This is a genomic window from Pseudarthrobacter equi (assembly GCF_900105535.1).
GTDB classification, from domain to species: Bacteria; Actinomycetota; Actinomycetes; order Actinomycetales; family Micrococcaceae; genus Arthrobacter; species Arthrobacter equi.
On record NZ_LT629779.1, the window covers coordinates 229,215 to 283,808 of the forward strand.

The window sequence follows — 54,594 nt, forward strand, 5'->3', positions numbered from 1 at the left end:
ACGGCCGGATCGGCATCGAACACCTGCACAGGACCCGGCCCGAACTGGCCGAGGAGATCTCCGTAAAGGAGACCCTGGCCATGGCCGAGTACACGGGGGCGCCGGTGTACTTTGTCCACCAGTCCACGCCGGGGGCCGTAGACCTCGTGTCGCAGGCACGCGAACGCGGGCTGGAGGCCTACTCGGAGACGTGCCCGCACTACGTCACCCTCGATGACTCCGTGTACGCCTCCACCTTTCCGGAGTGGTTCGCCTGCTGCCCGCCCATGCGCAGCGCGGAAACCGTGGCAGCCCTCAAGGAGCGGCTGGTCTCCGGCGCCATACACACCATGGCCTCGGACCATTCCTGCTACGACCTGTCCCAAAAGCGCGAGCGCACCGATGACGTGCGCGCCATGCCGCACGGACTGCCGGGAGTGGAAACGCGGATGCCTGTCACGTTCACGGCGATGACGTCCGCCGGCGCCACGGTGGAACAGTTCGTCAGCGCCTTCTCATCGGAACCCGCCCGGATCAACGCCGTTCCCGGCAAGGGCCGCATTGCCGAGGGGTTCGACGCCGACCTGGTGGTGTTCGACCCCGCCGAGGAACGCGCGGTCAACGGCACCGCCTTGCATATGGGAACGGACTTCTCGCCCTTTGAGGGGCGGGCACTCACGGGCTGGCCCGCCGTCGTGGTTTCCAACGGCCGGGTGGTCCTGGACGCGGACGGCTTCCACGATCCGGGCGCCGCGGGCCGCTTCATCAACCGCAACGGCTTCCGGCAGCATCAGTCCGCCGTCACGGAATCCGCCGCCCCACTCCCCGCCGCTGCCCTCTAGGAGTTTCCATGCCCGCAACCATCCGCCCCCGCAGGATCGGCATGATCGTGCCGTCTTCCAACACCTGCCTGGAGCCGCAGACCTACCGGATCCTGGGCGCCCGCACCGACGTCACCGTGCACTTCACCCGGATCCCGGTCACCCGCATCGCACTGGACGATTCCTCCAACAGGCAGTTCGACCCCGCAGTCATGCAGGGCGCAGCACAGCTGCTGGCGACGGCGGACGTGGACGTGATTGCCTGGAACGGCACCTCCGGTTCCTGGCTGGGTTCGGCGCACGACCAGGAACTGGCCGACGGGATCACCGGCGCCACCGGCATACCCGCCACCACGTCAACACTTGCCTACTTCGAGGCCTTCCGGACGTTCGGGACGGAACGGATCGGCCTCTTCACGCCGTACACGGAGGACGTGAACCACCAGGTCATCGCGTCCTATGAACGGGAAGGCATCAAGACCATGGACCACAGGGCGCTGGGCCTGAGCGACAACGAGTCCTTTGCCCGGGTCACCGACGACGAGATGCGCCCGGGGTCCCGGGAGCTCGCAGCCGTGGCCCCCGACGCGCTGGTGTACCTGTGCACCAACCTGTACGGGGCCAATATCACCGCGGAAATCGAGGAGACCACCGGGGTGCCGGTGCTGGACTCCGTGGCGGTGACGCTCTGGCACGCCCTGAAACTCGCGGGCGCGCCGCTGCTGGAACCGCGCTGGGGCCGGCTGCTGGCGTAGGCGGTGACGGCTACATCCGGAGGGTGAGGGCGCCCGGCTCCATGGTCATCAGGACATGCTTGCCCTCGCCCTCGTGGTCGCCGTCCAGCTGGTAGTTGTCCGCGTGTTCGAGGGTGATTTCCACGGCCTTGCCCTGAAAGTATTCGACGGCCGTGTCCCGGTTCCGGCCCTTGCCGAGGATACCTGCCAGCACGGACAGCCAGCCCAGCTTGCCGTGGTGCGGGGCAAGCACGGCAATGTCCAGCAGCCCGTCGTCCACCTTGGCATCGGGGAAGATTTCCAGGCCGCCCTGGACCTTGCCGCAGTTGCCCACCATCACGCTGCGGACGCCGCGGTGCACCACCGTCTCGCCATCGATCACCACGGTGGCCTTCACCGGCTTGCCGGGCAGGTTGCGGATTCCGGCGTCCACATACGCCAGCCAGCCCACTTTGTCCTTCAGGTCCTCGTTGGTGTCCGCCATGATGGTGGCGTCATAGCCCACGCCGGCCATCACCAGGAAGAGCTGTTCCTTATCCGGATCGTTGCGCTTGGCACGGACCACGTCGATCTTGCGTTCGGTGCCGCTGAGGGCCCCGGCCATGGCGCCGTCGTAATCCGTGACGTCCATGCCCAGGTTGCGGGCCAGCAGGTTTCCCGTGCCCAAAGGAAGGAGGCCCATGGGGACGTCCCCGCCCGCCAGGACCTCGGCCACGCACCTGACGGTGCCGTCTCCCCCGGCGGCGATGACGATGTCCGCGCCCTGCTCCAGGGCTTCCTTCGCCTGGCCCACACCCGGGTCCTCCTTGGTGGTTTCCAGCCAGATGGCTTCACCCCAGCCGTTTTCCACGCAGTGCTTGGCCACCAGGCCGCGCACATCGAACTCCACCGGCTTGGCCGGATTGACGATGATGGCGGCGCGCTTGGGGGAAGTGGAGCTGTTGGCAGTCATGGCGTCCTTCAGTGGCGGAATGGAAAGCAAGCTTCTGAGAGAAGAGTAACCTGCCCGCCGCAGCCTTCCGGCCAAGCCCGGCTAGAGGGCCTTGACCGCCCCCAGCACCTGGGCGAGCGATTCCTTGGCGTCCCCGAAAAGCAGGGAGGTCTGCGGCTCGTACAGCAGTTCGTTTTCGATCCCGGCGAAGCCGGGGCGCATGGAGCGCTTGAGGAACACCACCTGGCGCGCGGCGGAGACCTCCAGGATGGGCATGCCGTAAATCGGTGAGCCGGAGGAGGTCTTGGCCGCGGGGTTCACCACGTCGTTGGCGCCCACCACCAGGGCCACATCCGCGGTCTTGAACTCGGGGTTGATCTCCACCATTTCCTTGAGCGACTCGTAAGGCACGTTGGCTTCGGCCAGGAGCACGTTCATGTGCCCGGGCATGCGGCCCGCCACAGGATGGATGGCAAAGTCCACCTCGATTCCACGGGCCTCCAGCGCCTGGGCCAGTTCCGCCGCCGTGTGCTGCCCCTGCGCCACCGCCAGCCCGTAGCCGGGGACGATGATCACCCGCTGCGCGTACCGCAGGAGCACCGCCACGTCCTCAGGCGTGGACGAGCGTACCGGGCGGTCGCTCACGGCGGTGGATCCCGCCGTCGAGCCTCCCCGGAATGCCCCGAACAGGATGCCCGCCACTCTGCGGCCCATCGCCGCCGCCATGGCGCGGGTCAGGATGGTGCCGGACGCCCCCACCAGGGTGCCGGCCACCACCAGCAGCACGTTGCCCAGCACCAGGCCGGACGCCGCGACGGCCAGGCCGGTGAAGGCGTTCAGCAGCGAAATCACAATGGGCACGTCCGCGCCGCCCACCGGCAGCACCAGCAGGGCACCGGCCGCGAGGCCCAGGACCAGCAGCACCACCGCGAACGCCGTGGATCCGGTGATCACGACGGCGATGGCGGCCGCCACGGATGCCAGCAGTACCGCAGCCATCACCACGGGCAGGCCGGGAAACAGCACCGGCCGCGTGGTCATCAGTTCCTGCAGCTTGGCGAACGTGACCCCGGATCCGGCGAAGGAGACCGCACCAACGAGGAGGGTGAACACTATGGCCAGCCGTACCCAGGGACCGTCAGCGTGGGGCAGTTCCAGGAGTGCCACCAGCGCCGCAGCACCGCCGCCCACACCGTTGAACAGCGCCACCAGCTGGGGCATCTGCGTCATCTTCACGCGCCGTGCCACCGGCGCTGCCACCGCTGATCCCACGGCGATGGCGCCCAGGATCCAGGGGATATTCTCGAGCCGGGCGGAGAGGAACACGGTGACGACGGCGATCAGGGCACCGAACGCGCCGATCAGGTTGCCGCGGCGGGCGGTCCGGGGGGAGCTGAGTCCGCGCAGGGCGAGGATGAAGAAGACCGCGGCGGCCAGGTAGAGCAGAGCGGTCCAGGCGGGGTCGAGGATGCTCATTTGCCGTCCGCCTTTGGCGCGGGGCCGGACTGCGCGGCACCCGACTGCGCGGGCCTGCTGCGCGGAATTTCCTTCTTCGCGTGGAACATGTGCAGCATCCGGTCCGTCACCACGAAGCCGCCCACCAGGTTGGCCGTGGCCAGGACGACGGCGAGCAGGGCCACCGCGAGCACCCACGGGTCCGTGGCCTGGCCGGCAACGATGATGGCACCCACCAGGATGATGCCGTGGATGGCGTTGGCGCCGGACATCAGCGGGGTGTGCAGGGTGCTGGAGACCTTGGATACCACCTCGAATCCCACGAAGACGGCCAGGACCGTGATGGTCAGCAGGCTCATGCCGTCCATCAGAGCACCCCTTCCTGCCGGGCCCGGGCTGTTTCACCGAGCAGCTCTGCGGTTGGCCGGTGCCGCACTTCGCCGGCGTGGGTAAAGCAGGCCCCGGCCACCACCTCGTCATCGAAGTCCAGGACGAGTTCCCCGTTCCGGACCATCAGCGCCAGGAGGTTGGCCACGTTCTTGGCATAGAGGCGGGAGGCGTCGGACGCCATGGCGGAGGCCGGGTCCTTCAGTCCCACCAGGGTCACGTGGCCGGCACCGTCGGCGGTGGGGACGGCGATGTCCTCGCCGGGAACCGCTCCCTCGACGTTCCCGCCGGACTCCGCGGCGAGGTCGACGACGACCGATCCGGGCCGCATGCCCTGCACCATGTCCAGGGTCACCAGGAGCGGTGCGCGCCTGCCCGGCACGGCCGCCGTCGTGATCAAAACATCCGTTTGCGCGACGTGCGGCGCGAGCAGCTGCCGCTGCCGGGTGCCGGCGTCGGAACTGAGCTGCCGGGCGTAGCCGCCGGCGGCCTCAGCGGTTTCCAGGTCCAGGCGGATGAAGGTGCCACCCATGGACGCGACCTCGTCCGCCGAGGCGGGCCGGATGTCATTGGCGGACACCCGGGCGCCGAGCCGTTTGGCCGTGCCGATCGCCTGCAGCCCGGCCACGCCGGCGCCGAGGACCAGGACCCGGGCCGGCGGGACCGTACCGGCGGCGGTCATGTAGAGGGGGAAGAACCTGGGCAGCCGGATGGCCGCCTCCAGCACGCAGCGGTACCCGGCCACCAGGGCCTGGGAGCTGAGCGCGTCCATGGACTGGGCGCGGGAGATGCGCGGCACCAGTTCCAGGGCGAAGGACGTGGCGCCCGCCTCCGCGAGCGCCTGCACTGTGGGCAGTTCGGACGACGGCGACGCGAGCCCCACGGTGACCGCTCCCCTTTTCAGACCGGAGGCCGTGCGCGGGTCCAGGGGGCGGACATGCGCCAGGATATCCACTGCACCGGTATCCAGTTCAGGAACGACGGCGGCACCGGCCTCCGTGTATTCGCGGTCCGGGTGCCCTGCGGCGTCGCCCGCGCCCGCCTCGATCAGGACGTCCAGGCCCATGCCGGCCAACTGCTTCACCGTGTCCGGGGTGGCGGCCACGCGCCGTTCGCCGTCCCGGCGCTCCCGCGGAATGCCCAGTTTCACCCGCACGCTCCCTTCCTGCCGCGTCCGGCAGTCTTGCGGCAGCCGCTCTGCTGCGCACAGTTGGGTTGAGTCTAGAGCGCGGGCTGCTGCGGCGGGAGTAGTGTGGCGGGGGCATTCCGGCAAACCGTTGTAAATGGTTTGCGAATCGGAGGAACTGGCGCCCGCAGGCGGACTTTCCTGACGTGGCGCCGCGCATCTGTCTTCCCGTGTGAGAATAAGCGCAACTCGCACATCACACATATTGGGGGCATCTTGTCAGAGCGCGCAGATTTTGAGGCAACACCGGCCGGGGACGCCACGGGCCACGGGCCTGGGGCGCCGCAGTACGGCCAGCGGTCGTCCGAGCCGTGGACTCCGCCTGAAAGCGCTTACGAGTTTGCCCTGCCGGCCCCTGCGCCGAGGGAAGATGTGGTGCGCGGAACGGTTTACGCCCTGGCCGCCGCTCCGGTGGGCATCATCGCGTGGATGGTGCTGTGGAACATGGGATGGATGGCTTCCATTGTCGCCTTCGTCGCTGCCGCACTGGCCGCCCGGCTTTACGTGCTTGGGACGGGCGGCCCCATCAGCCGCCGGGGCGCCTGGGTGGTCGCCGCCATCACGCTCGGAACGGTCCTGCTGTCCTTCTGGGGCGGCATGCTCCTGGACGCCGCCAAGTACCTTGGCGGCGGTTCACCGTTGGCGATGCTCGTGGACCCCGGGACCTGGGACTTCCTGATGTTTAACGTCACCACCAACCGCGAACTGATTGACGCCTACGTTGGCGACTTCCTGCTTGCCTTACTGTTCAGCGCCTTGGGCTGCTTCTTCACGCTGCGCAAGCTGTTCGCCCAGACCAAGGGCAGCTGACCTCCCGGGAACGGGTCAGCCGCGGGCCGTGAGGTCAGCGGAGATGAGCTTGGCGGTGGCCGTGATCTCCTGCGCCACCGAGGCCAGGTACGCCTCCGGGTCCTCCCGGGCTGCAACCGACTGGGCCTGCAGCGACACGTTGACCGCCGCCACCACTTTGGCTCCGTCAAACACCGGTGCCGCCACGGACATCAGGCCCGGTTCCAGTTCCTGGTCCAGCAGGCACCAGCCCTGCGCCCCGACGGTCTCCAGCACCGCCAGCAGCTCCGGGACCGTCCCCAGGGCCCGGGGCGTGAGCGGCCTGATGTCCGCTGCGGCCAGGTATTCCTCGAGGGCCGGGGCCGGCAGGTTGGCCAGGAGCACCCGTCCCATGGAGGTGGCGTAGGCAGGGAAGCGGGTACCCACGGTGATGCCGACGGTCATGATCCGGCGCGTGGTCACCCGGGCGATGTAGGCGATGTCCACGCCGTCCAGGACAGCGGCCGACGTCGACTCCCCCAGTTTCAGGGACAGCTCTTCCAGGTGCGGCTGGGCCAGCTGCGGCAGGGACAGCCCGGACAGGTAGGCGTAGCCGAGCTGGAGGACCTTGGCCGTGAGGGCAAACGTCTTCCCGTCCGTCCGGACGTATCCCAGCTCCACCAGGGTGTGCAGGAACCGCCGCGCCGTGGCCCGGGTCAGGCCGGTTTGGCCCGCCACTTCGCTGAGGGTCATGACGGGCCGGTCGGCGTCGAAGGCCCTGATCACGGCCAGCCCGCGGGCCAGCGACTGGACGTACTGGTCGCTTGCCTGCGGTGGCTGGGTGTCCGTGCGGACGGCGTCGGTCATGGTTACCAATCCTAGGGTGCGCCCGGGTCCCGGCGTCCGGCGGCGGGCGCGGCTTTGAGGGGGATGGGGAGCAGTTCCTGGAGTTCTTCGAGGGTGGTGCCGAAGGTTTCGCGGACGGTGACGCCGTCGGGGCCGGTGAGGAAGACGGCTTTGTCGGTGTAGACGCGGGTGACGCAGCCGACGCCGGTGAGCGGGTAGGTGCAGGACTCCACGATCTTCGACGCGCCTTCGCGGGTCAGGAGGGTCATCATCACGAAGACGTCCTTGGCGCCGGTGGCGAGGTCCATGGCACCGCCGACGGCGGGAATCGCCCCGGGTGCCCCGGTGTGCCAGTTCGCGAGGTCACCGGTGGCGGAGACCTGGAACGCGCCCAGGACACAGATGTCCAGGTGCCCGCCGCGCATGATCGCGAACGAGTCGGCGTGGTGGAAGTACGAGGCGCCGGGGAGTTCGGTGACGGGGATCTTGCCGGCGTTGATCAGGTCGCCGTCGATCTCGTCCCCAACGGCTGCGGGGCCCATGCCGAGCATCCCGTTCTCGGTATGCAGGGTGATGTTCTGTTCCTCGGTGAGGTAGTTCGACACCAGGGTGGGCTGGCCGATGCCGAGGTTCACGAAGGATCCCGGGGCGATGTCCTTGGCCACCAGCCGGGCGAGGTCGTCCCGGCCCAGCGGGGTCTCGGAGGTCTGGAGGGACGTTTCGTTGGACTGCACGCTCATGTCAGGCCACCTTTTCTGCTGTGCTTGCTGCCACGCGGACAACGCTGTTGACGTAAATCCCGGGAGTGACGATGTTTTCCGGGTCCAGCCCGCCGGTTGGCACGATCTCGGAGACCTGGACGATGGTGTGCTTCGCGGCGGCGGCCATGATGGGGCCGAAGTTCCGGGCGGTCTTGCGGTACACCAGGTTGCCCTTCCCGTCCGCCTTCAACGCCTTGATCAGGGCGACGTCGGCGTGGATGGGTGTTTCGAAGACCTGCCCGCGGCCGTCGATGATCCGGGTTTCCTTGCCCTCAGCCAGCATGGTGCCATAGCCCGTGGGCGTAAAGAACCCGCCGATCCCGGCCCCCGCGGCCCGGATCCGTTCGGCCAGGTTGCCCTGCGGCACCAGCTCGAGTTCGATCTCCCCGGCCTTGTACTTGGCGTCGAAGTGCCAGGAATCGGACTGCCTTGGGAAGGAGCAGATCATCTTCCGCACCCGGCCTTCCTTGATCAGCAGGGCCAGGCCCTGGTCGCCCTGCCCGGCGTTGTTGTTCACCACCGTCAGGCCCGTCGCGCCGCATTCGAGGAGCGCGTCGATCAGTTCGAACGGCTGCCCGGCATTCCCGAACCCGCCGATCATCACGGTGGAGCCGTCCTGGATCCCGGCCACGGCCTCCCGGACCGAATCAACAAAATTCAGCATGTGCCTAAGCCTTTCCAGCGGTGACGTTTTCGAGGACGACGGCGAGGCCCTGGCCCACGCCGATGCAGATCGCGGCAACACCCCAGCGCTCCCCGGAGGCCTGCAGGGACCGGGCCAGGGTGCCCAGGATCCGGGTGCCGGAGGCGCCGAGCGGGTGGCCCATCGCGATCGCCCCGCCGTGCCGGTTCACAATCGACGGGTCGATGCCCCAGGCATTGATGCAGGCCAGGGACTGCGCGGCGAACGCTTCGTTAAGTTCGACGGCGCCCACCTGGTCCCAGCCGATCCCCGCCTTTGCGAGGGCCTTGTTCGCTGCCTCCACGGGTGCGTACCCGAAGAACTGCGGATCATTGCCGTGCGCACCGCGCCCGGCGATCCTCGCCAGCGGGTCCAGGCCCAGCAGCCCCACGGCAGCTTCACTGCCCACCCAGGCCGCGGAGGCGCCGTCGGACAACGGCGACGCGTTCCCCGCCGTCACCGTGCCGCCCTCGGCACGGAACACCGTCTTCAGGCCGGCGAGCTTCTCGGCGGACGAACCGGCACGGATGCCCTCGTCCCGCACCAGGTCCGTGCCGGGCACCGGGGCGACGAGGTTGTCGTAAAACCCCTCATCCCACGCCGCGGCGGACAGATTGTGGGAGGCGGCGGCGAACTCGTCCTGCGCCTCCCGTGTCACGCCATACTTTTCGCGGAGCCGCTCGGTGGCCTCGCCGAGGGAAATGGTCCACTCCTTCGGCATGGCCTTGTTCACCAGCCGCCAGCCCAGCGTTGTAGACGCCAGGGTCATGTCCCCGGCCGGGTACGGCTTCTCCGTCTTCGGCAGCACCCACGGCGCGCGGGACATCGACTCCGCCCCACCCACCAGGACCAGGTCGGCGTCGCCGGCGTTGACCTGCCGGGACGCGATGATCGCAGCGTCCAGCGACGACCCGCACAACCGGTTCACCGTGGTCCCCGGAATCGAGACCGGCAAGCCCGCCAACAGCGTGCCCATCCGGGCAATGTTGCGGTTCTCCTCGCCGGCACCGTTCGCGTTGCCGAACACCACCTCATCAATCCGCTCCGGATCAAGGCCCGGCGCCCGTTTCACGGATTCGCTGATCACATGCGCAGCCAAATCATCCGGACGGACCCCGGCAAGGCCGGAGCCGAACTTACCGAACGGAGTGCGCACCGCATCGTACACAAAAGCCTGGTTCATGGTTCCTCTGATTCTCTGGGACCCAACTGACTGGCAGTTGTTGTCGTTTTGGGGGCTCAAAACGACAACAACTGCGACCTAGTTGGGAGGGGTGGGGTTGGCGCCGGTGCCCGCGGGGTCTTCGTGGATGGAGTCGAGGTCGCGGAACACCTGCTGGGCGGTTTTGAAGGCCGTGTTGGCGGACGGAACTCCGCAGTAGATGGCGGTCTGCAGCAGGATTTCCTTGATTTCGTCCCGGCTGAGGCCGTTCCGGAGGGCCGCCCGGATGTGCATCGCCAGTTCCTCCCAGTGGCCGTGGGCCACCATGGCGGTGATGGTGACGGCGGAGCGCATCTGCCGGGTCAGGCCGGGCCGCGTCCAGATGCCACCCCAGGCGATGCGGGTGATCATGTCCTGGAAGTCCTCGGTGAATCCGTCCTTGGCGGCGTTGGCCCGGTCCACGTGCTCGTCACTGAGGACTTCCCGCCGGACGGCCATGCCGCCGTCGTAAATGTCCTGGCTGGTAGCGCCGGGCTGGACCACGCCGTTGCGCGCCGGATCCGGCTGTCCGGGGCCGCTCACTTGGCTGCCACCTGTGATTCGGCCCAGCTGATCAGCCCGCGCATCAGCTCGGCCACGTGGGCCGGGGCTTCGGCAGGTGCCAGGTGGGCGACGCCTTCGAGGGTCACGGCCGTGGCGGTGCCGCCGCCGTCCATGATTCCCGTGGCGACTTCATCGGCCATCGCCGGCGTGGCGACGCCGTCCAGCGCACCGGCGATCACCTGGGTGGGAACGCGGATGCTGCCGAGTTCTGCCCGGACATCAAACGCTGCCAGCGCTTCGCAGCAGAACGCGTAGCTGAAGCGGTCAGCGTCACGCAGGGCGTGCAGGAGCCGGCTGCTCAGTTCCGGCTGGCTGTCCATGAATCCGGGGGCAAACCAGCGCTCAGCGGAGCCCTGGATCATCACCGGGGTGCCCTGGGTCCGGACGGTTTCGGCGCGTTCCAGCCAGCCTTCGGGCGTCCCGATCTTGGCCCCGCTGTTCTGCACGGACAGGCTTTTCAGCCGTGCCCCGTGCTTGATGCCCAGCTGCAGGCCCACCGCGCCGCCCAGGGAGACGCCGGCGTAGTGGAAATTTTCACCGGGGGCGATGGAGTCGGCCAGGTCCACCACGGCGTCCGCGAGGGCTGCGACGTCGAACGTTTCGGTGGCTGCGGGTGAGACGCCGTGGCCGGGCAGGTCCCAGGCCACTACGTCGTAGTCAGTGCCGAGCAGGGATGCGGCCCTGTTCCAGAGGATGGAGGAGGTGCCCAGGGACGGGCCCACCAGCAGGAGGGGGTGCTCGCCCAGGGGTCGTTGGGGGGACAACAGCGCTGCCTTCAGTGCCGGCTTAGCCACGGGAAGCTCCATTCGCGTCGGGAGGGGTAACAAATTCGGGAAAAGATGCCAGGATGCGGCCGGAGATTTCCGCGGCCTGGCCCAGATAGTTGGCGGGGTCCAGGAGTTCATCCAGCCGGGCATCGGGAACGACGGCGGCGGGGACGGCCTCACGGAACAGCTTGCGGTAGGTGCTGGCCTGCTCGGCGGGCGGCGCCTGGAGGGTCCGGTCCACCACGTCCTGCAGCTGCTGCTTGCCGCTGCGGCCGTCCTTGTCTCCCAGCAGGGGTGCCACCGCGGCGGCGACGCCCTCGGCCAGCAGCAGCGGGCCGGAGAGGTCGAGGTTGCGGCGCATGGCGTCGGGGAATACCTGCAGCCCTTCGGCGAGTTCGCGGAGGTGGCCGGCGGCGCCGAGGGCCAGGGCCAGCAGCTGGCGCAGGGCCGGCCACTCGGTGTGCCAGGCGCCGTCGGGGCGTTCGTCGTTGAAGTTGGCGGCGGCCACGTGCAGCTGGGCGGCCAGCTGGGGTGCCTGGAGTGCGGCGCTGCGGACCAGGACGGACAGCACGGGGTTCTGCTTCTGCGGCATGGCGGAGGACACTCCCCGGCCGGCGGCACGCGGCTCGGCGAGCTCAGCCACCTCGGGCCGGCTCAGGAACAGGACGTCGGCGGCGATCTTGCCGAAGGCGTCCAGCACGGAGGCCAGCGCGTGGCCCAGGGAGGTGATGGCCAGGCGGTTGGTGTGCCACGGAGCCGGGGCCGGAGCCAGGCCCAGTTGGGCAGCCAGGGCATCGGCAAGGGTGAACGGCGTGGCGGAGCTGCTTTCCGTCAGCACGGTTCCGGCAGCGAGCGTTCCCGCCGCACCACCGAACTGGACAGGGAACTTCAGGCCCTCCAGCTGCCGGCCTGCGGCGGCCACGCCCTGGAACCACTGGGCCGCTCGCAGCCCGAAGGTGAAGGGAAGCGAATGCTGCGTCAGGCTCCGGCCCACGCACAGCGTGTCCGCATGCTGCCCCGCAAGGTGCGCGAGCGCCGTCGTCGTCCCTTTCAGGTCCGCCAGCACCGCGTGGACGGTGTTGCGGGCCAGCAGCATCAAGGCCGTGTCCAGCACGTCCTGGCTGGTCAGCGAGCTGTGCACGGCTTTCCCGGCCCCAACCCCGGCGGTGTCCAGCGCCGCGACGTTTTTCCGGAGGTCCGCCAGCAGCGGGATCACGGGGTTGCCGCCGCCTTGGGCCCGGAGGGCAATGTCCGCCACGTCGTAGCGCCCTGCCTCGGCCGCGGAGGCAACGACGGCGGCGGACCCGGCAGGTGCCAGGCCGGCGTGTTCCAGCACGGCGGCCCAGCCCGATTCGACGGCGAGGATTGCCGCCAGCACGGCACGGTCGCCGGTGAGCGCCGCCACGAGGGGCGACGCCGAGACGGGACTGAGCAGGCCGGCGTCGCCTCCGTCCGCGAAGGGGTGCAGTTCTCCGGGGGCGGGGTGCGTCACTGGAAGTCCAGGAAAACCGTCTCGCCCTCGCCCTGGAGGCGGATGTCCCAGGTGAGGCCGCCATCAGGGTCGCGGCGGGCGATCAGCGTGCTGCGGCGCTCCGGATCCAGCGAGCTCAGCAGGGGGTCGTTGGCCAGGGCCTCAGTGTCCTCCGGCAGGTAGATGCGGGTGAAGAGCCGGTTGGTGAGGCCGCGGGCGAAGATGGCCACGGAAATAAACGGGGCCGAACCGGGCTTGGTGGGGCCGGGGTTCACGGTGGTGAAGGTGTAGACGCCGGAGTTGCCCACGGCGCCGCGGCCCCAGCCGGTAAACGTGTAGCCGTCCCGGACCAGCGAACCGGTGCGCTGGACCACGTTGCCTTCGGAGTCAGGCTGCCAGATTTCCAGGATGGCGTCCGGGATGGTCTGGCCGGCGCCGTCGTACACGGTGCCCTGCAGGCGGATGGATCCGGGCGAACCGGGGGCCAGCAGCTCGTTGTCCTTCTCGTACGGGAGCGCGTAGCCGTAGAACGGGCCCACCGTCTGGCCTGGGGTGGGAACGAGTTTGGTGGAGTTGCTCATGTGCGTGGTCCTCTGCCTATTCGTTGTCGTCGTCGCCGGCGGCACCCAGTGCCTCGTTTTCGGTCCAGGTCCGCTTGGCCCCGGTCAGGACGATGTCCCAGTTGTAGCCCAGGGCCCACTCGGGTTCAGTGAGGCTGTGGTCGTAGCTGGCCACCAGCCGGTCGCGGGCGCCCTGGTCCACGATGGTCTGGTAGATGGGGTCCAGCGGGAAGAGCTGGTCGCCGGGGAAGTACATCTGGGTGATGATGCGCTGCGTGAACTCGGTGCCGAACAGCGAGAAGTGGATGTGTGCCGGGCGCCAGGCGTTCAGGTGGTTCTTCCACGGGTAGGCGCCGGGCTTGATGGTGGTGAAGCGGTAGGAGCCGTCCGGGCCGGTGATGCAGCGGCCGATTCCCGTGAAGTTGGGGTCGATGGGCGCCGGGTGCTGGTCCCGCTTGTGGATGTAGCGGCCGGAGGCGTTCGCCTGCCAGATTTCCACGAGCTGCCCGGCCACCGGACGGCCGTCACCGTCCAGGACGCGGCCAGCCACGATGATCCGCTCACCCTGGGGCTCGCCGTTGTGCTGGATGGTCAGGTCCGATTCCAGTGCGTGCACGTCCTGGTGCCCGAACGCCGGTGAGTACAGCTCGATGGTTTCCGGGTCTGTGTGGTGCAGGCTCTTGGTGGGGTGGCGCAGGATGCTGCTCCGGTACGGCGGGTAGTCCAAACGGGGCTGGACCTCCGGCTGCGCGTCGTCCTTGAGCGCGCGCCGGTAGGCCTCGCCGATGGAGCTGATCTCGGCACTGAGGTCGGCCTGGGTTTCGATGGCCTTGTCCAGCGGCAGGTGGGCCGCCTTCGGCTCGGCGGGCGGTACGGACTCATCCGTTTCAGGCTGGGCGTGTGTCTCTTCCGGCACGTCCGGCTCCTTTCTGGGGGTGTTCTCTGGTGCGTTGTGTGGTCAGCGGTGCAGTGAGTCGTATTGGACGGCGTGGCGGACGGGCGCATTCGGGGCGCCGTAGCCGCTGTAGCCTCCGCGGCGTTCCACCATTTCGAAGAACACGCTGCCCACGGTGGCTGTGTAGAAGTGCAGGAACTCGCCGTCCGCGTCCCGGTCGTACAGGAGGTTGAGCTCCCGGAGCGTGGCCAGGAAGCCGGGGGCGAGGTCGAACCGGGCGTCCAGGTCCTCGTAGTAGTTGGCGGGGATCTCAAGGAAGTCCAGGCCGCGGGACCGGGCGGCCCGTGCCGCCGCCACGAGGTCGTCCACCGCGAAGGCGATGTGCTCCTGGTAGGTCTTCGGGGCGTGGCCCTGCTGCACGGGGGCGAGATTCAGCACCAGCCGGACGGCGCCGTCGGCCGTTTCCATGACCTGGGAGCGGACCAGGCCGCTGGGGCTGGGGACCTCCGCGAACGGCTGCGGTTCCAGGGCGAGAGCGCTGGTGTAGAAAAGCACGGCTTCGTCGAAGTGCTGCCACGGCTGGGCCAGGTTCACGTGGTCGATCACCGCATTCAGCGCGGACCGTGCGTGTTCGAGCCCTTCGCCGAATTCGTGGGTCCACGCGGCGGTGCCGTCCGGGCTGCCCTGGCAGAGGAAGATCTCGGTGGAATCCGGGGCGGAGATTCCTTGGAAGACTTCCTCGTCGGCCTGGACCTTGCGGGCCACCACCGGTGCCTTGAGCTGCTGGGCCCGGGCTGAGGCAATCACGGGGGAATCGACGTCGAACCCCAGGGCCGCGATGGACGGCTCGGCGTGCGAGGCAGCCTGCTCGTTGATGATGACCCGAGCCTGCCCCATGGTCCACAGCTGGACATCTTTGGTGCGGTGCCGGCCTTCGAATCCGAAGCCAAGCTGGCCCAGGAGCCTCTCCAGCTGGGCGGTATCGTCCGCCTTCACCTCGGCGAAGTTGAAGCCGGCGGGTTCGTTCACCTTGGGGAGCGTGGCCAGTTCCATGGGATAACGACGCCGGTGGGCGGCGCCGCCTGCCGCCGCACCGTCCGTGCCGGTCCCGGCGTTGTCCCCGAGCCACTTGGCGCTCTGTTCCTCCAGCCAGATGAGCGAGCGCATGGCATCGACGGCCGTCCGCTCCACATCGGACTGCCGGAAAACGTCATTGAAGACCTCCAGCGACACCGGGCCGGTGTAGCCGGCGCGGACCACGTGGCCCATGAACTTGGCGAGCTCGAACTGCCCTTCGCCCGGAAAGACACGGTAGTGGCGGCTCCAGGACAGGACGTCCATGGACAGTTTGGGGGCGTCAGCCACCTGGACGAAGAAGATCTTCTCCGGGTTGATCTGTTCGATCGGTGCGGTGTCCCAGTCACGGGACAGGATGTGGAAGGAGTCCAGGCAGGTGCCCAGGTTGGGGTGGTCCACCATCTCCACCAGGCGGTAGGCGTGTTCGTAGTCGTTGACGTACTTGCCCCAGGCCAGCGCCTCGTAGGCCACCTTGACGCCGTGGTCCCCGGCCAGGCCGGCCAGCTGCGCCAGCTGTTCTGCCCGGACGCCGTCGTCATCGATCGTTGCGGTGGCAACGTTGGAGCACACCAGGATGGTGTCCATGCCCAGGCGGGACATCAGCTTGAACTTGGCCTCGGCGCGGCGGAGGTTGGCCTTGAGCAGGTCCGGGGTGACGCCGTCGAAATCCCGGAACGGCTGGTAAAGGTCCAGGCCCAGCCCCAGGTCAGCGGCCATTTTCCGCACGTCTTCGGGGCTCAGCGGTGAGGTGACCAGGTCCTGTTCGAAGATTTCGATGCCGTCGAAGCCCGCAATGGCGCAGGCCTGCATCTTTTCCTTCAAGGTGCCGGAAAGGCAGACGGTGGCGATACCAGTACGCATCAGGCAGCCACCTCCTCGGCGGCCACAAGCTCAAGGAAGTGGCTGCGCATCCGCTCCGGGTCGGCGTCGAGGCCGGTGAAGATCCGGAAGGCGTCGGCAGCCTGGCCCACGGCCATACGGCCGCCGTCCAGGACCTCGCAGCCCTTGGCGCGGGCGCCGCGGACCAGCTCGGTCTCGATGGGCCGGTAGACAATGTCAGCCACCCAGTGCCTGGGCTCGAGCAGCTGCAGGTCCAGCGGAACGCCGGGGTGCGCGGCCATGCCCACCGGGGTGCAGTGCACCAGGCCGTCGGCCAGGGGCATGAGCTGCGGCAGCTCCGCCGTGGTGCGTGCCGTGACGGTGCTGTCAGGGAAAAAGCCGGACAATTCCGCTGCGCGTGCGGCCGCCCGTTCGGGATCCATGTCCACCAGGTCCAGCACAGTCACGCCCGCGCTGAGCAGGGCGTACGCGACGGCGGACCCGGCACCTCCCGCGCCGAGCTGCACCACACGGTCCAACCGGGCGCCGGGGAGACCCGAGGCGAGGGCTGCGGCGAAGCCGGAGAAGTCGGTGTTGTGGCCGATGAAGCGGCCGTCCCGGATGACCACGGTGTTGACGGCACCGAGCCGGCGGGCATCAGGGCTCACCTCATCCAGGTGCTGCAGGACCAGCTGCTTGCAGGGATGCGTGATGTTCAGGCCATTGAAGCCCAGCGTGCGGGCGCTCCGGAGGACCTCGCCCACGGAGTCCCCCGCCAGGCCAAGTTCGAGGAGGTCAATGGGGCGGTACAGGTAGCGCAGGCCCTGCACGTCACCTTCCCGTTCGTGCATGGGCGGGGTGAGCGATGGCGTCACGCCATCTCCAACCAGTCCCACCAGGTAGGACTCAGTTCGTTGGCTCATCCGTGCAGCTCCTTTGGTAACGGCACCGGGCCGCGGGGCGGCACGCCGGTGACAGGGATTACAGTACAGCAATTGTTCATTCTGCGCACTAATGTTCGACTAGCGAACACTTAGGGCGGGGCTACCTTTGCGGAAGCCGCGCGGCCAGCTCAGCCGCAGCATCCTGCAGGAGCAATACGTGCGCCTTCAGCTCGTCCAGGGTCATGCGGAAGACCGGAGCCGCCGTCGCCAGCGACGCAAAGGCGTGCCCCTGGCTGTTGAGCAGCGGGACCGCGACGGCACGCATGCCGATCTCGTTTTCCTCGTCCATCACGGCGTAGCCCTGGCGGCGCACCTGCTCGATCTCGCGGCGGAAGCCATCGCGGTCTGTGATGGACTTTTCCGTCAGCGGCTCGAGCGGCAGCTCGGCGAGGAGGTTTTCGCGCTCGGCGTCCTCGGCAAAGGCCACCAGCGCCTTGCCGACGGCGGTGGCGGACAGCGAGCCCAGGTGGCCGGGGTCGCTGGTCACCCGGAACATCTGCGGGCCGTCCACCTTGTTGACCGTCAGGTGGTGATGGCCGTCGCGAACGCTGAGGATGGTGGCCTCGCCGGTCTGCTCCGTGACCCGGCGAAGGACCGGCAGGGCGGCTCCGGCGAAACCATGATGATTGGACACCCGCTGGCCCAGCTGGAAGATCCGCAGGCCCAGATGGTAGCGCCGGCCATCCGGCTCATAGTCCACGAAACCGTCGCGGGCGAGCGAGCCGAGGAGCCTGTAGGTGGTGCTGAAGGGCAGCTCCGCGCGCCGCGAAATCTCCGCTGCGCTGGCACCGCGCGGCTCTTCGCCCAGGAGCACCAACAGGCCAAGGGCCTTGCCCACCATGTCGGTCCGTTCGGCGCCCTTCCGGCCGGCACCCTTGGCCGCCTCCGGGGAATCACCCTGCACGTCAGGAATGGCAGGGCCACCCCCTCCCGTCGGATCATCCTGGACACCATCGGCCATTGTGGCTTGATTCACACTCATGCGTCGATGTTGCCACAATGTGAGAGCTATTTCTAGATGGTGATTATTTCCTTGACAAGTGACAGCCCTCACAGCCATCATTGCTGTATCGCACAAGTAGCTCTCACCATGTGGCTACTCGCTCGGGTCTTGAGAGGACTCCAGCCGCATCGCGCCCCGCCCGCACCCAGGCCGCGGCGGCTGCGACTCCTGAACCATCCGCGACAATGCCGTCACACAAAGGAACTCCATGAGCCAGACACTTCCTTCCGCCGGAGCGGGCACCGCCACGCATACCGGCACCCCCAAGAAAGCCGCACTCGCCAGCTTCCTGGGCAGCGCCGTCGAATACTACGACTTCTTCATCTTCGGCTCGGCGGCCGCACTGATCTTCCCCACGGTCTTCTTCCCCAGCGCTGACGCCAACGCGGCCATCATGTCCTTCGCCACCTTCGGCTTCGCGTACATTGCGCGGCCGGTGGGCGCCGTCATCCTGGGCCACTTCGGCGACAGGGTGGGCCGGCAGAAAGTCCTGATGTTCACCCTCGTCCTGATGGGTGCTTCAACCTTCCTCATCGGCTGCCTGCCGGACTTCAACACCGTAGGGTGGTGGGCTCCCGCGCTGCTGGTGCTGGCCCGCCTCTGCCAAGGCCTCTCAGCAGCCGGCGAACAGGCCGGTGCTTCCTCCATGACCCTGGAGCACGCCCCGGACAACCGCCGGTCCTTCTTCACGTCCTGGACCCTGACCGGTACCCAGGGCGGCCAAATCCTCGCAGCGCTGGTGTTCATCCCCGTCCTCGCCCTGCCGGACGAGATCAAGTACGGCATCGGCTGGCGCATCCCGTTCTGGCTCAGCGCAGTGGTGGTTGTGGTGGCGTTCTTCATCCGGCGCACCCTGCACGAGCCACCCGCCTTCGCGGAAGCCCAGAAGTCCGCCCAGATCTCCAAGCTTCCCGTCGCCGACCTCCTCAAGGGCCACTGGCGCGATGTGCTCCGCGTGATCTGCTGTGCCTTCATCGCCGCCGTGTCCACCGTGTTCGGTACCCTCGCCATCAGCTACGCCAAGACCGTGGCCGGCGTGGACGGCACCACCACACTGTGGCTCGTAGTGGGCGCCAACCTGGTAGCCCTGGGCACCCAGCCACTCTTCGGCATGCTGGCAGACAAGATCGGCCGCAAGCCCGTCTACATCTACGGCGCCCTGGCCAGTGCGGTGCTCACCCCGCTGTTCCTGCTGAGCCTGGAATCCGGCAGCGTCCCGCTGATGTTCCTGGCCGCGATCGGCATGTTCTCCTGCGGTTACGCCGCCGCCAACGCCGTATGGCCGTCCTTCTACGCCGAAATGTTCAGCACCAGGGTCCGCTTCTCCGGCCTGGCCATCGGCACGCAGCTGGGCTTCCTGATGGCAGGGTTCGCTCCGGCCATCGTGGCCGCGATGGGTGGCATCAAGCCGGGCGGCTGGGTGCAGATCAGCATCTTCACCGCGGTCATCTGCGTCATCGCTGCTGTCTCGGCCATGACGGCCAAGGAATCCTACAAGACCCCCACCAAGGAGCTCGGCCTCAAGTAGGCCCTCCGCCCGTACACTCCTTCCCGGTTAGCGACCGGACAAAGCCCGCCACCTCCTGCAAAGCCCGGCGGTGGCGGGCTTTTCCAAGCTGTGGGCAGCGGCGGGGTGCCGGTAACTGGGCAGGAGTGCACGACGGCGGCCCGGCAGCGGGCCTGCGCCCTGCATAATTAAGGCTTGCCGGTCTCCAGCACGGAAGCCAGGTCAAAGTTCACCGGCTCCTCCAGCTGCGCGTACGTGCAGGACTCCGGATCCCGGTCCGGCCGCCAGCGGTTGAACTGGGCGGTGTGGCGGAACCTCTCGCCTTCCATGTGGTCGTAGCGGACCTCCACCACCAGGTCGGGCCGGAGCGGCACGAAGGACAGGTCCTTCCCGGCGCTCCAGCGGCTGCCCTCGGCGTTGCGGTGCGTCCGCTCCCCGTCCTCCTGCTTCGCCCAGGCCCATGGGTGGTTGTCGAAGTCGGTCACCAGCGGCTGCAGCTCCTGGAAAAGCTCCTGCCGGCGCTTCATCGGGAAGGCGCCGATCACGCCCACGCTCGCCAGGCCGCCGTCGTCCTTGTACAGGCCCAGGAGCAGCGAGCCGATGACGTCCGGGCCGCTCTTGTGCAGCCGGTACCCGGCCACCACGCAGTCGGCGGTGCGTTCATGCTTGACCTTGAACATCGTCCGCTTGTCCGGCTGGTACGTTCCGTCCAGGCGTTTGGCCACCAAGCCGTCCAACCCTGCCCCTTCGAACTGCTCGAACCACTGGCTTGCCGTGTCCTTGTCCGTGGTGGCAGCGGTGAGGTGGACCGGAGCCTTGCTGGCCGCGAGCGCCTTTTCCAGGGCGGCCCGGCGTTCGGCGAAGGGCCTGCCGGTGTAGTCGTCACCGTCCAGGGCCAGGAGGTCGAAGGCCACGAAGGAGGCGGGCGTCTGCTCGGACAGGAGCTTCACCCGGCTGGCGGCGGGGTGGATGCGCTGCTGCAGGGTGTCGAAGTCCAGCCGGTCACCGGAGGCACCCACCAGGATGATTTCGCCGTCAACCACGCAGCGCTCCGGGAGGTTTTCCTTGAGTGCGGCCACGAGCTCGGGGAAGTAGCGGGTCATCGGTTTTTCGTTGCGGCTGCCGATCTCCAGCTCGTCTCCGTCGCGGAAGATGATGGACCGGAAGCCGTCCCATTTGGGTTCGTAGCTAAGGTCCCCGCCTTTCGGAATGCCGTCGATGCCGCTGACGGCCTTGGCAAGCATGGGCGGGACGGGCGGCATCACGGGAAGTTCCATGTGCCCATTCTTGCCCGGCAGGTGGCGGGGGCGGTACCCCCGGGACGCCCGGCGCGGCGCGGCCTTCGCCGGATTCAGCAGGCTCAGGCGGCCAGGAGCCAGACGATCAGGACCAGGACCGGGGCAGCCGCCGCCGTCGAAATGAGGATGGTCTCCCGCGCCACCGCCATGCCCCGGCCGTATCTGCTGGCGAAGAGGAACACGTTCTGGGCCGGCGGGAGCGCGGCCATGAGCACCACGCCCAGGAGCATGTGCGGTTCGAGGTTGAAGAGAAAACGGCCCACGACGTAGGCCACCGCGGGCATCACTGCGGACTTCAGCGCGGTGGCGGTAAGGATTTCGGCCGTGTGCCCGCCGCTCCGGAGCATTCGCGTACCGCGCAGTGACATCCCGAAGGCCAGCAGCACCACCGGCACCGCCGCACCGCCCAGCAGCGTCAGCGGCGCCATGACCGGTTCGGGCAGCTTCACGTGGAAGGCGGCCAGGACGGCTCCGAGGAGGGTGGCGATGATCATCGGGTTCCGGAAGGGCTGCGTCAGCATCAGCCGCGGCGAGAAGCGGCCCGCGGCGGAGAGGTCCAGGACGGTCAGGACCAGGGGTGCCAGCAGGAGCAGCTGGACCAGCAGCACCGGGGCCACCGGCGTGGCGTCACCCAGGGCGTACAGGGTGATGGGAATGCCGATGTTGTTGGCGTTGACGTAGGAACTGGCCATGGCACCCACGGCCGTGTCAGCCATGGGGCGGCGGAACCAGATACGGCTGGCGGCGACGTACAAGAGGGCAGTGATGGTGGCGGTGAGGAGGGCCAGCGGGACGTAGGCGGAGAACACCACGGAGATGTCGGATTTCAGCACCACGGTAAAGAGGAGCACCGGGTTGGTGATGAAGAAGGCGATCTTCGTCAGCGCGGAGACGGTGTGCTCGTCACCCAGTCCGCACCGCGCGGCCAGATAGCCCACGGCAATCACGGCACCGATTACGGCCAGCCCCACCAGCACGCCGCCCATAGGGGTACTTCCTTTCCCGTCCGCATTCCCGCACTGCGCAGGCCCAGCGGTATTACAAGTACCAAACTTATCGGTCAAGTACTGGTCCCCGTGCATCGCAAGCCCATGTCCTCGACACAGAGCGGCCCATAAGGGTAGACGTTAACGATGGTTACGGTGCGTCCGGCGGAAGAAGGGGACCTGCCCGGCATCCTCGAGACCGACCGGCAAAGCGGCCGGAACCCTTCGGGGACCGCGGCCCTGGCCGCTGCGCTGGCAGACCCGGACCGGCTCGTGGTGGTCGCGGAATCCGCGGGAGAGGTGGTCGGGTGGGGCAAGACCCACTACTGGGACTATCCGGACGGCCCCGCACCCGCCGGCCACTACCTTGGCGGCGTGACGGTCCGGCCGTCACAGCGCCGCCGCGGCGTGGGTGCCGCCCTCACGGCGGCCCGGCTCCAGTGGATCTGGGACCGCACCCCGGATGCCTGGTACGTGGTCAATGCCGGAAACACTGCCTCGATCGGCATGCACAGCTCCTGGGGCTTCGTCGAAGTGGCCCGCGCTGCGCGGTTTCACACCACCACGTTCGACGGCGGCACGGGACTTCTCCTGCGCGCGCACCGGCCCGGGCGGGGACTCGCGCAGGAACCGGCCTCCCGTCGTCGTGCTTTGTGAAAAAATCAACCATGCGCGCCATGCAACACTCCAGCAAACTCCAGAACGTCCGGTACGAACTCCGCGGACCCATCCTCCAGGCAGCCAAGAACATGGAGGCCGAGGGGCACCGGATCCTGAAGATGAACCTGGGCGACACCGCACCGTTCGGCCTGGAGACTCCCGAGTCCGTGGTGGTGGACATGATCCACCACCTGCGGGGCGCCCAGGGGTACAGCGATTCGAAGGGCATCTTCTCCGCACGGACAGCGATCTCGCAGTACTACCAGACCCGCGGCCTCATGAACATCGGCGTGGAGGACATCTTCATCGGCAACGGCGTCAGCGAGCTGATTTCCATGTGCCTGCAGGCGTTCATGGAGAACGGCGACGAGATCCTGGTGCCCGCACCGGACTACCCGCTCTGGACCGCCGCCGTGACACTGACCGGCGGCACCCCGGTCCACTACCTCTGCGACGAAGCCGACAACTGGTGGCCCAACATGGCCGACGTCGAAGCCAGGATCACCAGCCGCACCAAGGGCATCGTGATCATCAACCCGAACAACCCCACCGGCGCCGTCTACCCGCGCCGCATCCTGGAGCAGTTCGCCGACCTCGCCCGCAAGCACAACCTGGTGCTGTTCTCCGATGAGATTTACGAAAAGGTCCTCTACGGGGACGCCGTGCACATCCACACCGCGGCCGTGGCCGAGGACGTGTGCTGCCTGACGTTCAGTGGACTCTCCAAGGCCTACCGGATGCCCGGCTACCGGGCCGGCTGGGTGGCGGTCACCGGACCCCTCGCAGCAACCGCCGCCTACCGGGAAGGCCTGGAACTGCTCGCGTCCCTGCGGCTGTGCCCCAATGTCCCGGCCCAGCACGCCATCCAGACCTGCCTGGGCGGCTACCAAAGCATCGAAGCCCTGGTGCGGCCGGGTGGCCGGCTCCGTGAACAGCGCGACCTTGCCTATAAGCTGCTGACCGCCATCCCGGGCATCACCTGTGTCCCCGCGGCGGGGGCCATGTACCTGTTCCCGCGACTGGACCCGGAGCTGTACCCGATCGCCAGCGACGAGCAGTTCGTCATCGACCTGCTCAGGGACCAGAAGATCCTGGTGTCCCACGGCACGGCCTTCAACTGGCCCACGCCGGACCACTTCCGGTTCGTGATCCTCCCGTCCGTCCTGGACATCGAGGAAGCGGTCCGCCGGATTTCGACGTTCCTGGCGAGCTACCGCAACCGCGAAGCGGCGTAAAAACCCGGGGTCAGGAACGGCCCTTGGCCCCTGCGGCCTTGACCAGCCGTTCCGCCTCAGCCACGATAAGCCCCTGAACCGGCGGCGGGACGGCCGCCCCGCGCCGGCCGCTGCCCTCTTCCTCCCGGATGCCCACGGCCAAGGCGCTCATCAGGTCGGCATCCTCGGTGGTTGCCAGGTCACTGCCGATGAGCTGGACCAGCACCTTCAGGCCTGCGAGCCGGCGGTGCGGGTCACGGCCATCCAGGGCGGCATCAAGAGCCCACTGCGCCCGCTTCCACCACTGGTCCCGCCTGTCCGCGCGGTCCCGCTGCCGGTAGGCCAGGTAGGCAACGAGGACGACGCCGAAGGTCGCCAGGGGCGCCAGCGACGCCGCCCCGAGCACCACAGCCCAGATCCCCTGCAGAATCTCCATGGCACCACCATAGGCGCGGCCGGACATTTACAGGTCCGGCGCCAAGAACTAACCGGCAGCTAACCGCGGGGAAACGGGCACGCAACATTCGCAGCCCACACTGGTGAATGCAGGCAAGAGCCGGCACCAGCTCCAGCCAGGAGGCCCCGATGTTGAAGAAGGCGACCACGCATGTAACCAGAGTCCGCACCTTGGATCAGCTCCACCGCGGCGACGAAATCGAAGCCCGGCTGTCCGTGGGGCCCTCCTACGACGATGTGGTGATCCGCCGCGGCAGCGTCCAGGAAACAGCGCCAGGAATCGGCGTCGTCTGGATCATGGACCGGATCACGGGCCTCCGCAAAGCCATCAATACGGACGAATGCACGGTCTGGCGCGTCGCCTGATCCGTTTCTTGACGCACGACGGCGGCACACCAGTGGCGCGGCATCGGGCGCAGTCAGTAAGGACTGCCCGAATCCGCGGCATGAACCGTCAGCCGCCGGCCACCGACTGGATCACCAGCACCTCCTGGCCCGGGGACACCTCGGTATCCAGCCCCTGCAGGCGCCGTACCTCGTCACCGTCCACGTAGACGTTAACGAAGCGGCGCAGCGCACCCGTTTCGTCCCGGAGCCGCCGGGCGAGCACAGCGAACCCGGCAGTGACCGAATCGAGGAGCTGCCCCACTGTTACCGGCCCGTCGGCGGGCGCAGTCAGTACGGACTGTCCGCCGGCCAGGGGCTGGAGGACGCTGGGTAGCACCACTGTAATGTCAGGCACCGGCCACCACTGCCGCCCGGACACACAGGACGTCCGGAAGGTGCGCGATTACCTCTGCGAACGTCTCCCCCTCGTCCGCGCTTGCGTACACCGTCCCGCCGCGGGTGCCGAAGTACACTCCGGCCGGCTCGGCGGTATCCACCGACGCGGCGTCGCGCAGCACACTGTTGTATTCCTTGCCGGGCAGGCCGTTGCTGAGCCGCTTCCACGAGTTTCCGGCATCGTCAGTCCGGTGGACCGCAAGGTCCCCATCCGGAGGGATGCGTTCGCCGTCGGCTTTGAGCGGGACCACCCAGGCCGTTCCTTCCCGGCGCGGGTGCGTCAGCATGACGAACCCGAAGTCCGCGGGCAGGCCGTCGGCGATCGACGTCCAGGTGTCCGCATTGTCGTCCGTGCGGTACACGCCGTGATGGTTCTGGGCATACAGGCGGCCTTCCACGGCGGAATCCGCCGCGATCTTGTGGACGCACTGGCCAAACTCGGGGTTGGGATCCGGCATGAAGTACGCCGAGATCCCCTTGTTGCGGGGCTCCCAGGAGGTGCCGCCGTCGAGCGATCGGTAAACGCCGCCGGTGCTCATGGCGATGTGGACCGTGTCCCCGGCGGGATCGACCACGATGGAGTGTGCCGCCGCGCCGCCGTAGCCGGCGCCCCAGTCGCTGCGGTGCGGGTGGTCCCAGAGGCCGCGGTTCAGTTCGAAGTGTTCACCGCCGTCAGTGGATTTCCACACGGAGATGGGTTCCGCGCCGGCCCACACCACGCCCGGCCGGGATTCCGCGTCCGGGTAGATCTGCCAGACGCGCTCCACGGCGGCTCCGGTGTCCTCAGGGAATTTGATGGCACCCTGTTCGGGTTCGGACCAGGTTGCGCCCAGGTCATCCGAGTGGGCTACGGTGGGGCCCCAGTGTTCACTGCGCACTCCCACCATGATCCGGGTGCGGCCGCCCCTGGTGTCGATCCCCACGCTGGGAATCTCCGCCATCAGGAAGTGGGGGCCGGTGAAGGACCATTCGCGCCTGTCCTGGCTGGTGGCCAGCCACAGGCCTTTCTTGGTCCCGATCGCTAAGACAAAGTTCTCTGCGGTTGCCATGCCCACCATGCAACCACCGCCGTGTGCAGGCTGCAACGGTTTTGGCGCACGGGAAAAATGAGCGGTGGTCCGGACGGGACGCTAGTCGACGAACTCGGACTGGGTTTCGATGAAGTCCCAGTCGGCGGCCGTCAGCACGGCAGCGGGGTTGTCCGGGTGCGGTCCGCCGGCTTCGGCGATGCCCTGGAGCACCGGCAGCGGCAGCTCACCTGTCCGAAGGTTCTCGCGGAGCCATTCCTTGCTGTCCAGGTCAAGGTCCAGCCACCACATGAAAATTTCCATGCCAGATCCACCCGCCTTTCTTTGAAATCAACGTTAGGCGCGGGCGAATTCCGGGACAAGGCTCAGCCCTCCCCCACAGGTAGTTGCGGGCAAAGATCGGGTACCGGCAAGTAACCTGGCCGCCGGCGGGTCCGGAAAAGACGAGTACACCCTACTGAGGAACTCCCCGGGCGCCGCCCCTAGCCTGAAACCTCAAGCAAGCTGACCGTGCTGCTGGGGCATACGGGCGCCACCGCTGGCCTTCCCCCGCCATGGTCCGTTTCACGCCAAAAATTGGGGAGAGAACAATGAAACGCACCATTGGAACACTCGGCGCCGTGGGCCTGGCGGCACTCGTCGTCGCCGCCCCCGCAGTGGCTGACCGCGGCTGGAGCGATGACGACAAGGTCATCATCTGCCACGCGGGCTCAGGCTCGAACGCCAACCACTACACCGTGAACTCGGTTGCGGTCCCGTCACTGAACGGGCATGGCAAACACGGCAACGACATCATTCCGCCCAACGACGGCCTAAAGTACGGGCAGAACTGGGACGCTGCCGGGCAGGCGATCTACAACAACGGCTGTGTTGCGGCGCCTCCCGTCGACAATCCGCCGGTCGATAACCCGCCCGTGGATAACCCTCCGGTGGACAATCCCCCGGTCGACAACCCGCCCGTCGACAATCCTCCTGTGGATAATCCCCCGGTCGACAACCCACCGGTTGTCAATCCACCCGTGAACAACCCGCCGGCCGTCGTCCCCCCGGCAGTGACGCCCGTGGTCCCGCCCGCCGCAGCACCGGCAGTGGCGCCTCCGGCAGCGGTGACCCCGGTGGTGCCCGCCCAGCCCGCAGCCACCCAGGTGCAGCAGGCAACGGGAGCGGTGGCCGCTGCACCCGTCAGCATGGGAACCAACCAGGGCTACAACGCCCAGACCGCCGTCGGCGGCAACCCGGCCTCACCCGCCTGGCTGGGCGGCATCGGCGCACTGGTTGCCGCCGGAGCTGCCGTGGCCATCCGCCGGCGGTCGGCTTCCTCACCTACGGCCCGCTGACGCCGTCGTCAACGCCGCAGCGCCGCGGCCCCTGACAAGGAAGGCGTTCCGCCAGTGCCCGGCGGGACGCCTTCCTTCCCATCACCAGCGATCCACCGGAGGAGTGCCATGGCCGAGGAGAACAGCCGCCGGGCCGCGCGGCCACGGCGGCCGTGTTGGCGCCTGAACCGCACCGACCTGGCGATCCTCCTGTGCGGCGTCACGGCAGCCATGGGCATCACGTTCGGCGGCCCTCTCCTGCAGCAGGGCCCGCCTCCCGCCGTCGTCAACGCCGTGGCGGCCGCACCGGCCACCGCCGAACCCGTCCCATCCGCCACTCCCGCGCCCATATCGGCTGCCGCGTCCAGCACTACGACGCCGGCACTTGGCTTGCCTGCCACAGCGACACCGGTGCAGGCGGCACCGGAGCCTGCACTTCCGGAAGCGGCGGCACCGGTCCGCATCAGCTACCCGTCCGCCGATCTCGACGTGCCGGTCCACCCGCTGGAACCTGATTCAGCCGCAGCTGCCAGCCAGACCATCGTTCCGCCGGAGACCAAGGACGCCTACTGGCTCACCCCCTACGGAACACCCGGCAACAACTCCGCCAACACCACGTACGTCATCGGCCACAGCTGGGACGGCGCGGACGCCCCCTTCAACCACCTGAGTTCAGCCGCCCGCGTGGGCGACTCATTCACCGTGGAGACCGGCACTGGAGCAATCTCCTACCGGGTGGACACCGTGACCACCTACGTGAAGGCCAGCCTCAAGGACAGTCCCATCTGGGACATCGTTCCCAACAGGCTGGTCCTCATCAGCTGCTACACGCAGGATCCGTGGGGGAAGAACGTGGTGGTGACCGCCTCCCCCGCAGTCCCCTGACAAGGGCCGGCGGGACCTGTTCACCTGCCGCATCCCGGGCGGACAATGGGCTATGACATCGGAACGGTTCAGCGGTACCGCCCCGCTACTGGTGGGCATCATGCCGAAGCAGCACCCGGAAGTCCTCCACACCGCTGCCAGCCTGGCCGCCCGGCTGGGCCAGCCATTGGTCTGCGCGTATGTGGACGAGGCCAGCTACCTGGTGGAATGGGACCCCGCACGCTCCGCCCACCGGCTTTCCCTCCATCCTGACGCCGATGACGGGGACATCCGCGCCCTGACCACCGGACTGAAGGCGGACATCATGGCGGCGATGGAAAAGGTGCCTGCCGGCAGCGGAGCGGTGGCATGGACGCTGCGCACGCTCGCCGGGGATCCCGCCCGGGCGTTGGCCCGGCTGGCCGCCGAAACCAACGCACCCATGATCGTGGTGGGCACCTCGGAACGTGGATTCTCACACCGGCTTTCGGAGGCGCTCAACGGATCGGTGGGCGCCTGGCTCAGCCACCACCAGAGCCTGCCGGTCCTGGTGGTTCCGTACAGGATGCCGGCGCACGAGGACAGCTGAAGCACCGGCCGGGCCAGCTCGCCAATGGCTGCGGAATAGGGCCTGGAACGGCGTCAAAGCGGGCCTCCAACAGGGCCGGATAAAATAAAGCGAAAGTAGTTATTCCGGGTGGTGGCGGAGTTGCCTACCAGACAGTAAGCTGAATCAAGCAGGCCGGTTCCGCGGAGAGTGGATGCCGGGTTTGCCCAAGAGCTGCTCCGGAGTGCGTATCCCCCAATAACGCACTCCGGAGCTTTTTTGTGCCCTGACCGCATTGGGCACGGATACCCCTGGGGGGTACTTGTACCGATACCCCGATGGGGTATACATTGAATCCATGGACGCCACCGAACAGGCAGAAGCCGCGCCACCCTCGGAATTAGCGCAGGAGCAGGAGCAGCACGCACCGGAGCACGGGTACACGGCCAACAAGGACGCCTACCTGCGCCGCCTCAAACGCATTGAAGGCCAGGTCCGGGGCATTGCACGGATGGTGGACGAGGACAAATACTGCATCGACATCCTCACCCAGGTTTCCGCCGTCACCAAGGCGCTGCACGCCGTCAGCCTGGGGTTGGTGGAAGAGCACATCGGCCACTGCGTAGTGGGCGCCGCTGCTGAGCCGGACCCGGAAGCACGCGCCGAAGCCATCGATGCCAAGGTCAAGGAAGCTGCTGAAGCCATCGGCCGCCTGCTCCGCTGACAGCCAGTCGAATTTTTCACGCCAGACCCACCACCCATGCCGGCCACCCGCCGGACGCTACGAAGGAGCAGCCATGAGCACCACCTCCCCCACCACCACGAAAGTCAGCGTCTCCGGCATGACCTGCGGCCACTGCATTTCCGCCGTCAGTGAGGAGCTCGAAGCCCTCAGCGGCGTCGAAGCCGTGGACGTTGACCTCAACGCCGGCGGCATTTCCACCGTCACCATCACCTCCACGGGCAAACTGTCACCCTCCGAAATCGGTGAAGCCGTGGCCGAGGCCGGCTACCTGGTCGTCGCCAACGAAGCGTAGGGACCCCCGCGCACCGCACCAACCCTGAGAGGACGGCATGAACCACCAGGAACTGCTGCAACCGTCCGGTATCCGCGTGGTGGAACTGGACATCGAGGGCATGACCTGCGCTTCCTGCGTCAACCGGGTGGAGAAGAAGCTCGGCAAACTGGAGGGCGTGGCGGCCTCGGTCAACCTCCCCCTGGAATCAGCCCATGTCACGGCACCGGCGGGAATCACCGACGAACAGCTGGTGGCTACCGTCAATGCCGCCGGTTACACCGCCACGGTGCGCACCCCGCCGGCCCCCGCGGACACCGGCGGACCGGATGCGGGTGGCACTGACCATCACATGGCGCACGGCGGCACGGCCGCGCAGCTGCGTCCGCGCCTGATCCTGGCCGCCATCCTCACAGTTCCCGTGTTCCTGGTATCCATGGTTCCGGCGTTCCAGTTTCCACACTGGGGCTGGGCGGCAGGAGCCCTGGCGCTGCCGGTCGTCACGTGGGCGGCCTGGCCGTTTCACCGCGCCGCGGCCGTCAATGCCCGGCATCTCGCCTCCACCATGGACACGCTGGTCTCGATCGGCGTCACGGCAGCCTACCTGTTCTCAGCCTGGCAGCTGGCAGCCGATCCGCGGATGACCGAGCACCCGGGCATGGAGGGCATGGACGCCGGCGGCCTCTACTTTGAGGTGGCAGCAGTGGTCACCACCTTCCTGCTCCTGGGCCGCTATCTGGAGGCCAATGCCAAGCAGAAGGCCGGGGATGCCCTCAAGGCCCTCCTTAACCTGGGTGCCAAGGACGCCGCAGTCCTTCGTGACGGGGTGGAATATCGGGTTCCCGCGGACCGGCTCCAAGTGGGGGATGTCCTGGTGGTCCGTCCGGGCGAGAAAATCGCCACCGATGGCGTGGTCCTCGATGGAACCTCAGCGGTGGACGCCTCACTGGTGACCGGCGAGTCGGTGCCCGTGGAGGTGGGCCCTGACAGCAAGGTCACCGGCGCCACCATCAACACCTCGGGCAGGCTGCTGGTCCGGGCAACCCGCGTGGGCGCCGAAACCACCCTCGCGCAAATGGCCCGCCTGGTCTCGCAGGCGCAGACAGGCAAGGCGCCCATCGCCCGCCTGGCGGACCGCATCAGCGCCGTCTTCGTCCCGGTGGTGCTGGCCATTGCCGCGGCGACGTTCCTGCTGTGGCTTCTTGTGGCAGGTCCTGAGGCCGGCGACGCCGGGTTGCGCCAGGCTTTCACTGCCGCAGTCGCCGTCCTGGTCATTGCCTGCCCGTGCGCGCTGGGCCTCGCCACACCGGTGGGGCTCCTGACCGGCAGCGGGCGCGGGGCCCAATTGGGCATCCTCATCAAGGGGCCGCAGGTCCTCGAAGACACCCGCACGGTGGACACCATCCTGCTGGACAAGACGGGCACCGTGACCACCGGTGTGCTGGCGGTCGGCTCCACCACCGCGTTCGGCCCCTTCGATGAGCAGCAGGTGCTGCGGCTCGCCGGGGCGGTGGAGGCGGCATCGGAACACCCCGTGGCGCGGGCCATCGCGGCGGCGGCCAAGGAGGCCGCCCACGCTGGCCCGGGCAGTGCCGCGGACGACGACAGCCGCTTGCCCAATGTCGACGGCTTCCGTTCCGCACCGGGCGGCGGCGTCACCGGAACAGTGGAGGGCAGGCTGGTCCTGGCCGGACGCAGCGGCTGGCTCCGCGACAACGGCATTGAGCCATCCCCGGCGCAGCTGGAGGCACTGGCAGAAGCAGAAGCGGCCGGCGCCACGGCCGTCTGGGTGGCCGTGGACGGTGTCCCCGCAGGAATCATCAGCCTTCGGGACACGGTCAAGGAAGGCTCTGCCGCTGCGGTGGCACGGCTGAAGGACCTTGGCCTGCGCCCCATCCTGCTGACCGGAGACAACGCCGCGGTGGCCGCCCAGGTGGCTGCCGCCGTCGGGATTCCCCCCGCTGATGTCTACGCGGGAGTGCTGCCGGAAGGCAAAGTGGAGGCCGTGCGCAGGTTGCAGGCCGCGGGAGCAACAGTGGCCATGGCCGGTGACGGCGTGAACGACGCCGCAGCCCTCGCGCAGGCGGACCTGGGGATCGCGATGGGGTCCGGGACGGATGTGGCCATCGAGGCCGCAGACCTCACGGTGATGGGCAACGACCTTGCCCAGGTGGCGCAGGCCATCGAGCTGTCCCGCAGGACCCTGGCCACCATCAAGACGAACCTGTTCTGGGCCTTCTTCTACAACGCCGTCGGGATCCCGGTGGCAGCGCTCGGCCTGCTCAACCCCATGATCGCGGGTGCTGCCATGGCCGCAAGTTCCGTACTGGTGGTGGCCAACTCGCTGCGGCTCCGGAGCTTCGGAAAGTAACGGGTTCTTTGCAGACGCAGCGCGGGCTCAGGCTGCGCCGTAGCGGACGGCGGCGCGCGCCCGGGCCTTGGCGGCTTCCTCATCGCGGTCCTTCGGCGGCGCCTGCGTCACCAGCGCGTCCAGCAGGTGCTGGGTGATGTGGGCGATCTCGTGGACCGCGTCATCGAAAGCGTCCTGGTTGGCCTTGGACGGCTTCGTGCTCCCGCTGATCTTGCGCACATACTGCAGCGCGGCGGCGTGCACCTCCTCGGAGGTGGCGTGCGGTTCGAAGTTGTGAAGGGTTCGGATGTTCCGGCACATAGGGCCATGCTAGGCTCTGGAGCGCCTAAGATCGACCCTTCGAGGCCTGCTTTAAGGGCAGGTTGAGGAGGTCCGTCCATGGGGAGGACAGCATGGGCAGGGGTGCCCATCGACACTCCTTTGAGGGCCGGGATAGGTTTTAGGCAATGGATCTTCCGGATGAGCCGGGGGGCCGCTGGGGATGCCGACCTGGTTCGGATCCACTTACCAACAAGGAGATACTGATGGCTATTTGGGGTGCAGACGTTCAGCAGCTTCGTCAGCTGGGCAGCAAGCTTCAGGCAGGTGCGTCCGAGATTGAGACGCAGAAGTCCACTCTCACCAAGGTTTTGAGCAGCACCAACTGGGAAGGCCCCGACGCTGACAAGTTCCGCAACGAATGGTCGGGCCAGCACACCACCATGCTGACCAAGGTTGCTGAAGCACTGAAGGAAGCCGGCGACAAGGCCAAGCGCAACGCCGAAGAGCAGGACCAGGCTTCCCGCTAAGCACTGGCTGCGCAGGTCCTGTCACCAGGAACCTGTTTGTAGACGGCGAGGGCCCGGGCACCGCAAGGTGTCCGGGCCCTCCCCCGTTTAATCTCGGTTCAGGTGCCGGCGGACCTGCCCAACTCCCCTGCCCCGGACAGCCGTGCGCGGAAGACCGCGCTTGCCGGGGCACTCAGGGCACGGGTTCGACGTCGTTCGCGTGCTCGAGCGGTGAGCCCGCCTTCGCCGTCGGCTGGCCGGGTGAGGGTTGCGGGGCCGGGGCCCGGAGTTCGTCGAGCCGGACCAGGAGGACGCCTCCCACGATGAGGACACCGCCCACAAGCTGGATGGCGCCGGGCAACTCGCCGAGCAGCAGCCAGGCCCAGATCACGGCGAACAGCACCTCGGTGAGGGAGACAAACGAGGCCACCTTGGAGCCCAGTGCGCGGGCCGCCATGATTCCGGAGACGTAAGCCAGCACTGTTGCCAGGACCACCAGGCCGGCCAGCGAAACCCACCACGGGGTCACCCAGGGGCCGAGTGTGGTGTCCGCCGTGTTGAACGCCATGGGCAGCAGTCCCGTGGCGCCGGCCAGCCACATGACGGCGGCACCCACCATCAGGCCGCCGGATGCCAGCAGAAGGGGCGGCAGGCTGTCATTTTCCTTTGCCGTAATGAAGAAGTACATGGCCAGGCAGACCGCTGCGGCCATGCCCCAGAGGACACCCACCGGGTCCACCTTCACGGCACCGGTGAGATCCAGGACCAGCACCAGGCCAGCCAGCGACAGCAGGGTTCCCCCAAAGGTGAGCGCGCGCGGACGCTTGCGGCTGGCCGCCCAGATCCAGAGGACGATGATCACCGGGGCAAGGTACTCGAGCAGCAGCGCGACGCCCACGGAGAGCCGCTCCACCGCGTTGAAATAAAACAACTGGCACGCGGCCACGCCGATCAGGCCAAAGAGCAGAATGGTGAGCCAGTTGTCCCGCAGCTGGTGCCAGCGGCCCTTCAGGGCGATGACCGCCGGGACGGCGAGGATGAGCGCGGCGCCGGTGAGGCGTGCCGTGACGGCGGCGCCCGGGGACCATCCCGTTTCCAGGAGCGCCTTGCCGAACGATCCCGACGTGCCGAAGACGGCGGACGAGAACAGGGCGACACCCAGGCCGGAGGCCAGGAAACTGCGCCGGGGTGCCACCAGGCTTGGCGTGGCGGGATGGTTCTTTGCGGCAGGCACCGTCGCCTCCTGTCAGGAGTAAAGTGGGGTATTGGTCATGACAGTACGCTTCGGCGCTGTAAGGAGTCAAGATGGTATTTGCCCCTGACACTGAGGTTGCGCTGCGCAGCGTGGTCAACCTCATCAATTCCGGTGCCAACGGGCGCGAGGCCCTGGGATCCCAGCAGGATCTGGACGGGTTCCTGGCGGCGGAGCAGTTCTCAGGTTCCAGGGCCAGGGATGAGGCAGAGCTGGCCAGCGTCCGGCGGCTGCGCGGGGAACTGGCCGGGGCGTGGGTAGCGGGGGAAGACGGTGCCGTGGCGACGATCAACCGCCTGCTCCGCGACGCGAACGCCCTCCCCCAACTGGTCAGGCACGATGGCTGGGACTGGCATTTGCACGCCACCACGCCCGAGGCCCCGCTTGCGGACCGGATCAGCACGGAGGCCGCGATGGCACTGGCGGATGTGGTGCGCAGCAAGGAGATGGACAGGCTTCGCGTCTGCGAGGCCGAGGACTGCGACGCGGCGGTGCTGGACCTCAGCCGAAACCGCTCTAAGCGTTACTGCGATACGGGCAACTGCGCCAACCGGGCGCATGTGGCGGCCTACCGGGCACGGCAGGCCGCGGCGGGTTAGCGGCCTGCGGAACCTTCAGTGCCGCCGTCGGGATCCTGCTGCTCAGGCGAGCCGGGGGCCTTGGTCCCGCCGAAGCCGTGGGACGTGTTCTTGGCCGAGCTGAGGTTGACGCCGGACCCCTTGCCCAGGTGCTCGGCATTGTCCTTGTGGCTCATGGACAGCATGGCAGCGATCACCAGGGTGACGATGAAGGCGATCCCGGCACCCGTGAAGGCCAGGTCGAAACGCGGAGCGCGGGCGCTGCCGCCGGAAGCGAAAATGACCACGGCGAAGAAGGCCACGACGGCCCAAAACGCGGAGAACATCAGCGGGCCCTTCACAGAGGTCCGCAGCTTGCGCGGTTTTCCCTGGTGCTGGTCTGCCACGGTAAGTCCTCCCTGCGGGCGGCATGGATGGCCGGCCCGGTGTACGTTGTGGGTGGCCCCGGGAAAATTTCTACAACGAGTAGAACCGGGACCTTCCTAGTTTACGGCTTAGCGGCCGTACTGCGGGAATCGTGCCTGAGCGTCAGCCCGGACAGCGCCCACAACACACCGAGGATGATGGCCCCGCCGCCGGCCACGCCCAGCAGTGCGTGCGCACCGAGGCTGATGAAGAACGGCAGGATCACCGCCGTTCCGAGGCTGATGAGGCCGGAGGTGATCCAGTCGCGGGCCAGGACGTGCCGGCCGCGGTTCCGGATGCCGCAGGCCAGCTCCAGGGCTCCGGCGACGCCGAGCCCCAGCGCCGCGATGACACCGAACAGGAGGTCGCTGTGTAGCAGGAGCACCGCGAACCCAGCACCCGCCAGCACGGATCCGGCAGCCGAAAGCAGCTTGCCGGACGCAGAGTCGCGCCCGAAGCCGGTAGCCGGGATACCCCAGAGGGTGACGGCGCCGATGGCCAGGAGGTACAGGCCGCCGGCCCAGCCCATGGCTTCCACGGAGGGCGTCGCCCAAAAAATCGTTACTGCGCCGAAGACCAGCGAGGCGGCGGAGCGCAGCAGGACCGGCTTCCACAGGTCAGGGCGGGGGGCGGTTCCCTGGGCGGCGCCTGCGGGTGTCAAGGGTTGTGTCACCGGTCCAGTTTAGTTGCGCGTCCCGGTTAGGCCGAACCCAGCACCATCCACCGGTCGCTCCGGGCGCGCAAGCCCAGCGTGAGCGCCCGGGCAGCCATGTATCCGATGGAGAATGCCGCCCAGAGCCAGCCGAGCCCCGCAACCCCTGAAACTCCGGAGAACGCGACAGCCGCCAGCATCGGGGCATACGCCGCAACATTCATCAGGCCGGCCAGGGCCAGGTAGCGGGCATCCCCCGCGCCAATCAGCACTCCGTCCAGCACAAACACGTAGCCCGCAATCGGCTGGCCCACAGCCAGGATCCACAGGGCAACCGCCAGGGCGGCCTGTACATCCCGGTCGGGGGTGAAGAGGGCGCCCGCCCACGGCGCCACCGCCGCGAGGAGCAGCCCCGTGACCACGCCGAAGCCGATGCCCCAGCGGATCATGGTGGTGGTCAGCACCCGGGCCCGGGCGGCGTTCGAACCGCCCAATTCCTTGCCGATCAGCGCCTGCGCAGCGATGGCCAGCGCGTCCAGGGCGAAGGCCAGGAAGGAAAAGATGGTCATTGCCAGCTGGTGTGCCGCCAGGTTAATGGCACCCTGCCCGGTCACCACCAGGACCGTCACCAGGATGGCGGCCCGCAGGCTGAGCGTGCGCAGCATGAGCCAGGACCCCACCCTGGTCATGCTGCGGATGCCGCGCCAGCTGGGCAACAGCGATACGCCATGCCGGACGGCGTTGCGCCGCACCATCAGCACGTAGACCGCCGCCATGCACCACTGCGCCACGCTGGTGCCCACCGCGGAGCCGGTGACGGACCAGTTAAGCCCGTAAACCAGCCAGAGATTCAGGACGATATTCAGCCCGAAGCCGGCAGTGGCCACCACCAGCGGGGTGCGGGTGTCTTGCAGCCCGCGGAGTACGCCGGTTCCGGCAAAGACCAACAGCATCGCCACAAGTCCCGGCATGGACCAGCGGAGGTAGTCGACAGCGAAGGCGCGCACCTCGCCTTCTGCGCCCATGAGCCCGATCAGCGGTTCTGCGGCCACAAAGCCAGCTGCCGCCAGGACGACTCCCAGCAGCATGGCCAGCCAGACGCCGTCGCGCCCTGCCGCCAGCGCTTTCCCAAGCTGGCCGTCGCCGATGGCCCGGGCCACCGCAGGGGTGGTGGAGTAGGCGAGGAAAACCATCAGCCCGACGACGGTGTGCAGCACGGCCGAGGCCAGTCCCACGCCGGCCAGCTGGGCCACTCCCAGGTGTCCAATTATGGCCGAGTCCGCCAGCAGGAACAGGGGTTCGGCCACGAGTGCACCGAACGCGGGGACGGCGAGACGGAGGATCTCGCGGGCATTGCCGCGGCGCGACACTACAGGCGCGGAAGTGGAGGGTTGGGACACCGTGCCAGCTTAACGGCCACTGGGCGGGGACCCGGGGCACTGTGACGTCACGGTCATGACATATCCCACAGAATACCCGGATTGGTTGACTCTTCAACCAATCCTGCGAAACACTGGAGGAGTTCAACGCTGCGATCCGGCCCCTGCTTGCATGTGTCCAGCTCCGACCGATATCCGAAACGGTGAAACCCCATGAACCAGTCCCGCCTTACCACCACCGCCATCACAGCCCTCCGCATTGTCCTGGGCTTCCTCTTCGCAGCCCACGGCTGGCAGAAGTTCAACGAATGGACCATTGCCGGCACCCAGGCGTCCTTCGCCAAGATGGGCGTGCCTGCCGCCGATGTGATGGCCCCGGCCGTTGCGGTCCTCGAATTCGCCGGCGGCATCGCCCTGGTCCTGGGCATCCTGACCCGCGTGGTGGCCGCCCTCCTGGCCATCGACATGCTGGGCGCCCTCTTCCTGGTGCACGCTCCGGCCGGAGTTTTCGCTGCCAACGGCGGCTACGAGCTGGTCCTGCTCCTCGCAGCTGCCGCGTTCGCACTGGCCCTCACCGGCGCCGGCCGCGTCTCCGTGGACCGCGCCCTCTTCGGGCGCAGGAACTCCAAGCTGGCAGTCCTGGCCTAAAGCCGAAACGCCCGACGGCGGCTGCGCACCACGGTGCGTGGCCGCCGTCGTGGTTTAACCGGCGCCCGGGACGCTGAAAGGGTGCGAATCCGCTGTTCGGCCTACAGCGATCCGGCACCCTTCCAGCGATTTCGGGAAGTGACGGCCGGTCATGCGCCTCTTGGCCCGGCATTGCGGCCGAACCGGCCGGTAACCGGCAGCGTCAGTATGATCGGCAGCATGACTGAGACCGGTGCGCCCAACTCCGTGACCCTCCGCTTCCTGGCGGCACCCACCGACGTTGGCCACAGCGGCTCCGTGGATGCCGGGACGGTGTTGGAGTGGGTGGACAAGGCCGCCTACGCCGCCGCCGTGGGGTGGGCGAAGTCTTACTGCGTCACGGCATACGTGGGCAACATCCACTTCGCGGATCCCGTCAACAGCGGCGACATGGTGGAGGTGGAGGCCACCATCGTCTACACCGGCCGGTCCTCCATGCACATCCGCACCGTGGTCTCCTCCAGCGACCCCAAGGGCGGCCCCGCCACCATGCGCAGCCAGTGCATGGTGATCTTCGTGGCGGTGGGCGAGGACGGCAAGCCCACCCCGGTCAAGCAGTTTGGGCCCGTCAGCGCCGCGGAGATCGAACAGCGCGACCACGCCCTGGCCCGGATCAAGGTCCGGGAACAGATCGTCGAAGCTATGAACCATCAGGAATATACCGACGCCGGAACGGCCGAGCGGGTGACGTTGCGCTTCATGGCTGCACCCACCGACGTGAACTGGGGCGGCAAGGTCCACGGCGGAATCGTCATGAGGTGGATCGATGAGGCCGCCTACGTCTGCGCGTCACGCTACTGCGGCAAGGACACGGTGGCGGTGTTCTCCGGCGGTGTCCGCTTCTACCGGCCCCTCCTGATCGGTCACGTGGTGGAGGTGGAGGCCCGCCTCGTCTACACCGGCACGAAGGGGATGCACATCGCCGTCCACGTCCGCTCCGGCGATCCCAAGGGCCGTGAACTGAACCTCACCACGTATTGCCTCACGGTCATGGTGGCGCGCGACGGCGCAGGCAACTCAGTGCCGATCCCGGCCTGGGTGCCGCTCAGCGACGAAGACAAGCGGCTTCACGCCCACGCGCGGGAACTGCTGGAGATCAGGGGCACAGCGCCGGGGAACCGGATGCCAAACCACCTTCTGGCCAAGGACTGACCCAGGGCCAGCCACTCCGGCGTCGGGCCTAGAAGCCTCCGCCGCCGCCGGCGTCACCGGCCATGTTGGCGAACCGGGAGTAGTGGCCCTGGAACGCCACCACGATGTCCTTGGTGGGGCCGTTACGGTGCTTGGCAATCAGGATGTCGGCCTCACCGGCGCGCGGGGATTCCTTGTCGTAGACGTCCTCACGGTGCAGCAGGATGACCATGTCGGCGTCCTGCTCGATGGAGCCGGATTCACGGAGGTCCGAGACCATGGGGCGCTTGTCTTGCCGCTGCTCGGAGCCACGGTTCAGCTGGGACAGGGCGATGACCGGCACCTGGAGTTCCTTGGCCAGCAGCTTGAGGGCACGTGAGAACTCGGAGACTTCCTGCTGGCGCGACTCCACTTTCTTGCCGGAGCTCATGAGCTGCAGGTAGTCGAGGATGACTAGCTTGAGGTCATGCTGCTGCTTCAGGCGGCGGCACTTGGCCCGGATCTCCATGAGGGACATGTTCGGGCTGTCATCGATGAACAACGGAGCGTCGTTCATGCGGCCCATGGTGGTGGCGATCTTGGACCACTGTTCGTCCTTGATGGTGCCCTTGCGGAGGTCCTGCAGCCCGATGGTTGCCTCGGCCGAGAGGAGGCGCATGGCAATCTCGTTTCGGCCCATTTCCAGGGAGAACATGACGGTGGCCAGGTTGTTCTTGATCGCCGCCGAGCGGGCGAAGTCCAGCGCAAAGGTGGACTTGCCCACCGCGGGACGGGCTGCGATGACGATCATCTGGCCCGGGTGCAGGCCGTGGGTAAGTTCGTCGAGCTCATAGAAGCCGGTGGGTACACCCACCATGCCTTCGCCACGGTGGCCGGAGGCCTCGATCTCGTCCACGGTGGATTCCATGACGTCCTTCAGGACCACGTAATCCTCAGCCGTCCGGCGCTCGGCAACAGCGTAGACCTCGGCCTGGGCCTGGTTGACCAGGTCCTCCACTTCGCCGTCTGAGCCGTAGCCCAGCTGGACGATCTTGGTCCCGGCGTTGACGAGACGGCGCAGCACCGCACGTTCGGCAACGATTTCGGCGTAGTAGCCGGCGTTGGCTGCCGTGGGAACAGTCTGGATCAGCTCGTGCAGGTAGGCCGGGCCACCGATCCTGTTGATCTCGGCCCGCTTGGTCAGCTCGTCAGAGACGGTGACGGCGTCCGCGGGCTCACCGCGGCCGTAAAGATCGATGATCGCTTCGTAAATGGTTTCGTGGGCAGGGCGGTAGAAGTCCTGGCCGCGGAGGATCTCCACAACGTCGGCGATGGCATCTTTGGACAGCATCATGCCGCCCAGGACGGATTGCTCAGCCGGGATGTCCTGCGGAGGCTTTCGGCTCGCGTCTGATCCGCGGGTAGTTTCGACCTCGTCCAGATGCGCGATTGACAAAGCTGCCGTCCTCCATAGTTACCGGGCACGCCCGGTGGTTGCCGTCCTGCAAAGGCTTCGCCGGAAATCCGGGTCCGCCACCTGTCCAATGTCTACCGGCAGGGTCCGACACTGCGGCTGACCTGGCCTCCGACCCGACTTGTGCACAGGAGTTATCCCCAAATCCACAGGTTTTCCACAGAGACCCCTCCCCTGGGGTTTGCCGCAGCCGTCCGGCCTGCCTTCGATGCAGGTCCGCGGGCCGCAATTGATCCCCGGAACAGGTACCCCGCCACGCTAGCGGCCCCCGGCCCCACCGCAAAGTCCACCACCGGGACTGCCTGTGGATAACCTGTGCACTAACCGGCATAGCTTGTGCACAGCCTGTGTGGAAAGTTGTGGAAAAGAAAAAAGTTTGACTCTCGTAATGGCTCTGACCTGCGAAAACTCTTCACACGGCATGTGGAGCAAATATTTCTTTTGTGGAATTTCATCCACAGCGGCGTGTCGGAACATGCCGCTCCTGCGCGTGTTGCCGGCATCCGTGACACACCTCATCCGGGCCCTTTGGACGGATTTCATATTCCCTCGAAGGATTGCCCGGCGGCCAGTGGGCCGAGCATGCAGCGCGGTGAATATTGCTGTGGATAACCCGGATCTGCCCTAAGCTCGTAGGTATGGGCGAACTACTCCTGGTTCTGTTGCCTGCGATTGTCCTGGTGGTGATTATGTGGGGTCTTGTGACGTCCGCCGGCCCCGGGTCCTTTCCGCAGCGATCCCGGCCACATCCGCAGCAACAGGTAGATAGAGAACGGCTTTAGAACCATGGAATCGCTAGTCATCCCCGCCCTCATCCTTGTGGCTGTGGCAGTTGCCGTTGTACTGGCTTCCCGCGCCTTGGGCAAGAGGAAGGCTGCGCATGACGCCGCTCCCCAGCAGCCCGCCCCTGGCGCCGCAGAGCTGGCCCGGACCGCAGCCGCCAAGCTGTCCGAAGCAGAACACCGGCGTATATATGCGCTGATCGCTCAAGGGCAGGCGATGGCCGCCATCAAGCTGTACTACGAGGCGACCGGAGACGGCCTGCGTGCCTCCCGCGACGCCGTCGGGGCCCTGGCCTCCCACCCGCAGCCCTACCGCAGCCCGGCAGCCCCCGGAAGCACACCGGAGGACGACGAAGACGACGAGCCGCAGCGCTTCCCGTACCGCTACCGGGCCATCGCCAGCAAGGGCGACGTGACCCGCGAAGTCAGCAGCAACATGCTCAATGACGAGATTTACGGCAGGATCCGCACACTGGCCCGCAACGGGGATGCAGAGGCAGCCGCTGCAGCCTTGACGCGCCACTCAGACATTTCCATGAAGCAGGCGCGGGAGTTCATCGAACTCCTCGACGACTAAGAGCCGGCCAGCCCGCAGGCCGGCCGGCTCAGAGCCGATCGGCTGGTCAGTTGGTTCCTGAGATTCCCGCGAGCAGCTGCTCGAACGGAAGGGATTCCATGGGGGCCAGCTTGCGGCCCGGCTGCAGCCCTTCCAGGAGCTGCGAAAACTCGCCGGATGCCCGGTCCACCCTGCTGGCCAGGGAGGTGCCGGCGTCGCTCGCTGCGCCCCAGTCCTGTGGCCCGGCGAACACGGCCGTGGCTGCAATCCGGGTGCGGAGGTAGCTGAACAGGGGGCGCATGGCGTAGTCCAGAACCATCTGGTGCCGGTCCGTGCCGCCGGTGGCGCCCAGCAGGACCGCCTTGCCGTCCAGTGACTTGGGGTCCAGCACGTCGAAGAACGACTTGAAGAGCCCGCTGTACGAGGCGCTGAACACCGGGGACACCGCGATGAGGCCGTCTGAAGCTTCAACCGCGGCGATCACGTCGGCCAGGTGCGGGGCTGCGTAGCCCGTAACGAAGTTGTTGGCGATGTCCACCGCCAGGTCCCGCAGCTCGACGGTTTCCACTTCCACGCTGTATCCGGCGGCCTCCAGTTGCCGCTTGGCCGATGCCGCCAACTGGTCGGCAAGAAGGCGGCTCGACGACGGGACGCCGAGTCCGGCGGAAAGGACGGTGATGCGGCGGGTTTCCATGGCGTTCTCCTGTTGCTGGTTCACTCATCGTACATGCATTTGCATCTACTTGATGAACAGGCGTCGCTTCTGGAGTATTCCCTGCGCAGGATCCCCAAGCAGGGCTGCGGTCCGGAGCCATCCCGCGAAGAGGGAATCTACAGCGTGACAGTCCCGCGGATGCAGGTGGCGGAGTGGCCGCCCACCCAGATGTTCGGCCCCTCGGCGGAGACGTGGACGCGGCCTGCACGGCCCAGCACGGTGCCCTGTGCCGCCACGTACTGCTCCGGCGCCCGCCCGGTGCCGATCAGCCACTGCGCGGCGCCTGCGTTGAAGCTGCCCGTCACGGGATCCTCCACCATGGCATCGCCCGGGATGAAGGTACGGACCTCAAAATCGGCGTCCCCGCCCGGCTGGTGCGGGCCTATAACCCCGATCTTCAGGCTCCCCATGGCAGCAAGGTCCGGCTCGAGGGCCAGGACCTGCTCAGCCGATCCCAGCAAAACCCCAATCCACTCGGGGCCGTTGACCAGCCAGGACGCATCAAGGACGTCGGGCGCGGGCAGCCGAAGAGCGGCGGCCAGCTGCCGGCGGACAGAGCTGTCCACGGGTTCGAAGCGCGTGAGTGGCGGCGCGGCGAAGGCGAGCCGCCCGCCGTCGCGCTTTATCCGCACGAGCCCGGCCCCGCACTCCTGCACCAGCCAGTCGGCCGACTTCGGCACGCCGCCGGCCTCAAGCCAGGTGTGCGCAGAGCCCAGCGTCGGGTGGCCGGCGAAAGGAAACTCCTCGGTGCCGGTGAAGATGCGTACCCGGTAGTCCGCCTCAGGGGCCGTGGGCGGCAGTAGGAACGTGGTCTCGGAAAGATTCGTCCAGTTGGCGAAGTGCTGCATCTGCTCCGCGGACAGGTCTTCGGCGTCAACCACCACAGCCAGCGGGTTGCCGCGGTAGGGTTCGGCGGAAAAGACGTCGGCCTGGTGGAACGGGCGGATTCGCATGCTCTGGTTGGTCACCGGTGCAGGCTATCACCGGTGTGGCCGCACCCCAGCGGCGTCTGCCACACTACGTCCATGGCAGAGAACAAGACCGCCCCTACCGGGGCTGACGTCATCGAATTCCTGGCAAGGGTGGAACACCCGGTCCGCAGGGCCGATGGTTTCGAGCTGCTGGAGCTGATGCAGGACATCACAGGCCACGAGGCAGTGATGTGGGGACCCACAATCGTGGGCTTCGGCAGCTACCACTACAGGTATGCCACCGGCAGGGAAGGCGACGCGGCCGCCGTCGGGTTTTCCCCGCGGAAGGCCAACCTTGCCCTATACGGACTGACGTACGGACCCGATGCCGGGCCGCAGCTCGAAGCCCTCGGCAAGCACAAGGCCGGCGCCGCCTGCCTGTACATCAACAGGCTGGCAGATGTTGACCGCCAGGTACTGGAGGCCATGATCAGGAGCGGCTACCAACATGTGATGGCCGAACTCCACCGGCCCTGACCGCAGATGCAAAAGACCCCCGCCGCCGTTATCCGGCAGCGGGGGTCTTCGGTGCAGTCAGAAATTACTTTCCGGCTACTACGTCGAGTTCGATCACAGCGGCAACATCCTCGTGGAGACGGACGTTGGCCTGGTAAGAACCAACCGACTTGATGTGGACCGGCAGTTCAACCTTGCGCTTGTCGATGCTGCCCAGGCCTGCGGCCTCAACAGCGTTGGCGACGTCGGCCTGCTTGACGGTGCCGAAGAGGCGTCCGGTTTCGCCGGCCTTGACGACCAACTGGACAGGCTTGGACTGCAGTGCAGCGGCCTGCTTCTGAGCATCTTCCAGGGAAGCGTGCTCGCGGGCGGCGCGGGCAGCCTTGATGGACTCAACCTGCTTCTCGCCACCCTTCGTCCAGGTCAGGGCGAAGTTGCGGGGCAGCAGGAAGTTACGTGCGTAACCGTCCTTGACCTCGACAACATCGCCGGCAGCACCGAGACCGGTGACTTCGTGGGTCAGAATGAGCTTTGCCATGTTAGTAAATCCCTTCCTTAACCGCGGCCAGCGCCGGAGTAAGGCAGCAGGGCAACTTCGCGGGCGTTCTTGATTGCCTGTGCGATCTTGCGCTGTTCCTGGACCGTTACGCCGGTGACGCGACGGGCGCGGATCTTTCCGCGGTCGGAGATGAACTTGCGCAGCAATGCTACGTCCTTGTAGTCGATGACAGTGATGTCAGCGGCCTTCAAGGGGTTGGACTTTGGTTTGGGCTTACGGAGTTCAGCCTTAGCCATCGTGGAGCTCCTATTCTAGGGAGCCCGTGGATATTGATCCACGGGATGGTGGTGGTCCGACGGCGATACCCGCCACCATGCCGGCTGGCACAGTGCTGCGGTCCCGACGCCGGGCCGAGATGAGTTTTTTAGAAGGGCGGTTCGGAGTCGGGGCCGTTGCCCCAGCCACCTGCATTGGAGACGCCGGGCGTTGCCCAGGGATCGTCCTGTGCAGCCTGCTGGTTGCCGCCGCCGCCACCCCAGTTACCGCCGGAGTTGCCACCCTGGTTTCCACCAGAGTTGCCGCCGCCGAAGCCACCGCCGCTGTTGCCACCGCCGAAGCCGCCGCCACCCTGACCGCCGGAGCGCTGGGTGCGGTTGACCTTGGCGTTTGCGTAGCGCAGGCTGGGGCCGATTTCATCGACCTCAAGCTCGATAACGGTGCGCTTTTCGCCTTCTTTTGTTTCGTAGGAACGGCTCTTCAGGCGGCCGGTAACGATGACGCGCATGCCCTTTGTCAGGGACTCCGCTACGTTCTCGGCCGCTTCACGCCACACCGCAGCGCGGAGGAACAGGGTTTCCCCGTCCTTCCACTCATTGGACTGGCGGTCAAAGGTACGCGGGGTGGAAGCGATGGTGAAGTTCGCTACTGCCGAACCTGACGGTGTGAACCGCAATTCCGGGTCATTGGTGAGGTTACCGATGACCGTAATGGTGGTCTCGCCTGCCATCTACTGCCTCCTTGTTCGATCCTGGGTGAAGATTCGAGTCCTGCGGGGTGAAGAATGAAGAGTGGTACCGAAATTACTCGGCAACAACCTTCTGCTCTTCGGGGCGGGTGATCTTGGTGCGCATGATGGTCTCGTTAAGAGACAGCTGGCGGTCAAGTTCCTTGGCGGTTTCCGGCTTGGCGGTGAAGTTCACCACGGCGTAGATACCTTCGGACTTCTTCTTGATCTCGTAAGCCAGGCGACGACGGCCCCAGATGTCAACCTTTTCGATGGTTCCACCATCGTTGGTGATGACGTTCAGGAACTTCTGAAGCGACGGCTCAACGGTACGCTCTTCGACCTCGGGGTCGATGATTACCATCAATTCGTAAGGACGCATATGTGAACCCACCTCCTTTGGGCTAAGCGGTTACGGCATTTCCGTAACAGGAGGTTCATTTGCGATTCCATGCAAGCCCCGCCGCCGGAACGGTGGCTGGGGCGCAGCACAGACTTCAATATCTTAGTGCATTTGGACGGGATAGGCGATTCGCGCTTGACTCAAGGCTAGAGCCCGTGCTGCCTGGGATGGCAGCACGGGCTCTCCTATGTGGAAAAACAGCAGATTACGACGCCGGGCCCGCCTTGGCCGGGACGTCATCGGCTTCGATTCCGTCCCCGGCCTGGCCTGCGGAAGCTCCGCGCCGGCGGTAGCGCAGGACTCCGATGGCCACCACAACTCCGGCCAGCGCCACGGACAGCAACAGGGATTCCCGCGTGGAGTCCAGGATGACCATGCCGATGAGCAGGGCAACGATGCTGCCGATCGACAGCCAGGTCAGGTACGGGAAGAGCCACATTTTCAGGGCAAGGTCCTTGGCGGCGGCGCCCATGCGCTTGCGGAGGATCAGCTGCGAGGAGGCGATGACCAGCCAGACGAACAGCGCAATGGCGCCGGAGGTGTTGACCAGGAACAGGAATACGGTGTCCGGTGCGATGTAGTTCAGGCCAACGGTGACGAAGCCGACAACCGTGGAGGAGAGCACCGCAGCGACCGGCACGCCGCGGCGGGAAATCTTCGCCCAGGAAGCGGGGGCGTCTCCGCGCTTGGACAGCGAGAACAGCATGCGGCTGGCGGTGTAGAGCCCGGAGTTCAGGCAAGACAGGACCGAGGTGAGCACCACGATGTCCATGATGGTTCCGGCGCCCGGAATTCCGAAGAGCTCGATGACGGCAACGTAGGGGCTCTTGGCCACGCTGGCATCGTTCCACGGCAGCAGTGTGACCACGATGGCGATGGAGCCGATGTAGAAAACGAGGATGCGCCAGACGGTGGACTTGACGGCCTTCTTGACTGCGTCCACCGGGTTCTCGGACTCGCCGGCGGCAATGGTGGCGATTTCGGCGCCGAAGAAGGAGAACACCACAACAAGGATTCCGGCCAGGACGGCGCCGGGGCCATTGGGCATGAATCCGCCGTTGTTCAGCAGGTTGTCAACGCCGGGGGCGGGCACGCCGGGAACGAGGCCCAGGATGGCCGCCACGCCGAAGAGCAGGAACAGGATGATGGCGGTGACCTTGATGGAGGCGAACCAGAACTCAAACTCACCGTAGGACTTGACCGAACCGAGGTTGGTCAGCGTCAGGAGGACCATCAGGATCAGCGCCCAGACCCACTGGTCGATGCCCGGAATCCACCGGTGCATGATGGCCGCCCCCGCGGTGGCTTCGATGCCCAGCACGATGATCCAGAACCATGCATAGAGCCAGCCGATGCTGAATCCGGCCCAGCGGCCCAGCGCTTTGTCTGCGTAGGTGGAGAATGAGCCGGTCTCAGGGTGGGCTGCGGCCATCTCACCGAGCATGCGCATCACCAGGATGACCACGATGCCAGCGGCCATGTAGGCCACCAGGATGCCCGGGCCCGCCTGCTGGATGGCGGCGCCGGATCCGACGAAGAGTCCGGCGCCGATAACGCCGGCAATGGCGATCATGGAAAGGTGCCGTGGTTTGAGCGACTTGGACAGTTGCTGGTCAGCGGGCATGCGTGCGCCGTCCTTCTGGTTATTGCGTGGAGTTGGGGCTACTGGCGGCGGCGGAGGTTTCCCGGGGCCCTTCCAGTGCGGTGGATCACAAGTTTCTCCCACCCTAGACCCGCTCCGGCCTCCGCGATTATGTGCATCGGCACAAGCTCGCAGCATCCAAATCAGAACTTTCTCCAGCTGCGGACATCTCAGGGCATCAAAAGATGCATGCAGGGCAACACTGAAATCTCGAGGAAACGCGGCGCCCAATCTTGAGCCAATCCAGCGCCTATTTGGATGGCAACCCGAACTGCGGCCGCTATATATTCCTTCTTACGGCTGGGTTTCGCGCTGGCGGCGGGAACCAGCCGGGACGTACCTCCGGGGCGGGAACCCGGGGGTACGGCTGCCGTGCCGGTACACATGCGCAAGAATGCGGTCTCCTTTCTTAACAGGATGGGGACCCCATGTCTTTGGTAGGCCGGAGCAAGGAACTGGACAGGATCCTGTCGGTGATCCGTGGACCCAAGGATTCCGCCCTGGTGGTGTCCGGCGGCAGGGGAGCCGGAAAATCTGCAGTCCTGGCTGAAATTTCTGCCCTGTGCGAGTACCCCACGGTGTTCCTCAGCGCCAGCGCGTCCGAGTCCGACTGGCCGCTCTCCGGGATCACGGCCCTCCTGAACAGGATGGACGACCCGGTCCTGAACCGGATCGCGGACGAGCTCCTGCGGGACGCGGCGGGCACCCTTAACGTCCCGGCTTTCTCGGCGACGCTCCTGGCCGGCCTGCTCCAGCGCTCGTCATCCCGGACGGTTATTGCCATTGACGACGCCGACCGGCTCGATCCCGGAAGCCAGGCAGTGATCGGTTTCCTGGCCAGGCGCCTGACCGGAACCGACATTGCGCTGTTCCTCAGCGCCCGTGGCGCCCCGCCTGACAGCCCGTTCAACGGACTGGAGTCGCTCATGCTCAATCCGCTGAGCTACAACGAAACGGTGCGGATGCTGGAGGCCATCCCCGCAAAGCAGGCCACGACGGCGGCCGCCCACGCAGTTGCCTCAGCCACCCCGGGAAATCCGCTCGCCGCCGTCGAGCTTTACCACCACCTGCTGGAGCGGCAGGCCGACGGGAAGTACGCCATGCCCATCCCGTTGCCCTGCAGGGGCAGCTTTGAAACGGAATTTGCGGCGGTAGTGGGCCGGCTGACTCCGGCGGCCCGCGGCATCCTCGACCTTCTCTCGCTGTCCTGCCGGACCGACATCGGAGCACTGGAAGAGGTCAACGGGGACGTATGGTCCGGCGTCGACGAACTGCTGTCCGAAGGGCTGGCCAGCCGAACGGGGGCCCACCTGCGGATCCGCGACCAGTTGCTGCGCGGCTACGTCTTTTCCACCATGACCCCTGCGGCGAGGACCGCCAGCCACCGTGCGCTGGCACACGCCTCAGAGTCTTCTGATCCGTACGCCAGGCGCTGGCACATGAGCTACACGGCGCTGGAGCGCCAAACCCCGTTCAGCCTGCTGCGGCACGCGGTGGACCTGATCCGGGGCGGAGATGTGCCGTTCGCCGTCGAGTATGTTGAGCGCGCGCTGACCCTCAACCCGTGGGAGGCCGAAACCGCTGCACGCCTCGCCGCCATTGCCGAACTCCTCTTCAGCCTCGGCGAATTCGTGTACGCCCGCCGCTATCTGGACTGGGCGCGCCGGGTCACCCGCAACCCGGCCCTGATCCTTCGGCTGACCGGACTGGCCTTTGAAATCCAGTTCGCCCAGGGCGCTTCGGTGCGCTCGAGCATGGTGCTGCGCCTGGCCAAGGAGTTCGGCCGGCACGACCCCGCATACACCGCGGCCCTGTTGGCCGGTGCAGCCCTCTACTATGCGGAACGGTGGGAGCTGGCGGATGCAGCCGAAGTGCTCCGCTATGGCGCCGGCTTCCGGGATGCGGCATCACCCGAGTGCCTGGCCATCGCCGAACGCGCAAAGACGCTGGCGGGCTCCATCAGCGGGGATGCCACCAGCCTTGCCCGCAAGCACGAGCCTGCCGGGGAAGCCCGTGCACTGTGCCTGCTGGTGCAGGGCCGGGCCCTCAGCTACGCCGAGCGGTATGAGCACGCGGAGGAGGCCTTCGCCATGGTGCGCAGTTCCGACGGAGCCGGCGACACCAACTGGCGGGAGTGCGCGATGTTCCTGGCCGTGGACAACGAGGTGCGGGCGGGCAACGTCCGCGTGGCGGTCCGGCTCATCGACGAACTGGAAGCGCAGGAGCCTGAGATCAAGTATTTCCGCGGGATGCGGCACCTCTTCCGGGTGTGGCGGGCACACGCACTGGGGGACGAAGCCCGGGCCACCACGCACGCCACCGAAGCCCACCGGTTCGCAGCTTCCGAAAACCATCCCGCGCTCTCCGCCCAACTGGCAGCCATGCAGGGCCATTTTGCGTTGCTGCGCGGGGATCTGGCGGAAGCCTGCGCCCAGCTGTCCCGGGCCGCGGAGATCGGGATGTGCTTCGGCAATCCCACCCTGCTCCGCTGTGAGGCGGACCTGGTGGAGGTGTTGGTCCGGCTTAACCGGCACCGTGAGGCCACGCTGGCCCTGCAGCGCCTGGAAAGCCGCTCCGTGGGCCTGCGGTCACCCTGGCTGATGATGGCCGTGGCCCGAAGCCGCGCCATGCTGGCGGACGGGGAACAGTCCCTGCAGCTTTTTGCCCGGGCACTCGAAGCCAGGACCGGGCATGAATCAATCCTTGAGCGTGCCCGCACCCTGCTGTGCTACGCAGAACGCCTCAACGCTTTCGGACGGCTCCGGGACGCCCGGGATGCCCTCATGCGCGCCAAGGTGATGTTCGACGAGGCCGGCGCTGATGCGTGGACCCAGCACGTGGATGTGCTGCTGCTGGACGAACGGGTGGAAGCTGCCCGGCCGCAGGGCAACCCGGCCATGATGCTGCTGGCCGACCATGAACGTGCCCTGGCCCGGATGGTGGCGCGGGGGCTCCGCAATAAGGAAATCGCGGCAACCCTCTACGTGTCCGTCCGGACGGTCGAAGTGCGGCTGACTGCCATCTACCGGAAGCTCGGCGTGGAGTCCCGCGCGCAGCTGACAGCCCTCGCCAGCACGAAGGAATCGACGCCGTCGGAGCCGTACGTACTGCCCGTCCTGTAGGGCCCAAAGCCTGCAAATGCAGGTATCCGCAGTATCCACACTGATCCCGGGACAGACCCACAAAGCCCCTTCTGAACCCCGCCGGGCCGGCATTTTGAAAGCTAGCTTTTCTTCACGGCCAGCCATCAGCGGACATGCCGGGAAGGGGTCACCTTGGCAGAGATACCAGTAGCCAGAACCCGGCGTGCCGGCCTTGACTGGCCCGTTGCGCCCGTTGCTGCACAACGGAAGGCAACACCGCAGTTGGCGGCGGCGGATACCGCAGGAACCCGGTTTCTGCGGCCGCCAACTGCACACCCGGCCAACGCCACGGCTAACGCCCAGGCCAGCGCTCCGGCAACCGGGCGCAAAGCCGCAGCCTCCTGGCTCTCCACGCACGTCAATTTGCTGCGTGCGGCTGATTCTCTCCTGGTCATGGGGGCGGTGGGCGCCGGCTACCAGCTGTCCAACGTGGGATTCGCACCGGCGGACCCGGGCGACGCGGGAACGGCGGCCGCGGCAGCTGCGATTGCCCTCCTGTGGCTCGCCGGCCTGGAGGTCTACCGGACACGCGACGCGAAACTGCTGGGCATCGGCGCCGACGAATTCAAGCGCGTCACCTCGGCAACCCTGCGGGTCTTCGGACTGATGGGACTGGCGGCCGTGCTGTTCTCCCTGCACGGTGCAACCGCTTTCGTTACGGTTTCGCTGCCGCTGGGCCTGCTGGGGCTGACCGCAAACCGGTGGGCGTTCCGCCGCCGGCTGACGGCCCAGAAGGCCAGGGGCCGGTGCCTTTCCCGGGCGCTGGTGGTGGGTGATCCGGACGACGTCCGCTACGTGGTGCAGCAGGTCCTGCGGAAATCGGGGCCAGTGTACCAGATCCTGGGTGTGTGCCTCCCGGGGGCCCGGCGTGGAGCCGTCCTCCGGGTGGACGGGCGGGCCATCCCGGTGCTCTGTTCCACGGATGACATTGCCCGCACTGTCCGGCTTGCGGAGGCCGACTCGGTGATCATCGCCGGGCCCCTCCCTGGCGGCAACCGTTTCATCCGTGAGCTCGGGTGGCGGCTTGAGGAATCGTCAACGGAACTCATCCTTGCGGCCACGCTGACCAACGTAGCGGGCCCCCGAATCCACTGGCGGCCGGTTGAGGGGCTGCCGCTGATGCACGTCGACATCCCGCAGTACACCGGTGCCAAGCACGCGATGAAGCGGGTGATGGATGTGGGGATGGCGCTATCAGCCCTCCTGGTGCTGTCCCCACTGCTCCTGGTCCTGGCGGCCATCGTGCACCTGGACAGCCCGGGCCCGGTGTTCTTCCGCCAGGACAGGGTGGGCCGGGACGGGCAGGCATTCGGCATGCTGAAGTTCCGGTCCATGGTGGTGGACGCGGAAGCCAGGCTGGCAACCCTGGGTGCGCAGAACGAGGGCGCCGGGGTGTTGTTCAAGCTGCGCGACGACCCACGGGTGACGCGCTGCGGCCGGTGGATGCGCAAATACTCCCTCGATGAGCTGCCGCAGCTGTGGAACGTGGCCCGCGGCGACATGAGCCTGGTGGGACCGCGGCCCCCGCTGGCCCGGGAGGTCAGCGGCTATGAACGCCACACCCACCGCCGCCTGCTGATCAAACCCGGCATCACGGGGCTCTGGCAGATCAACGGGCGCTCCGACCTCCCCTGGGATGAGGCCGTCCGGCTCGACCTCTACTACGTCGAAAACTGGTCCATCGCCGGGGACCTGCTGATTCTCTGGCGGACGTTCCGGGCAGTCGTCCGGCCGTCCGGCGCCTACTGACCCAACCGCACTCCGGAAAGAATGTGATATGAGAGCCTTCCCGAATCCTTTCCAAGCCCACACCCACCGGCAACCGTCGCGGAAACTGCGGATCGCCGTCGTGGGCGCCGGGTACTGGGGGCCCAACCTGGCCCGCAACCTGCAGGCAAGCCCCGACTGGGACCTCGTTGCCATCTGCGACCTGGACCTTGAACGCGCACGAAAGCTGGCGGCGGCGGTGGGTGAAATTCCCGCCGTCGAATCCCTGGACGAAGTGCTGGACACCTTCGACGTGGATGCCGTGGCCATCGCGACGCCGGCCCGCACGCACCACGGCACCGTCATGACGGCGCTGCGCGCCGGCAAGCATGTCCTGGTGGAGAAACCCCTGGCGGACAGCCGGGCGCACGGGCTGGAAATGGTGGCTGAGGCCGAAGCCAACGGCCTGGTGCTCATGGCGGACCATACGTACTGCTACACCCCGGCCGTCCTGAAGATGCAGGAACTGGTCCAGTCCGGGTCGCTGGGCGAGATCCTGTTCGTGGACTCCACCAGGATCAACCTGGGGCTGGTGCAGCCGGACGTCAACGTGTTCTGGGACCTGGCCCCGCATGACCTTTCCATCCTCGACTTCGTCCTTCCGGGCGGGCTCAACCCGGCCGAGGTCTCAGCCTTCGGGGCGGACCCGCTGGGCACCGGGCGGGACTGCGTGGGCCACCTGAACTTCCGGCTTCCCAACGACGCCACGGCCCACGTGCACGTGAACTGGCTGAGCCCCACCAAAATCCGGCAGATGGTGATAGGCGGATCGCTGCGGACCCTGGTCTGGGACGACCTCAACCCGCAGCAGCGGCTCAGCGTGTACGACCGGGGCGTCAGCCTGGACCGGCAGCCCAAATCAGCCGGGGAAAAGGCCTCCACCAACATCTCCTACCGGCTGGGCGACACCTGGTCCCCGGCACTGCCCGAACGGGAGGCCCTCAGCCAGGTGGTGGCGGAGCTGGCCTACTGCATCCGCAACGGCCAGGAGGCCCGTACGGGCGGCGCATCCGGGCTCCGCGTGCTTTCCGTGCTCGAAGCGGTGACCCGGAGCCTCACGCAGGACGGCCAGCCCGCTGCTGTTGCCGGAGCTGAACTTGCCGAAGAGATGGAGGGAGTGCGGTGAGCCGGCTGGAGGGGGCCAATGTCCTGGTAACGGGCGGGGCCGGGACCATCGGTTCCACGCTGGTGGATGCGCTGCTTCAGGCGGGCGCGGGCCGGATCGACGTCCTGGACAACATGGTCCGCGGCCGGCTTGGAAACCTTGAGGCTGCCCTTTCATCCGGACGGGTGGAACTGGTGCAGGGAAACATCCAGGACCGGGATCTCGTCAACGACCTCGTCCAGGGCAAGGACGTGGTGTTCCACCAGGCAGCCATCCGGATAACCCAGTGCGCCGAGGAACCGCGGCTGGCGCTGGAGGTGCTGGTGGACGGAACGTTCAACGTCATTGAGGCGGCGGCCGCGCACAAGGTGGGCAAACTGGTGGCGGCTTCCAGCGCTTCCGTTTACGGGATGGCAGAGGAATTCCCGACGGCGGAACGGCACCACCACGCCAACAATGACACCTTCTACGGGGCAGCCAAGTCGTTCAACGAGGGCATGGCCCGCAGCTTCCGCGCAATGACGGGGCTGGATTACGTGCTGCTGCGCTACTTCAACGTCTACGGTCCGCGGATGGACGTGCACGGACTGTATACCGAGGTGCTGGTGCGGTGGATGGAGCGGATCATGGACGGCCGGCCGCCGCTGATCTTCGGCGACGGGCTCCAGACCATGGACTTCGTGTACACCACGGATGTGGCAAGGGCCAACGTGCTCGCCGCCGCCGGCGACATGCACGAGGGCGTCTACAACATTGCCAGCGGAACAGAGACAAGCCTCCTGGAGATGGCACAGGCGCTGCTGCGGGTGATGGGCTCGGGCCTGGCAGTGGAGCATGGCCCCGCCCGGCTGGTCAACGGTGTGGTGCGGCGCCTGGCGGACACCACCGCCGCTGCCCGGGACCTCGATTTCAAGGCCGAGGTGGGCCTGGAGGAGGGACTCCGCGATCTGGTGGCCTGGTGGAGACCGCTGCGCGATGAGATCGCTGCATCCCGGAAGGCCGGTGTGTGATGAGTGCTGAAGCGGTGCTTTCGCGGATCAATGTCATGAAGCCGTGGCTGGGGGAGGAAGAGGCCCAGGCCCTGGCCGAGGTGGTTGCCTCGGGCTGGGTGGCCCAGGGGCCCAAAGTCAAGGAGTTCGAGGAGAAGTTCGCCGCGATGCAGGGGGTGCGCCATGCCGTCGCGGCCTCCAGTTGCACCACGGCGCTGCATCTGGCGCTGGCGGTGGCCGGCATCGGTCCCGGGGACGATGTGGTGGTGCCGTCGCTGTCCTTCATCGCGACGGCGAACGCTGTGACCTACCTGGGCGCACGGCCTGTGTTTTGCGATGTGGACCCGGCCACCGGCAATGTC

The 54,594-nt window shown here is 67.2% G+C and carries 59 protein-coding genes (2 of these 59 running past the window's edge); 24 read left to right on the plus strand and 35 right to left on the minus strand.

The features are described 5' to 3' along the window. Together BLT71_RS00970 and BLT71_RS00975 are read left to right on the plus strand one after the other, a co-directional pair. Nucleotides 1-821, plus strand: the 3' portion of a protein-coding gene (locus BLT71_RS00970; protein ID WP_091716803.1) for an amidohydrolase family protein. It extends 613 nt beyond the left edge of the window; the window shows 821 of its 1,434 coding nt (coding positions 614-1,434); its start codon lies beyond the left edge, outside the window; its stop codon occupies nt 819-821. Nucleotides 822-829: 8 nt separating this feature from the next. Then, nucleotides 830-1,555 (plus strand): maleate cis-trans isomerase family protein, encoded by a 726-nt coding sequence (locus BLT71_RS00975; protein ID WP_091716805.1) that lies wholly within the window; start codon nt 830-832, stop codon nt 1,553-1,555. A gap of 10 nt (nt 1,556-1,565) precedes the next feature. On the opposite strand, the gene BLT71_RS00980 is transcribed toward BLT71_RS00975, so the two are convergent. The 4 genes from BLT71_RS00980 to BLT71_RS00995 all read right to left on the minus strand — a co-directional run bounded on the left by BLT71_RS00980 (nt 1,566) and on the right by BLT71_RS00995 (nt 5,457). Next, nucleotides 1,566-2,486 carry a diacylglycerol/lipid kinase family protein gene (locus BLT71_RS00980; RefSeq protein WP_091723720.1) on the minus strand — a complete coding sequence of 307 codons (921 nt, stop codon included), beginning with the start codon at nt 2,484-2,486 and terminating at the stop codon, nt 1,566-1,568. 81 nt (nt 2,487-2,567) lie between these two features. Continuing rightward, on the minus strand, nt 2,568-3,941 hold the full coding sequence (locus BLT71_RS00985; RefSeq protein WP_091716807.1) for an NAD(P)(+) transhydrogenase (Re/Si-specific) subunit beta: 1,374 nt from the start codon (nt 3,939-3,941) through the stop codon (nt 2,568-2,570). Next, the gene (locus BLT71_RS00990) at nt 3,938-4,288 is read right to left on the minus strand and encodes an NAD(P) transhydrogenase subunit alpha (protein WP_091716810.1); all 351 of its coding nucleotides are present in this window, start codon (nt 4,286-4,288) and stop codon (nt 3,938-3,940) included. Before BLT71_RS00990 ends, BLT71_RS00985 begins: the two co-directional genes overlap by 4 nt. Continuing rightward, entirely contained in the window at nt 4,288-5,457 is a 1,170-nt protein-coding gene (locus tag BLT71_RS00995) for a Re/Si-specific NAD(P)(+) transhydrogenase subunit alpha (RefSeq protein WP_091723721.1), read from the minus strand. Before BLT71_RS00995 ends, BLT71_RS00990 begins: the two co-directional genes overlap by 1 nt. 252 nt (nt 5,458-5,709) lie before the next feature. Between BLT71_RS00995 and BLT71_RS01000 the strand changes: the two genes are divergently transcribed. Beyond that, nucleotides 5,710-6,303 (plus strand): hypothetical protein, encoded by a 594-nt coding sequence (locus tag BLT71_RS01000; RefSeq protein WP_157693403.1) that lies wholly within the window; start codon nt 5,710-5,712, stop codon nt 6,301-6,303. Between the two features lie 15 nt (nt 6,304-6,318). Here the strand turns inward: BLT71_RS01000 and BLT71_RS01005 are convergent, their stop codons facing one another. The 12 genes from BLT71_RS01005 to BLT71_RS01060 all read right to left on the minus strand — a co-directional run bounded on the left by BLT71_RS01005 (nt 6,319) and on the right by BLT71_RS01060 (nt 17,830). Then, nucleotides 6,319-7,128 (minus strand): IclR family transcriptional regulator domain-containing protein, encoded by an 810-nt coding sequence (locus tag BLT71_RS01005; RefSeq protein WP_091716814.1) that lies wholly within the window; start codon nt 7,126-7,128, stop codon nt 6,319-6,321. An 11-nt stretch (nt 7,129-7,139) separates the two neighbouring features. Continuing rightward, nucleotides 7,140-7,847, minus strand: coding sequence for a 3-oxoacid CoA-transferase subunit B (locus BLT71_RS01010; protein ID WP_091716816.1), 708 nt, complete (start codon nt 7,845-7,847; stop codon nt 7,140-7,142). A 1-nt stretch (nt 7,848) separates the two neighbouring features. Beyond that, complete coding sequence (locus BLT71_RS01015) at nt 7,849-8,532, minus strand: 3-oxoacid CoA-transferase subunit A (RefSeq protein WP_091716818.1); 684 nt, start codon at nt 8,530-8,532, stop codon at nt 7,849-7,851. A 4-nt stretch (nt 8,533-8,536) separates the two neighbouring features. Beyond that, on the minus strand, nt 8,537-9,733 hold the full coding sequence (locus BLT71_RS01020; RefSeq protein ID WP_091716820.1) for a thiolase family protein: 1,197 nt from the start codon (nt 9,731-9,733) through the stop codon (nt 8,537-8,539). A gap of 78 nt (nt 9,734-9,811) precedes the next feature. Continuing rightward, entirely contained in the window at nt 9,812-10,294 is a 483-nt protein-coding gene (pcaC, locus tag BLT71_RS01025) for a 4-carboxymuconolactone decarboxylase (RefSeq protein WP_091716822.1), read from the minus strand. After that, entirely contained in the window at nt 10,291-11,109 is an 819-nt protein-coding gene (locus BLT71_RS01030) for an alpha/beta fold hydrolase (RefSeq protein ID WP_091716824.1), read from the minus strand. Before BLT71_RS01030 ends, pcaC begins: the two co-directional genes overlap by 4 nt. Then, complete coding sequence (locus BLT71_RS01035) at nt 11,102-12,574, minus strand: lyase family protein (protein WP_091716826.1); 1,473 nt, start codon at nt 12,572-12,574, stop codon at nt 11,102-11,104. Before BLT71_RS01035 ends, BLT71_RS01030 begins: the two co-directional genes overlap by 8 nt. After that, complete coding sequence (pcaG, locus tag BLT71_RS01040) at nt 12,571-13,134, minus strand: protocatechuate 3,4-dioxygenase subunit alpha (RefSeq protein WP_091716828.1); 564 nt, start codon at nt 13,132-13,134, stop codon at nt 12,571-12,573. The genes BLT71_RS01035 and pcaG overlap by 4 nt, the downstream gene beginning before the upstream one ends. Nucleotides 13,135-13,150: 16 nt before the next feature. Beyond that, complete coding sequence (gene pcaH, locus BLT71_RS01045; protein WP_091716831.1) at nt 13,151-14,029, minus strand: protocatechuate 3,4-dioxygenase subunit beta; 879 nt, start codon at nt 14,027-14,029, stop codon at nt 13,151-13,153. 42 nt (nt 14,030-14,071) lie between these two features. After that, complete coding sequence (locus BLT71_RS01050; RefSeq protein WP_091716833.1) at nt 14,072-15,946, minus strand: bifunctional sugar phosphate isomerase/epimerase/4-hydroxyphenylpyruvate dioxygenase family protein; 1,875 nt, start codon at nt 15,944-15,946, stop codon at nt 14,072-14,074. After that, nucleotides 15,946-16,827: a shikimate dehydrogenase gene (locus BLT71_RS01055; protein ID WP_091716835.1), complete on the minus strand. Its 882-nt coding sequence runs from the start codon at nt 16,825-16,827 to the stop codon at nt 15,946-15,948. Before BLT71_RS01055 ends, BLT71_RS01050 begins: the two co-directional genes overlap by 1 nt. 121 nt (nt 16,828-16,948) lie before the next feature. Continuing rightward, on the minus strand, nt 16,949-17,830 hold the full coding sequence (locus BLT71_RS01060) for an IclR family transcriptional regulator (RefSeq protein WP_407681229.1): 882 nt from the start codon (nt 17,828-17,830) through the stop codon (nt 16,949-16,951). Nucleotides 17,831-18,059: 229 nt separating this feature from the next. Between BLT71_RS01060 and BLT71_RS01065 the strand changes: the two genes are divergently transcribed. Continuing rightward, a complete protein-coding gene (locus tag BLT71_RS01065) occupies nt 18,060-19,379 on the plus strand; it encodes an MFS transporter (RefSeq protein ID WP_091716837.1) in 1,320 nt (439 codons plus the stop codon). Nucleotides 19,380-19,546: 167 nt separating this feature from the next. On the opposite strand, the gene BLT71_RS01070 is transcribed toward BLT71_RS01065, so the two are convergent. Both BLT71_RS01070 and BLT71_RS01075 read right to left on the minus strand, forming a co-directional pair. Next, complete coding sequence (locus BLT71_RS01070) at nt 19,547-20,635, minus strand: ATP-dependent DNA ligase (protein WP_091716839.1); 1,089 nt, start codon at nt 20,633-20,635, stop codon at nt 19,547-19,549. A gap of 83 nt (nt 20,636-20,718) precedes the next feature. Beyond that, a complete protein-coding gene (locus BLT71_RS01075; protein ID WP_091716841.1) occupies nt 20,719-21,642 on the minus strand; it encodes an AEC family transporter in 924 nt (307 codons plus the stop codon). A gap of 147 nt (nt 21,643-21,789) precedes the next feature. Here BLT71_RS01075 and BLT71_RS01080 point away from each other — a divergent pair, with 147 nt between their 5' ends. After that, nucleotides 21,790-22,299 carry a GNAT family N-acetyltransferase gene (locus BLT71_RS01080; RefSeq protein ID WP_091716843.1) on the plus strand — a complete coding sequence of 170 codons (510 nt, stop codon included), beginning with the start codon at nt 21,790-21,792 and terminating at the stop codon, nt 22,297-22,299. An 11-nt stretch (nt 22,300-22,310) separates the two neighbouring features. Next, nucleotides 22,311-23,537: a pyridoxal phosphate-dependent aminotransferase gene (locus BLT71_RS01085; protein ID WP_091723724.1), complete on the plus strand. Its 1,227-nt coding sequence runs from the start codon at nt 22,311-22,313 to the stop codon at nt 23,535-23,537. Nucleotides 23,538-23,547: 10 nt separating this feature from the next. Here BLT71_RS01085 and BLT71_RS01090 read toward each other — a convergent pair whose 3' ends face one another. Beyond that, nucleotides 23,548-23,952 carry a hypothetical protein gene (locus tag BLT71_RS01090; protein ID WP_157693404.1) on the minus strand — a complete coding sequence of 135 codons (405 nt, stop codon included), beginning with the start codon at nt 23,950-23,952 and terminating at the stop codon, nt 23,548-23,550. A gap of 149 nt (nt 23,953-24,101) precedes the next feature. On the opposite strand from BLT71_RS01090, the gene BLT71_RS01095 reads away from it, so the two are divergent. Further along, nucleotides 24,102-24,338 carry a hypothetical protein gene (locus BLT71_RS01095; protein WP_015939010.1) on the plus strand — a complete coding sequence of 79 codons (237 nt, stop codon included), beginning with the start codon at nt 24,102-24,104 and terminating at the stop codon, nt 24,336-24,338. 88 nt (nt 24,339-24,426) lie between these two features. Here BLT71_RS01095 and BLT71_RS01100 read toward each other — a convergent pair whose 3' ends face one another. The 3 genes from BLT71_RS01100 to BLT71_RS01110 all read right to left on the minus strand — a co-directional run bounded on the left by BLT71_RS01100 (nt 24,427) and on the right by BLT71_RS01110 (nt 26,086). Continuing rightward, on the minus strand, nt 24,427-24,714 hold the full coding sequence (locus BLT71_RS01100) for a MoaD/ThiS family protein (RefSeq protein ID WP_015939011.1): 288 nt from the start codon (nt 24,712-24,714) through the stop codon (nt 24,427-24,429). Continuing rightward, nucleotides 24,707-25,813, minus strand: coding sequence for a WD40/YVTN/BNR-like repeat-containing protein (locus BLT71_RS01105; RefSeq protein WP_091716846.1), 1,107 nt, complete (start codon nt 25,811-25,813; stop codon nt 24,707-24,709). The genes BLT71_RS01100 and BLT71_RS01105 overlap by 8 nt, the downstream gene beginning before the upstream one ends. A 72-nt stretch (nt 25,814-25,885) precedes the next feature. Then, nucleotides 25,886-26,086: a hypothetical protein gene (locus BLT71_RS01110; protein WP_056080394.1), complete on the minus strand. Its 201-nt coding sequence runs from the start codon at nt 26,084-26,086 to the stop codon at nt 25,886-25,888. A 287-nt stretch (nt 26,087-26,373) separates the two neighbouring features. On the opposite strand from BLT71_RS01110, the gene BLT71_RS01115 reads away from it, so the two are divergent. The 6 genes from BLT71_RS01115 to BLT71_RS01140 all read left to right on the plus strand — a co-directional run bounded on the left by BLT71_RS01115 (nt 26,374) and on the right by BLT71_RS01140 (nt 31,897). Further along, a complete protein-coding gene (locus BLT71_RS01115; protein ID WP_157693405.1) occupies nt 26,374-27,120 on the plus strand; it encodes a hypothetical protein in 747 nt (248 codons plus the stop codon). Between the two features lie 108 nt (nt 27,121-27,228). Continuing rightward, nucleotides 27,229-27,984 (plus strand): class F sortase, encoded by a 756-nt coding sequence (locus BLT71_RS01120; protein WP_091716848.1) that lies wholly within the window; start codon nt 27,229-27,231, stop codon nt 27,982-27,984. A 52-nt stretch (nt 27,985-28,036) separates the two neighbouring features. Further along, nucleotides 28,037-28,552, plus strand: coding sequence for a universal stress protein (locus BLT71_RS01125; RefSeq protein ID WP_091716850.1), 516 nt, complete (start codon nt 28,037-28,039; stop codon nt 28,550-28,552). 316 nt (nt 28,553-28,868) lie between these two features. Then, nucleotides 28,869-29,234 (plus strand): metal-sensitive transcriptional regulator, encoded by a 366-nt coding sequence (locus BLT71_RS01130; protein WP_091716851.1) that lies wholly within the window; start codon nt 28,869-28,871, stop codon nt 29,232-29,234. Between the two features lie 73 nt (nt 29,235-29,307). After that, entirely contained in the window at nt 29,308-29,547 is a 240-nt protein-coding gene (locus BLT71_RS01135; protein WP_091716853.1) for a heavy-metal-associated domain-containing protein, read from the plus strand. A gap of 37 nt (nt 29,548-29,584) precedes the next feature. Beyond that, nucleotides 29,585-31,897 carry a heavy metal translocating P-type ATPase gene (locus BLT71_RS01140; RefSeq protein ID WP_091716855.1) on the plus strand — a complete coding sequence of 771 codons (2,313 nt, stop codon included), beginning with the start codon at nt 29,585-29,587 and terminating at the stop codon, nt 31,895-31,897. Nucleotides 31,898-31,924: 27 nt separating this feature from the next. Here the strand turns inward: BLT71_RS01140 and BLT71_RS01145 are convergent, their stop codons facing one another. After that, nucleotides 31,925-32,197, minus strand: a complete 273-nt coding sequence (locus BLT71_RS01145) for a DUF2277 domain-containing protein (protein WP_015939020.1) — start codon at nt 32,195-32,197, stop codon at nt 31,925-31,927. Nucleotides 32,198-32,421: 224 nt separating this feature from the next. Here BLT71_RS01145 and BLT71_RS01150 point away from each other — a divergent pair, with 224 nt between their 5' ends. Beyond that, nucleotides 32,422-32,685 carry a WXG100 family type VII secretion target gene (locus tag BLT71_RS01150; protein ID WP_045731203.1) on the plus strand — a complete coding sequence of 88 codons (264 nt, stop codon included), beginning with the start codon at nt 32,422-32,424 and terminating at the stop codon, nt 32,683-32,685. 172 nt (nt 32,686-32,857) lie between these two features. On the opposite strand, the gene BLT71_RS01155 is transcribed toward BLT71_RS01150, so the two are convergent. Next, nucleotides 32,858-33,898 carry an EamA family transporter gene (locus tag BLT71_RS01155; RefSeq protein ID WP_172829885.1) on the minus strand — a complete coding sequence of 347 codons (1,041 nt, stop codon included), beginning with the start codon at nt 33,896-33,898 and terminating at the stop codon, nt 32,858-32,860. A 71-nt stretch (nt 33,899-33,969) separates the two neighbouring features. Between BLT71_RS01155 and BLT71_RS01160 the strand changes: the two genes are divergently transcribed. Continuing rightward, on the plus strand, nt 33,970-34,515 hold the full coding sequence (locus BLT71_RS01160) for a CGNR zinc finger domain-containing protein (RefSeq protein WP_091716857.1): 546 nt from the start codon (nt 33,970-33,972) through the stop codon (nt 34,513-34,515). Here the strand turns inward: BLT71_RS01160 and BLT71_RS01165 are convergent. The 3 genes from BLT71_RS01165 to BLT71_RS01175 all read right to left on the minus strand — a co-directional run bounded on the left by BLT71_RS01165 (nt 34,512) and on the right by BLT71_RS01175 (nt 36,951). Next, nucleotides 34,512-34,880: a hypothetical protein gene (locus BLT71_RS01165; RefSeq protein ID WP_091716859.1), complete on the minus strand. Its 369-nt coding sequence runs from the start codon at nt 34,878-34,880 to the stop codon at nt 34,512-34,514. The two genes, BLT71_RS01160 and BLT71_RS01165, sit on opposite strands and share 4 nt — an antisense overlap. A 101-nt stretch (nt 34,881-34,981) precedes the next feature. Beyond that, nucleotides 34,982-35,572 (minus strand): hypothetical protein, encoded by a 591-nt coding sequence (locus BLT71_RS01170; protein ID WP_091716861.1) that lies wholly within the window; start codon nt 35,570-35,572, stop codon nt 34,982-34,984. 26 nt (nt 35,573-35,598) lie between these two features. Next, entirely contained in the window at nt 35,599-36,951 is a 1,353-nt protein-coding gene (locus BLT71_RS01175) for an MATE family efflux transporter (protein WP_231994399.1), read from the minus strand. Between the two features lie 192 nt (nt 36,952-37,143). On the opposite strand from BLT71_RS01175, the gene BLT71_RS01180 reads away from it, so the two are divergent. Beyond that, nucleotides 37,144-37,578: a DoxX family protein gene (locus tag BLT71_RS01180; RefSeq protein WP_091716865.1), complete on the plus strand. Its 435-nt coding sequence runs from the start codon at nt 37,144-37,146 to the stop codon at nt 37,576-37,578. Between the two features lie 219 nt (nt 37,579-37,797). Further along, nucleotides 37,798-38,769 carry an acyl-CoA thioesterase gene (locus tag BLT71_RS01185; RefSeq protein WP_091723729.1) on the plus strand — a complete coding sequence of 324 codons (972 nt, stop codon included), beginning with the start codon at nt 37,798-37,800 and terminating at the stop codon, nt 38,767-38,769. 28 nt (nt 38,770-38,797) lie between these two features. Here the strand turns inward: BLT71_RS01185 and dnaB are convergent, their stop codons facing one another. Next, nucleotides 38,798-40,183, minus strand: a complete 1,386-nt coding sequence (gene dnaB, locus BLT71_RS01190; protein ID WP_015939029.1) for a replicative DNA helicase — start codon at nt 40,181-40,183, stop codon at nt 38,798-38,800. 804 nt (nt 40,184-40,987) lie between these two features. On the opposite strand from dnaB, the gene BLT71_RS01195 reads away from it, so the two are divergent. Next, nucleotides 40,988-41,560 (plus strand): hypothetical protein, encoded by a 573-nt coding sequence (locus tag BLT71_RS01195; RefSeq protein WP_091716867.1) that lies wholly within the window; start codon nt 40,988-40,990, stop codon nt 41,558-41,560. A 46-nt stretch (nt 41,561-41,606) separates the two neighbouring features. Here the strand turns inward: BLT71_RS01195 and BLT71_RS01200 are convergent, their stop codons facing one another. After that, the gene (locus tag BLT71_RS01200; RefSeq protein WP_091716869.1) at nt 41,607-42,233 is read right to left on the minus strand and encodes an FMN reductase; all 627 of its coding nucleotides are present in this window, start codon (nt 42,231-42,233) and stop codon (nt 41,607-41,609) included. A 137-nt stretch (nt 42,234-42,370) separates the two neighbouring features. Continuing rightward, on the minus strand, nt 42,371-43,207 hold the full coding sequence (locus BLT71_RS01205) for a PhzF family phenazine biosynthesis protein (RefSeq protein ID WP_172830021.1): 837 nt from the start codon (nt 43,205-43,207) through the stop codon (nt 42,371-42,373). Between the two features lie 72 nt (nt 43,208-43,279). Between BLT71_RS01205 and BLT71_RS01210 the strand changes: the two genes are divergently transcribed. Beyond that, nucleotides 43,280-43,702 (plus strand): DUF1801 domain-containing protein, encoded by a 423-nt coding sequence (locus BLT71_RS01210; protein WP_091723730.1) that lies wholly within the window; start codon nt 43,280-43,282, stop codon nt 43,700-43,702. 64 nt (nt 43,703-43,766) lie between these two features. On the opposite strand, the gene rplI is transcribed toward BLT71_RS01210, so the two are convergent. The 5 genes from rplI to BLT71_RS01235 all read right to left on the minus strand — a co-directional run bounded on the left by rplI (nt 43,767) and on the right by BLT71_RS01235 (nt 47,210). Continuing rightward, nucleotides 43,767-44,219 (minus strand): 50S ribosomal protein L9, encoded by a 453-nt coding sequence (gene rplI, locus BLT71_RS01215; RefSeq protein ID WP_015939034.1) that lies wholly within the window; start codon nt 44,217-44,219, stop codon nt 43,767-43,769. A 17-nt stretch (nt 44,220-44,236) separates the two neighbouring features. Next, nucleotides 44,237-44,476, minus strand: coding sequence for a 30S ribosomal protein S18 (rpsR, locus tag BLT71_RS01220; RefSeq protein ID WP_003800144.1), 240 nt, complete (start codon nt 44,474-44,476; stop codon nt 44,237-44,239). 128 nt (nt 44,477-44,604) lie between these two features. After that, nucleotides 44,605-45,186, minus strand: coding sequence for a single-stranded DNA-binding protein (locus BLT71_RS01225; protein WP_015939035.1), 582 nt, complete (start codon nt 45,184-45,186; stop codon nt 44,605-44,607). Nucleotides 45,187-45,259: 73 nt separating this feature from the next. Beyond that, a complete protein-coding gene (rpsF, locus tag BLT71_RS01230; RefSeq protein ID WP_013602900.1) occupies nt 45,260-45,565 on the minus strand; it encodes a 30S ribosomal protein S6 in 306 nt (101 codons plus the stop codon). A 226-nt stretch (nt 45,566-45,791) separates the two neighbouring features. Further along, nucleotides 45,792-47,210, minus strand: a complete 1,419-nt coding sequence (locus BLT71_RS01235; protein ID WP_091716873.1) for an amino acid permease — start codon at nt 47,208-47,210, stop codon at nt 45,792-45,794. 446 nt (nt 47,211-47,656) lie between these two features. On the opposite strand from BLT71_RS01235, the gene BLT71_RS01240 reads away from it, so the two are divergent. The 5 genes from BLT71_RS01240 to BLT71_RS01260 all read left to right on the plus strand — a co-directional run. Then, nucleotides 47,657-50,350: a LuxR family transcriptional regulator gene (locus BLT71_RS01240; RefSeq protein ID WP_091716875.1), complete on the plus strand. Its 2,694-nt coding sequence runs from the start codon at nt 47,657-47,659 to the stop codon at nt 50,348-50,350. A 153-nt stretch (nt 50,351-50,503) separates the two neighbouring features. Then, nucleotides 50,504-52,120, plus strand: coding sequence for a sugar transferase (locus tag BLT71_RS01245; protein ID WP_231994400.1), 1,617 nt, complete (start codon nt 50,504-50,506; stop codon nt 52,118-52,120). A 28-nt stretch (nt 52,121-52,148) separates the two neighbouring features. Next, nucleotides 52,149-53,264 (plus strand): Gfo/Idh/MocA family protein, encoded by a 1,116-nt coding sequence (locus BLT71_RS01250; RefSeq protein ID WP_091716879.1) that lies wholly within the window; start codon nt 52,149-52,151, stop codon nt 53,262-53,264. Further along, the gene (locus BLT71_RS01255; protein WP_091716881.1) at nt 53,261-54,253 is read left to right on the plus strand and encodes an NAD-dependent epimerase/dehydratase family protein; all 993 of its coding nucleotides are present in this window, start codon (nt 53,261-53,263) and stop codon (nt 54,251-54,253) included. The genes BLT71_RS01250 and BLT71_RS01255 overlap by 4 nt, the downstream gene beginning before the upstream one ends. After that, nucleotides 54,253-54,594, plus strand: partial view of a DegT/DnrJ/EryC1/StrS family aminotransferase gene (locus tag BLT71_RS01260; RefSeq protein WP_172829886.1) — the 5' portion only. It continues 825 nt past the right edge of the window; the window shows 342 of its 1,167 coding nt (coding positions 1-342); the start codon lies at nt 54,253-54,255; its stop codon lies off the right edge, out of view. Before BLT71_RS01255 ends, BLT71_RS01260 begins: the two co-directional genes overlap by 1 nt.

What these genes read in the sequence shown, in the direction of transcription:
- BLT71_RS00975 (WP_091716805.1), top strand. Translation starts at nt 830, where the DNA reads ATGCCCGCAACCATCCGCCCCCGCAGGATCGGCATGATCGTGCCGTCT.
- BLT71_RS00980 (WP_091723720.1), bottom strand. Translation starts at nt 2,486, where the DNA reads ATGACTGCCAACAGCTCCACTTCCCCCAAGCGCGCCGCCATCATCGTC.
- BLT71_RS00985 (WP_091716807.1), bottom strand. Translation starts at nt 3,941, where the DNA reads ATGAGCATCCTCGACCCCGCCTGGACCGCTCTGCTCTACCTGGCCGCC.
- BLT71_RS00990 (WP_091716810.1), bottom strand. Translation starts at nt 4,288, where the DNA reads ATGGACGGCATGAGCCTGCTGACCATCACGGTCCTGGCCGTCTTCGTG.
- BLT71_RS01005 (WP_091716814.1), bottom strand. Translation starts at nt 7,128, where the DNA reads ATGACCGACGCCGTCCGCACGGACACCCAGCCACCGCAGGCAAGCGAC.
- BLT71_RS01010 (WP_091716816.1), bottom strand. Translation starts at nt 7,847, where the DNA reads ATGAGCGTGCAGTCCAACGAAACGTCCCTCCAGACCTCCGAGACCCCG.
- BLT71_RS01015 (WP_091716818.1), bottom strand. Translation starts at nt 8,532, where the DNA reads ATGCTGAATTTTGTTGATTCGGTCCGGGAGGCCGTGGCCGGGATCCAG.
- BLT71_RS01020 (WP_091716820.1), bottom strand. Translation starts at nt 9,733, where the DNA reads ATGAACCAGGCTTTTGTGTACGATGCGGTGCGCACTCCGTTCGGTAAG.
- pcaG (WP_091716828.1), bottom strand. Translation starts at nt 13,134, where the DNA reads ATGAGCAACTCCACCAAACTCGTTCCCACCCCAGGCCAGACGGTGGGC.
- BLT71_RS01050 (WP_091716833.1), bottom strand. Translation starts at nt 15,946, where the DNA reads ATGCGTACTGGTATCGCCACCGTCTGCCTTTCCGGCACCTTGAAGGAA.
- BLT71_RS01055 (WP_091716835.1), bottom strand. Translation starts at nt 16,827, where the DNA reads ATGAGCCAACGAACTGAGTCCTACCTGGTGGGACTGGTTGGAGATGGC.
- BLT71_RS01060 (WP_407681229.1), bottom strand. Translation starts at nt 17,830, where the DNA reads ATGAGTGTGAATCAAGCCACAATGGCCGATGGTGTCCAGGATGATCCG.
- BLT71_RS01065 (WP_091716837.1), top strand. Translation starts at nt 18,060, where the DNA reads ATGAGCCAGACACTTCCTTCCGCCGGAGCGGGCACCGCCACGCATACC.
- BLT71_RS01070 (WP_091716839.1), bottom strand. Translation starts at nt 20,635, where the DNA reads ATGGAACTTCCCGTGATGCCGCCCGTCCCGCCCATGCTTGCCAAGGCC.
- BLT71_RS01075 (WP_091716841.1), bottom strand. Translation starts at nt 21,642, where the DNA reads ATGGGCGGCGTGCTGGTGGGGCTGGCCGTAATCGGTGCCGTGATTGCC.
- BLT71_RS01080 (WP_091716843.1), top strand. Translation starts at nt 21,790, where the DNA reads ATGGTTACGGTGCGTCCGGCGGAAGAAGGGGACCTGCCCGGCATCCTC.
- BLT71_RS01085 (WP_091723724.1), top strand. Translation starts at nt 22,311, where the DNA reads ATGCGCGCCATGCAACACTCCAGCAAACTCCAGAACGTCCGGTACGAA.
- BLT71_RS01090 (WP_157693404.1), bottom strand. Translation starts at nt 23,952, where the DNA reads ATGGAGATTCTGCAGGGGATCTGGGCTGTGGTGCTCGGGGCGGCGTCG.
- BLT71_RS01095 (WP_015939010.1), top strand. Translation starts at nt 24,102, where the DNA reads ATGTTGAAGAAGGCGACCACGCATGTAACCAGAGTCCGCACCTTGGAT.
- BLT71_RS01105 (WP_091716846.1), bottom strand. Translation starts at nt 25,813, where the DNA reads ATGGTGGGCATGGCAACCGCAGAGAACTTTGTCTTAGCGATCGGGACC.
- BLT71_RS01110 (WP_056080394.1), bottom strand. Translation starts at nt 26,086, where the DNA reads ATGGAAATTTTCATGTGGTGGCTGGACCTTGACCTGGACAGCAAGGAA.
- BLT71_RS01115 (WP_157693405.1), top strand. Translation starts at nt 26,374, where the DNA reads ATGAAACGCACCATTGGAACACTCGGCGCCGTGGGCCTGGCGGCACTC.
- BLT71_RS01120 (WP_091716848.1), top strand. Translation starts at nt 27,229, where the DNA reads ATGGCCGAGGAGAACAGCCGCCGGGCCGCGCGGCCACGGCGGCCGTGT.
- BLT71_RS01125 (WP_091716850.1), top strand. Translation starts at nt 28,037, where the DNA reads ATGACATCGGAACGGTTCAGCGGTACCGCCCCGCTACTGGTGGGCATC.
- BLT71_RS01130 (WP_091716851.1), top strand. Translation starts at nt 28,869, where the DNA reads ATGGACGCCACCGAACAGGCAGAAGCCGCGCCACCCTCGGAATTAGCG.
- BLT71_RS01135 (WP_091716853.1), top strand. Translation starts at nt 29,308, where the DNA reads ATGAGCACCACCTCCCCCACCACCACGAAAGTCAGCGTCTCCGGCATG.
- BLT71_RS01140 (WP_091716855.1), top strand. Translation starts at nt 29,585, where the DNA reads ATGAACCACCAGGAACTGCTGCAACCGTCCGGTATCCGCGTGGTGGAA.
- BLT71_RS01145 (WP_015939020.1), bottom strand. Translation starts at nt 32,197, where the DNA reads ATGTGCCGGAACATCCGAACCCTTCACAACTTCGAACCGCACGCCACC.
- BLT71_RS01150 (WP_045731203.1), top strand. Translation starts at nt 32,422, where the DNA reads ATGGCTATTTGGGGTGCAGACGTTCAGCAGCTTCGTCAGCTGGGCAGC.
- BLT71_RS01160 (WP_091716857.1), top strand. Translation starts at nt 33,970, where the DNA reads ATGGTATTTGCCCCTGACACTGAGGTTGCGCTGCGCAGCGTGGTCAAC.
- BLT71_RS01180 (WP_091716865.1), top strand. Translation starts at nt 37,144, where the DNA reads ATGAACCAGTCCCGCCTTACCACCACCGCCATCACAGCCCTCCGCATT.
- BLT71_RS01185 (WP_091723729.1), top strand. Translation starts at nt 37,798, where the DNA reads ATGACTGAGACCGGTGCGCCCAACTCCGTGACCCTCCGCTTCCTGGCG.
- BLT71_RS01195 (WP_091716867.1), top strand. Translation starts at nt 40,988, where the DNA reads ATGGAATCGCTAGTCATCCCCGCCCTCATCCTTGTGGCTGTGGCAGTT.
- BLT71_RS01200 (WP_091716869.1), bottom strand. Translation starts at nt 42,233, where the DNA reads ATGGAAACCCGCCGCATCACCGTCCTTTCCGCCGGACTCGGCGTCCCG.
- BLT71_RS01205 (WP_172830021.1), bottom strand. Translation starts at nt 43,207, where the DNA reads ATGCGAATCCGCCCGTTCCACCAGGCCGACGTCTTTTCCGCCGAACCC.
- BLT71_RS01210 (WP_091723730.1), top strand. Translation starts at nt 43,280, where the DNA reads ATGGCAGAGAACAAGACCGCCCCTACCGGGGCTGACGTCATCGAATTC.
- rplI (WP_015939034.1), bottom strand. Translation starts at nt 44,219, where the DNA reads ATGGCAAAGCTCATTCTGACCCACGAAGTCACCGGTCTCGGTGCTGCC.
- rpsR (WP_003800144.1), bottom strand. Translation starts at nt 44,476, where the DNA reads ATGGCTAAGGCTGAACTCCGTAAGCCCAAACCAAAGTCCAACCCCTTG.
- BLT71_RS01225 (WP_015939035.1), bottom strand. Translation starts at nt 45,186, where the DNA reads ATGGCAGGCGAGACCACCATTACGGTCATCGGTAACCTCACCAATGAC.
- rpsF (WP_013602900.1), bottom strand. Translation starts at nt 45,565, where the DNA reads ATGCGTCCTTACGAATTGATGGTAATCATCGACCCCGAGGTCGAAGAG.
- BLT71_RS01235 (WP_091716873.1), bottom strand. Translation starts at nt 47,210, where the DNA reads ATGCCCGCTGACCAGCAACTGTCCAAGTCGCTCAAACCACGGCACCTT.
- BLT71_RS01240 (WP_091716875.1), top strand. Translation starts at nt 47,657, where the DNA reads ATGTCTTTGGTAGGCCGGAGCAAGGAACTGGACAGGATCCTGTCGGTG.
- BLT71_RS01250 (WP_091716879.1), top strand. Translation starts at nt 52,149, where the DNA reads ATGAGAGCCTTCCCGAATCCTTTCCAAGCCCACACCCACCGGCAACCG.